We start from the raw sequence: 55195 nt of genomic DNA on the forward strand, positions 1-55195 counted from the left end.
TTCTTCGACGCCATCGCCCTCAGCTCGGCCAGCGCGTCGGCTTCGGTCACCGGCGCGGGCAGGCGCATCGGCCTGGCACGGCGGATGGCGGCGGGCACGATGCCGTCGATCAGCTCCGCGCGCGTTTCCGACCCGATCGCCGGCAGCATGCGCGCCTCGTCCGCCGCATCGATGCCGATGTGGCGGGCAATGAATTCTTCGGCGTTCTCGAGTTCTTGCAGGGTGGGGAGGGCAGCGGGCTTCGACATGGCAGGGCTGGTGATAAGAGCTTGGGGCGGGGGAGCGGGGTCAGAACGCGGAATTCGCGAAGGTTTTGCAGAGGTCGCGGAAGGAGAACCAGGAGTTGATTCGGTTTCTTCTGCGACTTCTGCCTGGTTCTTGTATTCCTTCTGCGTTCGGCTGTCCGATTTATGGGATCAGGACTCGGCAGCGAACTTGTCGTACGAGGCCGCGTCCAGCAGCGCGTCGAGCTGCGAGGGGTCGCTCAGCTTGACCTTGAAGAACCAGCCGGCGGCCAGCGGGTCGCTGTTGGCGAGAGAGGGGTCGGCGCGCAGCGCTTCGTTCACTTCGGTGATTTCGCCCGAGACGGGCATGAACACGTCCGCGGCGGCCTTCACCGATTCGACGACACCGGCGACTTCGCCCTGGGCGAAGGTCTTGCCGATCTCGGGCAGGTCGACGAACACCACGTCGCCCAGCGCGTCCTGCGCATGCACGGTGATGCCGACGGTGGCCGCGTCGCCTTCGGCCGACACCCATTCGTGGTCCTTGGTGTACTTGATGCTCATGGTGGAAAAACTCCTCGTGGAAAAAATGTTTCGGGGTACAGAGCCTAGCCGTTCAGCCGCGGTAGTAGCGGGTGGGCACGAAGGGCATGGTCGACACTTCCATCGGCACCGGCTTGCCGCGCACGATGGCCTGCACGCGCGTGCCGGGTTCGGCGAACGCGGTGGCCACGTAGCCCATGGCGATGCAGCGGTCGGCCGTGGGGCCGAGCAGGCCGCTGGTGACGAGGCCGATGTCCTGGCCTTCGAAGGACTGCAGCACCGTGCCGTCGCGCACCGGAATGCGCTCCAGCGCCACGAGGCCCACGCGCTTGCGCTTCAGCGTGTCGTGGTCGGTGCGGCCGGCCGCGCCGGCGGTGGCCGTGGCGAGCTGCGCAAGCACCCTGGCCGCGCCCGGAAAACCGCCTTCGCGCGCACCGCCCGCGCGGCGCACCTTCTGCATCGCCCAGTTGAGCGAGGCCTCGACGGGCGTGGTGGTGGTGTCGATGTCGTTGCCGTAGAGGCACAGGCCCGCTTCGAGCCGCAGCGAATTGCGCGCGCCCAGGCCGATGGGCTTGACCTCGGGCTGGGCCAGCAGCAGGCGGGCGAGGCGTTCGGCGTCGGATTCGGCCACCGAGATCTCGAAGCCGTCTTCGCCGGTGTAGCCGCTGCGGGTGACGAAGGCCGCAATGCCGCCGATCTGCACAGCGCCGCCAGTCATGAACACGAAGCGCTCGACGCCGGGCGACAACCGCGCCAGCGTGGCCGCGGCCTGCGGGCCCTGCAGCGCGAGCAGGGCATGGTCGGGCAAGGGGCGCACCTCGCAGCGCGAGCCGATCTTCTGCTGGATGTGGGCGATGTCGGCCACCTTGCAGGCGCCGTTGACGATCACGAAGATCGAGCCGTTGCCCTCGTTGAAGAACATCAGGTCGTCGAGGATGCCGCCCTCGTCGTTCAGCAGCAGGCCGTAGCGCTGCTTGCCGGCGGGCAGGTCGATCACGTCGACGGGCATCAGGGTCTCGAACGCGGCCGCGGCGTCGGCGCCGACCAGGCGCAGCTGGCCCATGTGTGAGATGTCGAACAGACCGGCCGCGTCGCGCGTGTGCTTGTGCTCGGCCATCAGGCCGGCGGGGTACTGGACCGGCATCGAATAGCCGGCGAAGGGCACCATGCGTGCGCCCAGCTCCAGGTGGAGGTCGTACAGCGGCGTCTTGAGAAGTTCGGTAGCGGATGCGGAGGAAGCGGCCACGGGGCACTCCAAAGGGGCAGTCGAAATCCATGACGCAAGCCATGGGCCACCCCTGCTGTCCGCTTTACCTGAGAGATTCGCCCCACGATCGGGGTTTGCTCCTTCGGTGGGCCGCTGCCTGTGTTTGGCGGCGGCCTCTCTCCAGCAAGGAAACGCCGGTTTTCACCGGCGCCTCGTCAGTCCTTTTGCCTGAGCGTTCGGGGGAAACTTCCCCCTGCGCCTTCGGCGGCCCCGGCATGCGGGGCTCTCTCCTGACCCCGGGAAGTGTAGTGGATCGCGCGGCATGGCCGGCGATTCAGGCTTTTTGCGATCAGCGCGCCCACAGGTACCAGGCCCCGGCGGCGACCGCGATCCACACCGCCACGACCAGCGCGGCGCCCCAGCGGCTGGTCGGTCTGGCGCCGGCACGCTGGATCCAGGCATCGGCCTGCAAACGGCATTCGGAGAGGACGGATGCCGGAATCAGCCTGATCGTGAGCCAGATCAGCCCCGGCAGCAGCAGCACGTCGTCGACGTAGCCCAGCACCGGCACGAAGTCGGGGATCAGGTCGATCGGGCTCAGGGCATAGGCCACCACGAACACGCCCAGCGCCTTGGCATACCAGGGCGTGGCGGCGTGCCGGCAGGCGAACCAGAGCGTGACGCCGTCGCGCTTGAGGCGCTTGGCCCAGTTGCGAAGGCGCTCGGACAGCGCGGGTGTGGGACGCGAGGAAAGATTCACCCGGCGATGGTGTCACAGCCCCGGCCGGGGTCTTCAGTGAATCACTTCGGCCGGCGGCAGCAGCCGGTCGATGCGCTCGCGCAGCGATTCGGCGCGCTCCACGCCGGCGGTCTTCTCGATCTCGGTGAGCATCAGCGCGGCGATGGTCAGCATCGCCTCGCGGTCGCGCGCCTCGCGCAGGGCGTCGCGCATCTGCAGTGCGAACTTAGGGTCGCGGCGCACGAACATGCGCTCGCAGATGTCGAACAGGAACATGCGCGTGGTCGCCAGCGAGCGCTTGCCGTCGAAGGTGTCGGCGGCGGTGGCGACCTGGATCGGCTCGACGGCCGGGATGGGCGAGGGCGCGGGCTGTGCGGGAGGCTCGGCCGGTGCGGCTGCAGCCTTGGGGCCCTGCAGGTAGCCCTTGTCGATCAGCGCCTGGATCGTCCGCTCGGCTTCATCGCGGTTGGGGAAGAGGGGACTGAAGTCGGTCAGGGAGCGCCGGCCGTCGGCCATCAGCAGCAGGGCGCGTTCGCGCTGGGTGAGCGTGCGCTGTCCGCCCTGGAGTTCGTTGCGCGCCTTGTCGGTCTTGGTGGGAAACATGGCAGCCACAGCCTTGGGGAAACGAAGGCTGCAGCATGGTTGCAAGCGGTGACACCTTCGTGAACCGTTTGGCTTACAGGGCCATTGGTCCGGGCGCCTGCATCATCCGCCCGCGCCCTCCTTGCGGATCAGCCAGCGGCCCCCGACGCGCTGAAGCTCCAGCGTCTTGCGGCTTTTCTCGCGCAGCTTGTCGGCGCTGTAGGTCTGCTGGAAGCTGGCGGTGGCCGCCTGTCCCTTGAGGCTGATGACGAGGCTGTCGATCTCCACGCTGATTGCGGCCTTCTCCTCGATGCGGGCGCGGCGGTCGGCCTCCCATGCCTTGCGGTCCTGGCCGCGCGGCGGGGTGAAGTCGGGCGCGTAGGCGGCAAGGTAGCGAGTCACGTCGCGTGCGGACCATGCCGCGGCCCAGGCGCGCACTGCAGACTCGACTTCACGGATGCCTGCTGCGGGATCGGCCGGCGCGGCGGCGGCTGCCGGCGTCGTCGGCGCTATTGGCGCGACCGGCGCTCCTGGCGCTACCGCCGTCGTCGGTCCGGCGCCGAAGGCAGCCGGAGCCAGCAGCGTGCTCCCCAGTACGCAGCTCAGGAATCGATTCATGGCGCAGTGTCCCTCCTCGTCGTTTCGCCGGCCCTTCGGCCCTGCGCCCGATTCTGGCAGCGAACATGCGTCGGGCCGCTTTCAGGCGGCGGCTCCCTCGGCGTCGACGGGCATCGTCTGCATGGTGCGGTTGCGCAGCCGCAGCGCGAGCACCGCCGCCACGCACAGCAGGCAGAGCACGGCGGTCAGCGTCACGCCGAGGCCGCGCGCGTCCGACAGCATGCCGAAGAGCGGCGAGACCAGCCCGCCCACCGACAGCGCCAGCCCCAGCGCGATGCCGCTGGCGGTGGCCGGGTTGCGCGGAAGGTAGTCCTGCGCGAGCGTCACCTGCGCCGCGAAGGGCAGGAACATGCACAGGCCGAAGAGCCCGGTGCAGGCCAGCGCCCAGCCGGCGCTCGGTGCGAGCACGATGCCCGCGAGCGAGGGCAGCGCGAAGAGGTAGCCCGCGCGGATCGTGCCCATGCGCCCGATGCGGTCGCCCAGCCACCCACCGAGCAGCGTGCCGACCGCGCCCGCCGCCGTGAACGCGGTGAGCGCCGCCGCGCCCTGGAAGGCCGAGCCGTGCAGGTCGCGCGTGATGCGCAGCGACAGCATCGACATCACCGTGACGTATGGGATCGACCAGCCCACGATCGTCGCCACTAGCAGCCCGAAGGCGCGCCAGTCGTTGTGCGGCTTCATCAGATGGTCGCCGGCCTTTCGCGCCCCCGCGGCGGCGCTGCCCGAGGCCGCTCCGCGCCGCGTGTTCACGACGAACCACACCAGGCCCATCGCCAGCGCGGGCACGCCCAGCAGGTAGCTGCGCGACAGGCTGCCGCCGCCCACGGCCGTGGCCGCCAGCACCGGCGCGAACGAGGCGCCGATGGTGCCGCCCACGGAGAACACGCTCATCGCCTTTTGCGAGCCGCCGCCGGCCGCGCGTGCAGCCACCGTGGCCGGCGGGTGGTAAGCCGCGATGCCCAGGCCGCACAGCGCCATCGCGATCCAGGTCAGCAGGTAGCTCTGGCTCAGCCCCGCCAGCACCACGCCCAGCGCGGCCACCAGGAAGCCCGTGGGCACCAGCCAGCTGCGCGGGTGGCGGTCGGCGTACAGGCCGAACAGCGGCTGCACCACGCTCGACAGGCCCGTGGCCGCCAGCATCAGCCCGCTGACGGCGGTGTAGCTGTAGCCGCGCTCCAGCACCATGAACGGCAGCAGGGCGGGCACGAGGCCCTGGTAGAGGTCGTTGACGGCATGGGTGCCGGTGAGCAGCCCGAGTCGGCGCTTGTTCATGACGGATGCTTCTTTCGTTTGCGGTAGGAGTGAAAAAAGCATCGTAGGAAGCCGTGAGAAGATGTTCCTGCTACGAATTGGCAAGCATCGTCGAGAAATGGACAAAGCGATCGACCTCCGCCCCGAGCAAGGCGAATCCACCCCGCGCGCGGTCGCGGTGCTGGCGACCGACCCTGCCGGCGACGCCTTCATTCCGCCGCACACGCACCGGCGCGGCCAGCTCATCCACGCGATCTCGGGCGTGATGCTGGTGAGCGCCGCCGCCGGCAGCTGGGTGGTGCCGACCGGCCGCGGCGTGTGGGTGCCCGGCGGCATGGAGCACCGCATCCGCATGGCCGGCGAGGTTCGCATGCGCACGGTGTTCGTCGAGCCGGGCACGCGTGCCGACCTGGGCAGCGAATGCCGCGTGATCCACGTCGGCGCGCTGCTGCGGGAGCTGATCGTCACGGCCGTGTCGCTGCCGCTGGACTACGCGCCGGGCAGCCGCGACGAGCGCGTGATGGAGCTGATCCTCGACGAGATCGAGGCCGCGCCGGCGCTCTCGCTGCATGTGCCGATGCCGCGCCATGCCCGGCTGGCCGCGTTGTGCGAGGAACTGGTGCGCGATCCTTCGCTGCCCGCGACGCTGGACGAGTGGGCCTCGCGCCTGCACATGAACACCCGCACGCTCGCGCGCCTGTTCCAGCGCGAGACGGGAATGAACTTCGGGGCTTGGTGCCGGCAGGCGAGGCTGCTGCTGAGCCTGCCCCGGCTGGCAGCGGGCGCGTCGATCCTGGAGGTGGCGCTGGCCCACGGCTACGAGAGCCCGAGCGCCTTCACCGCCATGTTCCGGCGCACGCTGGGCGTGCCGCCGAGCGTGTACCTGCGCCGCGACTGACTATCTCGCGTAGACCAGATCCCGCAGCGCCAGCGAGATCCACGGCACGTAGGTGATCACCATCAGGCAAGCGAGGATCACCAGCACGAACGGCACGAGATGCCTCACGATGCGGTCGAGCGAGATGCGCGCCACCGTGCAGGCCGCGAACAGGTTCACGCCGAAGGGCGGGGTGATCATGCCGAGCGCGAGGTTCACCACCATGATCAGGCCGAAGTGCACCGGGTCGATGCCGAAGTGCACCGCCACCGGCGCCAGGATCGGCGCGAGCACGATGATCGCCGCGCTGGTCTCGATGAACATGCCGATCACGAAGAGCGCCGCGTTCACGCCCAGCAGGAACATCGCCGGCGACTTCAGCACCTCCTGCAGCCAGTGGCCGATCGCATCGGGCACGCCGGCACGGGTGATCAGGAACGCGAACAGGCCCGCGTTGGCGATGATGAACATGATCACCGCCGACGACACCACCGACTTGCGCAGGATCGCGTAGAGGTCGCCCAGCCTGATCTCGCGGTAGATCAGCATGCCCACCACCAGTGCGTAGAACACCGCCACCGCAGAGGCTTCGGTCGGCGTGAAGATACCGCCGTAGATGCCGCCGAGGATGATCACCGGCATCAGCAGCGCCCAGCCGGCCTGCCACAGCGCGCGCCCGAAAGGCATGCGGCCTTCGCCGTCGTTCTTGCCCCAGCCCTTCCACTTGCAGTAGACCCATACGAACAGCATCAGCGCGAGGCTGATCAGGATGCCGGGTCCGAAGCCCGCGATGAACAGCTCGCCGATGGACACCTCGGCGCTCACGCCGTACAGGATCATCGGGATCGACGGCGGGATGATCACGCCCAGCTCCGCGCTGGTGGCCTGGAGCGCCGCAGCGTACGAGGTCGGATAGCCGTGCTTGATGAGCGCAGGGATCAGGATGGCGCCGATCGCGAAGGTGGTTGCCACCGACGACCCCGACACCGCGGCGAAGATCATGCAGGTGAGCACGCAGGTCATCGGCAGGCCGCCCTGCACGCCGCCCACGATGCTCTTGGCGAACTCCACTAGGCGCCGCGAGATGCCGCCGGTCTCCATCAGGTTGCCGGCCAGGATGAAGAACGGAATGGCCGCCAGCGGAAACTTGTTGATCGAGTTGAACATCTCCTTCACGGAGATCAGCATGTTGGCGTTGCTCACCTGGATGCCCAGGATCGACGCCAGCCCGATGGACACCGCCACCGAGATCGACAGTGCGAAGCACAGCACCATCGTCGCAACCATCACGGTGCTCATGATCCAGCCCCCACTGTCGGCATTTCGTGTCCTTGCGGCTCCTCAGGGGAGCCGTTCGCCCGCATGGGGCGGCCCGGCGCGGCGCTCATTGCGCGGTCTCCAGCTCGAGCCGCTTCGGGTCGAGGAAATTGCCGACGATGCCGAACAGGCAGAAGAGCGAGCCCACCGGCAGCGCGAGGTACGACCACAGCATCGAGACGCTCTCGAGCCCTGCCATCGACTGCACGCGACCGCGGATGGCGTAGTCCCAGCCCCACCACAGCACCACCAGCATCAGGACCAGCGCGGCGACGCTCACCACCGCATCGAGCATCCGGCGCACGCGCGGCGGACTCCAGCGGTAGAGAACGTCCACGCTCACCATCGCGCCCTGGCGAAACGCGGTCGGGATGCCGAGAAACACCATCCAGATCAGGCTCACGCGGATCAGGATCTCGCTCCACTCGGCCGGCTGCTCCAGCACGAAGCGGGTGATGATCTGGAACAGGCCCAGGCTCGACGCGACGACCAGCATCAGGCAGGCCATCAGCATTGAGGCGCCGGTGGTCCAGCGCTCGATGCTCAGGAACTTGTCTTTCACTTGTAGTCGCGGATCTTGTCGAGGTTGGCCTTGCCGAATTCCTTCTCGAACTGGGCATTGACCGGCGCGAGCGCGGCGACGAACCTGGCCTTGTCGACGTTGTCGATCACGGTCATGCCCTTGGCGCGCAGGTCGGCCACGCCCTTGGCATCGTCCTCGTCCACGCGCGCGCGGTTGGCCTTGGTGCCTTCCTTGGCTGCGTCGAGGAAAGCCTGCTTGTCGGCAGCGCTGAGCTTGTCGAAGCTCGCCTTGTTCATCAGGAAGATGCAGGGCGAGTAGACATGGCCCGTGAGCGACAGGTGCTTCTGTACCTGGTCGAACTTGGCCGAGATGATGACCGGCAGCGGGTTCTCCTGGCCGTCGACCGTACCTTGCTGCAGCGCGGTGAAAACCTCGGGGAACGCCATGGGCGTGGTGATGATGCCGAAGCCCTTGTAGGCGGCGATGTGCACCGGGTTTTCCATCGTGCGCATCTTCAGGCCCTTGAGGTCCTCGGGGCCCTTCACGTCGCGCTTGCTGTTGGTCATGTGGCGGAAGCCGTTCTCGGCCCAGGCCAGTGCCTTGAAGCCCTTGGCGTCGAACTTCGTCAACAGGTCCTGACCGATCGGACCGTCGAGCACCGCGCGCGCATGGGCCTTGTCGCGGAACAGGAAGGGCACGTCGAGGATCTTGGTCTCGGGCACGAAGTTCGGCACCGGGCCGGTCGAGGAGAAGGCGAGTTCCTGCGTGCCCAGTTGCACCGCCTCGATCGACTCGCGCTCGCCGCCGAGCGAGCCGTTGTAGAAGGTCTGGATCTTGTAGCGGCCGCCGGTGCGCTTCTCCACTTCCTTGGCGAAGGTGTCGATCGCAACGCCCTGGTGGGAGTTCTGCGCGGTCGAGATGCTGATCTTCATGGTCGTCTGCGCGAAGGCGACCGAGCTCAGGGCGAGCGAAAGGCAAGCGGCAGCGATGGGGCCGAATTTCATGGTGTCTCCGGGGATTGGGGTCAGGAGCGCGTCAGGCGCGCTTGATCCGACTATGCCGTAACCGGAAGCTTCACCGCGTCGGGATTTTCACGGACGTATTCCCGGATCACTGCCTCGAAGCTGTCGTCGGCGGTCAGCCCCAGCGCCCCGGCGCGCGCCGTCTCGAAATGCCCCGGCCAGGTCTTCACGATGCGCATGATCGTCGGGTCGGGCGTGCGGTCGAGCAGGGCGGTGGCGGCCTTGCCGGCCACGCGCTCCAGCGCCGCGGCCATCTCGCCCACCGTGGTCGGCAGCGAGGGCAGGTTCAGCGCGGTGCGCGGGCCCCATTGCGCGTCGCTCGCCTCGGCGGCGCGGATGATGCCCTCGATGGTGCGCGAGGGCGAAGCGATGGCTACGGGCGTCTCGTCAGGCACCGGGCAGGCTGCGCGCAGGCCTGCCAGCGGCTCGCGGATCATTCCGCTGAAGAAGCCCGAGGCCGCGCCGTTGGGCTTGCCCGGACGCACGCTCACCGTCATGAGCCGCACGCTGCGCCCGCGCACGAAGCCCTTGCGCGTGAAGTCGGCCACCAGCTGCTCGCCGATGAATTTCTGGATGCCGTAGCTCGTCTGCGGCGTGGGCAGCGTGTGGTCCTCGATCACCTTCGGCAAGGGCTGCTCGGGCGAGTCGCCGAACACCGCGAGCGAGCTGGAGAACACCAGCACCGGCTTCGTGCCGAGCGCGCGCACCCGTTCGAGCAACGCATGCGTGGCGGCGAAGTTGCTGCGCATGCCGAGGTCGAAGTCGGCCTCGCATTCGCCGCTCACTGCGGCCGCCAGGTGGAAGATGGCATCGGCCTCGCGCCAGGGCGTGGCGTCGGCCTGTGCCAAGAGCTGGTCGTTCAGGTCGCCGGTGATGGCCCTGATGCGCGCATCGGCCGCAAGGTCGGCCGGCGGGGCCGCGCGGTCGACCAGCGTGATGCGCTCGATGGGGCTTGCGGGCGCGCCGGCCAGCGAAAGGCTGCCTTGCCTGAGCAGCGTGCGTGCGAGGCGCGCGCCCACAAAGCCTGCGCCGCCGGTGATGATGATCTGCATGGGTCTTGTCTCCTGTGAGCGCCGAGGATAAGCGTGCGGTGCATTTCCCGTCCGATCGCGGGCGGCGGCGAGGGCGACAGGCCTGTGGCATGCTCGATCGCAGGCTGCGCCTCGGAGCCCGTCGCGAAACCCGTCGCGCACGAGCGCCTTTCATCGACAGGAGACATTGCATGCTCACGGTCATTGTCTTGTGGCTACTCGCCGTGGCATGGCTCGTGGCAAACGGCCTGTTCGCCGAGAAGCCTTCGCCGCAATACCGGCGAAGACGGACACTGGTGGCGTGGATGTTCCTTGGTGGTTGCGCGGGAGCGCTCGTCGGCCTGGCCGGGCCGGCCTTCTCTCTGCCGGGCTCCATCTTCGGCGCCATGGCCGCCGGGCTGGCGGCGCGCAGCCTGGTTCCGGTGTGAAGTCCGGACTCCTGAGCAGAAACAACGACGACATGACGATGCAGTTCCCACCCGATTTCCTCGAAACGCTGCGGCAACCGGTGCTCGGCGAAGCCGACCTCGACACCCAGTCCTCGTTCTTCTTGCGCGAGGAGGTCAGGGATTTCTACCTCTCGGTGATGAAGAGCCCGGAGAAGAACGAGGTGCTGCAACTGGCTGTCGACCAGCTGCCCCTCCTGCATCCCCACCGTGCCGCGCTGCTCGCCCTGTTATGCGGTGCGCTGGTGGAGGACGGGGCCGATCCGCACCTGCTCTTCGGTGCGGCGCTCGAACTCATGTCCGACCTGCTCGCCTCGCTCGAACCCTTCTGCGCGACGCAGCCGCTCGAAGGCGACGATGACGCGGACCCCGACGATCTCGCCGAATGGCAGGCCGCCAATGCCGCCCTCGGCGCGCTGTCGGCGCAGGAGCGTTTCGAGGTCGAGGCGCGGCAGGCCGCGGCCGGGCTGCTGGTGCTTCCGCTGATGGCCATGCTCATGCGCGACGTGCGCAACCACCGCGCCCTGCTGGCCGACGGCGAACTGGTGGCGCGCATCGATGCGATGGCCGTCAACGATTCGCTGCCGATCGAAGGCCTGCACTTCCTGCAGGGTGCCGCCGAGCTGACCTACGAGGACGAACTGGTCGTGGTTCTACCAGCCTCCGGCACCGGCATGCTGGTGAAGGCCCATGCCATCAACAACAACTTCCACGCGTTCTCGCTGCTGCAGAAGCTGATGCGCAAGCACGCCAAGGCGCTGGGCATCCAGCCGCCCCAGGCGCCCGCGGGCGAGGCGGGTGCGAACGCAAACCGTGACAGCGACTCGGCCGAGTACCTGTGGCTGCAGGCCCACGCCTTCAGCAACGGCGAACTTGTCGATCCGATGGCGTGGTCATGGGGCGAGGGTTCGCTGCGCGAGAACGTCCGCAGGCAGGGACGGCTGGTGCTCGTCGCACTGGACACGCAGAACAAGCCCAGCCGCAGCTGGAACGGGTTCGACCGCGTGCTCCATTCGGAGCAGAAGTCGCGTGTGTCGCTGGTGCGCCTGCTCACGCCCGAGGAGGTCGCCGGATACCTTGCCTGAGGCGGCAGGCCTTCCGGCCATGCCAAGGAAAAGGCCCTCCGAAGAGGGCCTTGAGCAGAAGGAAGCGAAAAGAAGCGGAGGAAGAGAAGAGGGCCGAGGGCCTTACATCCCCACGTAGTTCGGCCCACCGCCCCCTTCGGGCGTGACCCACACGATGTTCTGCGTCGGGTCCTTGATGTCGCAGGTCTTGCAGTGCACGCAGTTCTGCGCGTTGATCTGCAGGCGCTGCTTGCCGTCCTCGGTGCCGACGAACTCGTAGACGCCGGCGGGGCAGTAGCGGCTCTCGGGGCCCGCGAACTTGGCGAGGTTGACGTTCACCGGCACCGTCGGGTCCTTGAGCGTCAGGTGGGCCGGCTGCTGCTCTTCATGGTTGGTGTTGCTGATGAACACGCTGGAGAGGCGGTCGAAGGTGAGCTTGCCGTCGGGCTTGGGGTAGACGATGGGCTTGCACTCGGACGCCGGCTTCAGGTACAGGTGGTCGGGCTTGTCGCGGCGCAGGGTCCATGGGATGTGGCCCTTGAGCAGCCATTGCTCCACGCCGTTCATGATGGTCGCGATGCCCAGGCCCTTCTTGAACCAGGCCTTGAAGTTGCGGGCCTTGTTCAGCTCGGTGTGGAGCCAGCTCTTCTCGAATGCGGCCGGGTAGGCCGTGAGTTCGTCGTGCTGGCGGCCGGCCATGACCGCGTCGAAGGCGGCCTCGGCGCACAGCATGCCGGTCTTGATGGCGGCGTGGCTGCCCTTGATGCGGCTCACATTGAGGTAGCCGGCCTCGCAGCCGACCAGCGCGCCGCCCGGGAACACCGTCTTGGGCAGCGACATCAGGCCGCCGGCCGTGATGGCGCGCGCGCCGTAGCCGATGCGCTTTGCAGGCTTGATGCCCTTGGACTCGTCGCCCTCCAGGTACCAGCGGATGTTGGGGTGCAGCTTCCAGCGCTGCATTTCCTCGAAGGGGCTCAGGTAGGGGTTGCTGTAGTCCAGGCCCGTGATGAAGCCCATGGTGACCTTGTTGTCCTCCATGTGATAGAGGAAGGCGCCGCCGTAGGTGTCGCTCTTCATCGGCCAGCCGGCGGTGTGCAGCACGAAGCCGGGCTGGTGGCGCTTGGGGTCGATCTCCCAGACTTCCTTCACGCCAATGCCGTAGGTCTGCGGGTCCTTGCCGGCGTCGAGCTTGTACTTCGCGATGAGCTGGCGGCCCAGGTGGCCGCGCGCGCCTTCGGCGAACACGGTGTACTTGCCCAGCAGCTCCATGCCGAGCTGGAAGTTCTCGGTGGGCTCGCCGTCCTTGCCGACGCCCATGTTGCCGGTGGCCACGCCGCGCACCGAGCCATCGTCGTTGTAGAGCACCTCGGCAGCGGGGAAGCCCGGGAAGATCTCCACGCCCAGGTTCTCGGCCTGCTGCGCGAGCCACTTGGTGAAGGCGCCCAGGCTGATGATGTAGTTGCCGTGGTTCTGGAAGCATTCCGGCAGCAGGAAGCCGGGCGTGCGCAGGCCCGACTTCTCGCCCAGGAACACCATCGCGTCGTCGGTGACCGGCTGGTTCAGCGGCGCGCCGAGTTCCTTCCAGTCGGGCAGCAGTTCGTTGAGTGCGCGCGGGTCCATGATGGCGCCCGAGAGGATGTGCGCGCCGGGCTCCGAGCCCTTCTCGAGCACCACGACCGAAATCTCCTTTTCCTGCTGCGCGGCCAGCTGCTTGAGCCGGATCGCGGTCGACAGGCCGGCGGGGCCGCCTCCGACCACGACCACGTCGTATTCCATGGCTTCGCGAGGGCCGAACTGGGCGAGGATTTCGTCGTGCGTCATGTGGGTTGGATCGATAATGATTTTTCGGGGCGCGGTGGCAGCCCGGGACTGCGGGGCATTTTATGCGGCGTCCAGGCATGCTCCCTGTCGCCCGCGGGCGGGGCTTCCCCGCGTCACCTGCGCGACTCCACAGGATCCAGTCCATGGCTTACAGCATCGATCTCTCCGGCCGCGTGGCCTTCGTCACCGGCGCCTCCAGCGGGCTCGGCGCCCAGTTCGCGAAAACGCTGGCGCGTGCCGGCGCCGCGGTGGTGCTCGCGAGCCGCCGCATCGAGAAGCTCAAGGAGCTGCGCGCGCGCATCGAAGGCGAGGGCCACGACGCCCACGTGGTCGAGCTCGACGTGACCGACATCGCGAGCATCAAGGCCGCCGTGGCGCGCGCCGAGACCGAGGTCGGCCCGATCGACATCCTGGTGAACAACTCGGGCGTGAGCACCACGCAGCGCCTGCAGGACGTGACCCCCGACGACTACGACTACATCTTCGACACCAACGTGAAGGGCTCCTTCTTCGTGGCGCAGGAGGTCGGCAAGCGCATGCTGGCGCGTGCACGGGGCACCGCGCCGGGCACCTACATCGGCGGGCGCATCATCAACATCGCGTCGGCCGCGGCGCTGAAGGTCATGCCGCAGATCGGCACCTACTGCATGAGCAAGGCGGCAGTGGTGCAGATGACCAAGGCCATGGCGCTCGAATGGGGCCGCTTCGGCATCAACGTCAACGCGCTGTGCCCGGGCTACATCACCACCGAGCTCAACGAGGAGCACTGGAGCACCGAAGGCGGCGCCAAGCTGGTCAACATGCTGCCGCGAAAGCGCGTGGGCAAGCCCGAAGACCTGGACGGCCTGATCGTGCTGCTGGCCAGCGGCCAGAGCCACTTCGTGAACGGCGCCGTCATCGCGGCCGACGACGGGTTCGCGCTCTGAGCCCGCGGGCCTGGATCGGCATTGCCGCCGGCCTGGGCGCGGGCGCGCTGTGGGGCCTGGTGTTCGTCGCGCCGCGCATGGTGGGCCACTTCGGCATGGTCGACATCACCGCCGCGCGCTTCCTGGTGTTCGGCGCCATCTCGGGGCTCGCGGTGTTCGCGCGGCCGGCCGCATCGCGCTGGCCGAATGCGCAGCAGGCGCTCGCGGCGCTGGGCCTCAGCGTGCTGGGGTTCAGCGGCTACTACCTGCTGCTGGCCTTCGGGATCCAGGCGGCGGGCACGGAGGTGCCCAGCCTCATCATCGGCACGATCCCTGTCTGGATGATGCTGCTGGGCCGTCCCGCGGGCCTGCGCATGAGTGCGCTGCTGCCCGGGCTGCTGCTCACGGGCGCGGGCATCGCATTGATGATCTATGGGGCATGGTCGGCGCAGCACGGCGCGGGCTCGGAGACCGGCGCCCGCTTCGGCTGGGGCATCGCGCTGGCGGTGGCCTCGATGGCGAGCTGGACGGTGTACGGCCTGCTCAACGCCGCCTGGCTGCAGCGCCACACCGAACTCAATGCGACCGACTGGGCCAACTGGCTCGGCGTGTCCACGGGCCTTGGCGCCTTGCTGCTGTGGCTCGTCGCAGGCAGCGACGCGGCCACGCTCAAGGATCGGCCCGACGGCATGCTCTTCGCATGGATCGCGCTGGCCAGCGGCTTCGGCTCCTCCTGGCTCGCGACCATCCTCTGGAACGTGGCGAGCCAGCGGCTGTCGGCCAGCCTCTGCGGGCAGCTGATCGTGAGCGAGACGCTGTTCGCGCTGCTCTATTCCTTCGTCTGGGACGGCCGCTGGCCGCAGGCCACCGAGTGGGCCGCGGCGGCGCTGTTCGTGCTGGGCATCCTCGCATCCATCAAGGCGCACCGATGAGAATCGAAATCCCCGAAAAGAAGAAGCTGGTGTATGAGACGTCCATTCCCATCCGCTGGGGCGACATGGACGCCATGGGCCACCTCAACAACGGCACCTACTTCCGCTACCTCGAGACGGCGCGCATCGACTGGATGCACTCCATCGGCTTCGAGCCGCAGCCCGACGGTGAGGGCATGGTGATCGTCAACGCCTTCTGCAACTTCTACCGCCAGATCGAGTACCCCGGCAACGTGCTGCTCAAGATGTACGTGAGCGACCCCGGCCGCACCACCTTCGAGAGCTGGGGCACCATGGCCCGCGAGGAAGAGCCCGACGTCATCTGCGCCGCCGGCGGTGCCACCACGATCTGGGTCGACTTTCCGAAGCAGAAGGCGATGACCTTGCCCGACTGGCTGCGCGCGCTGGTGAGTGCCGACTGAGAGGAGCGCTGTCGCTCCGACGCCGGCAGCTTCTTCTTGCCGAAGCCCGCGCTGCAGCGCCTCGTGAAGGAGGTGGCGGCGATGTATGGCGCCCATCCGTTCGGCTTCGACGATTCCCGTGACGTCGTGCCGAGGAAGGAAGCCCCTCGGCGCCGAGGTCGCGCCGGCCGGCCGATCAGGCCTGCTGCAGCACGATGCGGGCCTCGAAGCCCTGCGTCGCGCCCGGCGGGGGGGAAGAGAGCTCCAGCCGGCCGCCGTGCTTCTCGACGATCGTGCCGACGATCGAGATGCCCAGCCCGTAGCCTGCCCGGTCGGAGCTGTGGCGCACATGGCGCTCGCGCAGCGTGGCGAGCTGTTCGGGGGTGACGCCTGTGCCCGAATCGCGAACGGCCAGCGTGCACGGCGCCATCACCTCGATGACGACGCGGCCGCCGCCGTAGCGCAGCGCGTTCTCCACCAGGTTGCGCAGCGCGATGGCCAGCGCGTCCACGTCGCCCAGGACCTCCGGCGACGCGGTGTCGGGCACCTTGAGCATCAGGCGCTCGGTGTTCTGCGGGTCTTGCCAGAAGTCCTGCGCCACGGCGCCTGCGAGCTGCACAAGGTCGACCTGGTTGCGCGTGAACGAGGCGCCAGACTCCGCGCGCGAGAGCTGCAGCAGCTTCTCGGTGCGGTGGCTCAGGGTGCGCAGCGCGTCGAGCGCGGCCTGCACGTCATTGCGCCTCAGGTCGTGGTCGAGTGCGGTCTGCAGCCGAAGGCGGGCCGCGGCCAGCGGGGTGCGCAGCTCGTGCGCGGCGTTGGCCGCCAGGGCGCGCTCCACGTCCAGGGAATGCGACAGCCGCTCCAGCAGCCGGTTGAGGTGGTCGCCCACGGTGCGCAGCTCCCTCGGCAGCTCGCCGGGCAGCGCGATCGGCCTCAGGTCGGCGCCGCTGCGCTTCTCGATCTCGGCGGCCAGTTCCTGCAGGACCCGGAGCTCGGTGCGCGCCACGTTGCGCAGCACCAGCGCCAGCAGCGGCAGCACCGCGCCGAGCGGGATGATCAGCCCGAAGAGCGTGCGGTTGAGCGCGTGGCGTCGCTCGTCGAGCGGGTCGGCCACCTGGAAGAACAGGCCCAGCGTGGGATGGCGCACGGTGTAGATGCGCCAGCTCGAGTTGTTCGCGAAGCCGGCGGCCAGCGGCACGTCGAAGGTGTCGGCGGGAGCCTCGGCGGAGCGCAGCAGCACGTGCTCGTGCGGGTCGACGATCTGGTAGATCACCGCGTCTTCCGAGAAGAGCTGCTTGGGCGCGATCAGCGGCTCGCGCGGCTGCTGGGTGCCTGAATGCTGCAACCGCTCCAGTTCCTGCACCGCCATCGCGAACATGCGGTGCGAGACCTCGATGAGCTCGTTGTCGAAGTTGTGGTTGATCTCGCGGTCCACATACCAGACCACCGCGAGCACGCACAGAAGCCACACGCCGCCGACCCACAGGATCAGCGTGCGGGTCAGCCGCCCGGCGAGCGACTGGCGGCCGGCGAGGAAGCTGCTCGTGCTCAACGGGCCGTCTCCGAGCCGCGGGAGCCTTGGGCCGTTCGCGCGGCGCTCATTCGTCCTCGTCCGAGGACGACAGCCGGTAGCCCAGGCCGCGCAGCGTCTGGATGTGGCTGCGGCCGAGCTTGCGCCGCAGCCGGCTGATGAAGACTTCGAGCGTGTTGCTGTCGGCCTCGTCGCCGAAGCCATAGAGGGCGTCGGCGAGGTTCTCGCGTGTGTGGATGCGCTCGGGTCGGGTGGCCATCACGCGCAGCAGCGCCCATTCTTTCTGGGTGAGGGTGATCGGCGAGCCGCTCTTGCGGACCATGTCGTGCGCCAGGTCGATCTCGAGGTTGCCCAGCTGCAGCACCGGCGAGCTGTTCGAGCTGCGGCGCCGCTCCACCGCGCGCAGGCGCGCCAGCAGCTCGGCCGGGTCGTAGGGCTTGATGAGGTAGTCGTCGGCGCCGGCGTCCAGCCCGCGGATGCGGTCGGTCACCTGGTCGCGCGCGGTCAGCACGATGACGATGGGGCGCTCGGGCAGGGCGCGCACCTGCGGCAGCAGCGAGAGGCCGTCGCCGTCGCCCAGGTGCAGGTCGAGCAGTACCGCCGCGTACTGCACCGAGAGCAGGGCGGCGCGGGCATCGGCCAGGCTGGGCGCCACGTCGACCACGAAAGCCTTGGCGAGCAGGTAGCTGCAGACGGCGTCTGCCAATGCGGTGTCATCTTCGACAAGCAATATGCGCACGCCATGTCCTTTCAACGAGAAAAAGAGTCTAGCGTCCCCGAAAAAGCCGCCCCGAAAGTCCGCCGCCCGCGGGCTTTCCGGTCAGATTCGGTTCAGGTTGCTTCAGGCTCGGTTCATTCCGCAAACGTAGGCTCGCGGCTGTTTGTCAGTCCCGCCTGCCTCCATGACCCGTCCCACCCTTCTCCGCCTGTGGGTTTTCACCCTTTTCGCATTCGCTGCGCTGATGGCGTGGGACGCGACCGGCGGCGATCTCTTCCTGGCGCGCTTGGCGGGCTCGCACCTCGGGTTCGCGCTGCGCGAGAACCCCTTCATGGTCCACGTCATGCATGAGGGCGCCCGCAATCTCAGCTGGGCCCTGGTGCTCCTGCTGTTCGTCGCGATCCGCTGGCCCTTCGGCGTGCTGCGGCGCCTCGATACCGCCTCCCGCGTCCAGCTGGCCCTGACGGTGCTCGGCTCGGTGATCGCGGTCAGCATGATCAAGCACGCGAGCCACACCAGCTGCCCCTGGGACCTGCAGGAATTCGGCGGTGTCGCGCGCTACGTGTCGCACTGGTCGTGGGGCGTGAGCGACGGCGGCCCCGGCGGGTGCTTCCCGGCCGGCCACGCCTCGGCGGCGTTCGCCTACCTGGGCGGGTACTTCGTGCTGCGGCGGGCATCGGCCCGCGCGGCGACGATCTGGCTGTGGACGGCCATTGCCGCGGGCCTGGTACTGGGCGTGGCCCAGCAGCTGCGCGGCGCGCACTACATGAGCCACACCCTCTGGACCGGCTGGGTCTGCTGGACGGTGGGCCTCGTCATCGACACGGCCATCGCGCGCTTCGGCTCGCGCGGCACGGCCACGGCGGTCCCGGCACATGCAGGGCCTTGATTTCGCGCTCTTCGGGCTGATCAACGCCGGCCCTTCGGTGGCGCCATGGAGCCTGGCCTTCGCCGAGTTCTGCTCCGACCTGCTGCCGGCCATGCTCACGCTGGCCATCGGCTTCAGCGCCTTGTTCAGCCGTCGCTGGCGCTATGCGCTGTTCACCGTGCTGCTGAGCGTACTGGCCGCCTGGATCGTGGTGACCGTGATCCGGTCCCTGGCGCCGATTCCCCGGCCAGCCTTCTACGGGCTGGGCATCCAGTGGGTGCCGCAGGGCGTGCGGCCGGGCTTCCCGAGCATGCATGCGGCCGGCACCTTCGCCGCGGCGTTCGCGCTGTGGTGCCTGCCGTCGCGCTTGCCCATGCTGGCGGCGCTGGTCGTGGCGGCGTTGGTGGCATGGAGCCGGGTGTACCTGGGCCTGCATTTCCCGTCCGACATCGTGGCGGCGACCATGCTCGGCGCGCTGGTGGCGATCGTGGTGGAGCGGGGCATCAGCCGGCCGCTGAGCCAGGCTGCATCGGGCGCCCTGGTGGCGCGGCGGCGCTCGGCCAGATCGAGGCTGCGCAGGGCGGCGAGTCTGAACACGGACTGAAGGGGCAATTCAGCCTCGCTTCAGCCGGGCTAGTTACATTCGCGAGATGTCTGTTTCGCGAATTTCGCCTGTTCCCGTGGAACAGGCGGGTACTCCTGAGTCCAAAACACCACAGTTGCCTCCCTCCGGCGCCCCGTGGGCACGGTTCGACCTCTGGTTGCAGCGTCCGCGCTCGGCGGCCCTGGTCGTCCTCTGGCTCAGCCTCTATCTGGTATTGACCACGAACTGGCCGCTCTGGAACGAGCTGGCCCGCATCGGCGGCGCGCCCAGCAGCTACATGTCCACGGTCGTGTCGATGAGCCTGCTCACGCTGTGCGGCTCGGCGGCCATCCTCTCGTTCACGGCCTGGTCGCGCTGGATGAAGCCGCTGTGGCTGCTGGTGGTGGTGCTGGCCGCGGTGGTGCAGCACTACATGCTCCAGTACCGCGTGGTGATGGACCCCAGCATGATCGCCAACGCGCTGCAGACCGACCCCAATGAGGCGCGCGACCTGCTGAGCTGGCGCATGGCCTTCAACGTGGCGGTGGTGGTGCTGCCGGCGGCCTGGCTGATCTGGCGGGTGCGCGTCGTGCCCATGCGCATCCTGCCCAAGCTCGCGCGCAACGTGGGTCTGCTGCTGCTGTCCGTCATCGTGGCGGTGGGCACCGCGGTGGCCATGAACCGCGAACTGGCGCCGCTGATGCGCAACAACGTTCACCTGCGCTACATGATGAACCCGATCGCGTCGATCTATTCCACCGGCTCGCTCTTCATCAAGCCTCTTTTCAAGCGCAGCGGCAAGCTGGTCTCCATCACCGCGGGAACAGCGCTGGGCGCGAGCTATGCAGCGCAGACCAAGCCGCCGCTCTTCGTGGTGGTGGTGGGCGAGACGGCGCGTGCCGACCATTTCGCCCTCAACGGCTACGCCCGCGACACCACGCCCGAGCTGGCCAGACGCGGCGTGCTGAGCTACCGCGAGGTGCGCTCCTGCGGCACCAACACCCTGGCTTCGGTGCCCTGCATGTTTTCGCCGCTGGGCAAGGAAGGCTACGAGTCGCGCAAGGACGACTACGAAACCCTGGTCGACGTGCTGCAGGCCGCCGGCCTGGCCGTGTTCTGGCTCGACAACCAGGCCGGCTGCAAGGGCGTGTGCGAGCGCATTCCCAACGCATCGGCCTTCGCCGGGCTCGACCCCGCAACCAAGAAGGCGCTGTGCGACGGCGACGAGTGCCTGGACGACGTGATGCTCAAGGGCCTGGACGAGCGCATCGCCGCGCTGCCTGCCGAGCGCCGCGCCAAGGGCGTGGTTCTGGTGATGCACCAGATGGGCAGCCACGGGCCCGCCTACTACAAGCGCTCCGCGCCCGACGTGAAGCGCTTCCTGCCCGAGTGCAAGACCAACGCCCTTGCGGACTGCGCCCACGCCGAGCTGATGAACGTGTACGACAACTCGATCGTGCAGACCGACCGCTTCCTCGGCCAGACCATCGACTGGCTCAAGGCGCAGTCGAAGCAGTACGACCCGGCGATGCTCTACATCAGCGACCACGGCGAATCGCTCGGCGAGTTCGGCCTGTTCCTGCATGGCGTGCCCTACAGCTTCGCGCCCGACGCGCAGAAGCACGTGCCCATGATCACCTGGTTCAGCGAAGGCATGAGCGAGCGGCGCAAGCTCTCGCGCTCGTGCATGGAAGCGGGGCTCGACGCGCCGCTCACGCACGACAACCTCTACCACACGGTGCTGGGCGTGATGGACGTGACCACGCCGACCTACAAGCCGGCGCTGGACGCGCTGGCCTCCTGCCGCGGCAAGGGCTGAGGGAAGCGGGATCGGGCTGCCGGCTGCAAAGGGCGCGAAGATTCCGCGAAGAGCGCGAAAGAGCCCGACAAGAATCCGGTTCTCTCTTCTGCGCCCTCAGCGAAAGCGTCGCCCGCGTCCGGCTGCTCGTTCTGGTTCTTCAGCCTATTTCTTCTCGCGCGGCACCCGCCCCATCAGGAAGAACTCGTTGTTCGGCTGCATGCCGCTGAAGCTGGCGAGCCGGTTGCTCAACCCGAAGAAGGCGGTGATGGCCGCGATGTCCCAGATGTCCTCGTCGTCGAAGCCGTGGGCGTGCAGCGGCGGGAAGTCGCTGTCGTCGATCTCGTGGGAGCGCTCGCAGACCTTCATCGCGAAGTCGAGCATCGCGCGCTGCCGCGGCGTGATGTCAGCCTTGAGGTAGTTCACCGCCACCTGGTCGGCTACCAGCGGCTTCTTCTCGTAGATGCGCAGCAGCGCGCCATGGGCCACCACGCAGTAGAGGCACTTGTTGGCCGCGCTGGTGGTGGTCACGATCATCTCGCGGTCGCCCTTGGTGAGCGAGCCTTCCTCCTTGAGCATCAGCGCGTCGTGGTACGCGAAGAAGGCGCGCCACTCCGCGGGGCGGCGCGCGAGGGCCAGGAACACGTTGGGCACGAAGCCGGCCTTTTCCTGCACCGCGAGGATCGCGGTGCGGATGTCCTCGGGCAGGTCTTTCAGTTCGGCAAGGGGGTAGCGGTCTGCGGCCATGTCTGTCTCCGTCGTGGTTTGTTTGCCTTGACGGGTCATCATAGTTCCGCAGATGCGGAGGGCCGGCCTGTGAGACGGACGCAGCCGAGGCCAGGTCCTATTTCAGCGCCTTGCCCTGCGTGGCACCCAGCGGCGTGTGCAGCTGCGAACTCACCCACGAGCCCGTGTTGTCGTCGCGTCCCTGCAGCAGGTAGCGCGTGTCGGCCTTGCCGTAGTTCTGCACCGCCATGGCGGAGAACTTGCCGATGTCGGTCTTCGGATCGCGCAGGCGGTTGACGATCAGCACCTTCTTCGTGTCGGCGAAGTCGGCCATCATGTTCTGGTCGCCTTCGCTGTCGCCGGCCACGAAGCTGGGGCCATAGCCGTACTTGCTGGCCAGGAAACGGCGGATGTTCTTGGTCTTGCCCGGACCCTGCGTCTGGTCGTAGCCGCGGCGGAACTCGGGCTGGATCACGCCGCGGGCGTCGCGCTCCAGCTCCATCGCGAGCACGCGCTCGGGCGGGTTGTTGTAGCCGAAGGCCGGGTTCGACGAGATCTCCTTGATCACGTCGACGAAGGAGGCCGAGCACACCCACACGTCGAAGCCCGCGTTGCGGAACGCGGCATACAGCTGCTGCATCTCGGGCTGCAGGCGAAGGCCGTTTTTCCAGCTCACCGAGACCACGCCGGCGCGTCCGGGCAGGGCCGCAGGCGAAGTCCACTTGACCTTGGTCACGGGCTCCTTCAGTTGCCAGGCCACGGTGTCGACCGTGAGCTTGCGCACCTGCGCCTCGGTCATGCCGGCGAAGAGGTAGGTGACCCACGGGTAGGCCGTGTCGTGGTCGAAGGTGTCGCCGATGGCTTCGTAGAGATAGCGCACCTTGGTGGTGAATGCGCCGTAGTGCGGGCTCAATGCCACCACGGCCAGCGACTGGTCGCCCTTCAGCCCCTTGTAGTTCTGGTAGAGCCATGTGTAGCTCGCGACGATGTCCGGCACCACGGTGTCGATGTTCACCGGCTGGCCGGCCGCGTTGTTGTATGCGGGCAGGAAGTCCTTCTTCGGAATGTTCTTGCGCAGCGCCACCTCGAGCTGCGCGGGCGTGGCGCCGAAGACCAGGTTCTCCAGCTGGTAGATGAGCGCGGCTTCCTCGATGTCGAGGAATACGCTGGTGTTGTCCCAGTCGAACACCACGTACGGCGGCTTCGCGGCGTCGTAGCCCGGGCTGCCCTTGCCCAGGCTGGCGATCAGGCCCTCGATCTGCGCGCGGTTGAAGGCGTCCCAGTTCGCGGGGGCGAGGCTCTTTGCAGGCGTGAGGCTGGCACATCCAGCGGCGACGAGTGCGGCGGCCATGGGGGTGAGAAGGACGAGGCGGCGTTGCATGCTTTTCCTGTTTTGAGCGTTGCAGATTGAGATGAGCCCCAACCTACGCATCAGGCGTGCCAGGCTGTGCGTGATGAGCATGCATTGCGCCGCAAGGCGCGCTAAGCCGCGATGCGTTCTGCCTGAAGTTCAACAAAGTGCGCCACCCGCCGCACCAGCGCCCCATTTCCCCCGGCAGTCGCCGCGCTTGCCGCCGCATGAACGGCAACCGTCTCGCCGATAGCCACAATGATTTCTTCCGCCGCTGCAGCCGACAGTCCGAAGTGCGGCGCCGCCTCGCGCGCCAGGGCGAGGCTCGACGCGTGCTGCCCTGGAAGAATGGCGAGCTCCTGATAGCCTGTGTGACCGCCAAGCTGCATGACGAGATCGAAAGCCGGGGCCAGACGCCACCTTCCGTCGTCGCTGCGCAGCGCGCCATGGTTCTTGACGTGATCGTCGCTGTTCCCAACTGCCAGGTTGAACACCAGCCGCCGGAACAACTCGGTCAGGTCCTCTTGTGGCTGCGCAGAGATGCGCCGCAGCAGTTGGGCCAGTTCGACATAGCTGCCCCGGCTGGATTCATAAGGCACATCGAGCAGCGCCGACGCCGAGAGGTAGTGAAAGCGTCGCTCGTCTGTCACCGGTCCTGCGCGGTCGAAGCGCTCGACCAGCAAGGCATGCCCTGACGAGAGAGGCTGCAACAGGAAAGGTGGTACCTCGATTCCGCATGCATCGGCCAGCCAGAGCGTGGCCGCCTCGATCACTTCCACGTCGTGGTCGTCACCGCGCGATGCGAACTTGGCGATCCAGCGCCGACCCTCGTGCACAAACGCTGCCTTGGGACGCGCGCCGCCCAGGCTTCCGCCGCGCAGCAACAGATGCATGTCGGGGCCGACCTCCAGGCCTTGCTCGATGCGATGCGAGGCATCGGCGAGTTCCTGTAGCGACCGGAGTGCGACCGGTGGTTCGTCGCTGCGGATGGGCAGGGTTTCGGCGAACACCATCGCACCTACGCGGTCCTCGTTGGTCAACAAAAGCGCGTCGATGTCCGAGAGTGGCCTGCCCTGGCGTATTTCGAGCACCTTGCGTCCCCAACTGTCTGGCAGTGCGTCGCGCAGCGTGAGCGGCATGGCGCCGCCATCGCGGATGCGGCCCTCGGCCAGCACGAAGGCCGCGTCGCGCAGCGGCAGGTGCTCGGGGTTGAGCGGTGCAGCTTCCGGGTCTTCGAGGTAGCGCCGGCCGTAGGCGAATTCGCCGGACTCCATGACACCACGGCGAACGAGCTTCATCAGCCCGGCCGGTTGTACCTGCGCGCCGGTTCGGTGCGCAAGCCCGACGTAGACACGCCGCTCGACTTCGCTGGTTTCAGAAGTCACGCTCGTCCTCCGCGATCACGCCCGCCGCGCCTTGCGTTGCCGACTTGCGCACCCGGCGTTTTGCCGCCAGTCCTGCAGGGGCGGGGGCGACGCTGTCCAGCGAATCGATTTCGCCCAAGAGCCACAACGCATGGGCCAGCAGACCGATGCTGGTGCCCGGCTTGCCGGATTCGAGCGCGCGCAGCGTGTTGGGGGAACACAGCAGTCGCTCGGCCATTTCGGCGACCGTCCACTCGCGATGGACCCTGTGCGCGCGAAGGCGCAAGCCCAGCTGTTCAAGGGGACGAGTTGTCTGAGAAGGCAGGGCCGAAAGGCTGTGGCTGCTTTTGGGCATCAATAAAATGACTGTTAACCGACTTAAAAGTCATTTTATTGCATATTTTCTACTTGGGGAGGCCGTCCGCCCGGCCGATCTCGGGCCCGTGGCGCTGCTCCAGCACCGCGAGGTCGCTCTCGTCCTTGAGCCCGACGCCCGTCAGCCCCCTGCGCAGGGACTCTCGCATCAGCCATGCCAGCTTGAACGCGGCCGCGCCATAGGGCAGTCCCTCGGGGCGCACGTTCGAGATGCAGTTGCGCTCGGCGTCGTGCCGGCCGCGCTTGGGCGTGTGGGTCAGGTAGATGCCGAGGCTGTCTGGCGAACTCAGGCCCGGGCGCTCGCCGATCAGCATGACCGACAGCGCCGCGCCGAAGAGTTCGCCCACCTCGTCCGCCAGCGCCACCCGCGCTTGCGTGGCGATGACCACCGGGGCGAAGCGGATGTCGGGCGGCAGGTGCGTGCGCAGCGCGGCCAGCAGGGGCACCGCGTGGCGCGCGACGGCCAGCGAGGAGAGTCCGTCGCCGATCACGACGCAGACATCGCAGCCGTAGCGCCGCTCGCCGAGGAGGCGGGTGGCGCAGTCTTCGTCGAGCTGGCGGCCGAAGTCGGGCCGGCGCAGGTATTCGGTGCGGTCCGCGGCACGGCTGCGCACGCGGGCCACTTCCCAGTGCTGCGCGGTGAGCGCCGACTCGAGTGCATCCACGTCGAGCGCGGCATGGATCGCGTCGCGCGCCATCGCATGGGCCCAGCCGAAGCGCAGCGTCTCGTCGGTCGGCATGCCCGAGCCGGCGCGCCCGAGCGCGAGCCGGGCGGGCGTGGCGGAGCGCCATTGCGCCCACGGGTTGGGGGTGACGGGCGATTCGGGGCTGCTCATGACGCCAGTGCGGAAAGCCCGCTCATGTCGGCCAGCAGCCGGTTGGAGGAAGCGGGCGAGGGCAGCGCCAGCCTGCCGGCCGTGTCGGTGATCTGCATGCGCTGCAGCCATGCCTCGAATTCGGGCGCGCGCTTCAGGCCCAGCGTGTCGCGCAGGAACAGTGCGTCGTGGAACGAAGTGCTCTGGTAGTTGAGCATCACGTCGTCCGCACCCGGGATGCCCATGATGAAGTTGATGCCCGCGGTGCCCAGCAGCACGAGCAGCGTGTCCATGTCGTCCTGGTCGGCCTCGGCATGGTTTGTGTAGCAGACGTCGCAGCCGATGGGCAGGCCCAGCAGCTTGCCGCAGAAGTGGTCTTCCAGCCCGGCGCGAATGATCTGCTTGCCGTCGTACAGGTACTCCGGGCCGATGAAGCCGACGACGGTGTTGATGAGAAAGGGCTTGTAGCGCCTCGCCAGCGCATAGGCGCGCGCCTCGCAGGTCTGCTGGTCGACGCCGAAGTTGGCGTTGGCCGACAGTGCGCTGCCCTGGCCGGTCTCGAAGTACATGACGTTGTCGCCCACGGTGCCGCGCTGGAGCGACAGCGCCGCGGCGTAGGCCTCGTCGAGCAGTTCGGGCGTCACGCCGAAGGAGAGGTTCGCCTTCTCTGTGCCTGCGATCGACTGGAACACCAGGTCGACCGGCGCGCCGGCTTCGGCGAGCTTGAGCGTGTTGGTCACGTGAGTGAGCACGCAGCTCTGCGTGGGAATCTCGAAGCGCTGGATGACCTCGTCGAGCATGTGCAGCAGGCGGCCGAGCACGGGCATGCTGTCGGAGGCCGGGTTGAGCCCGATCACCGCGTCGCCCGCCCCGTAGAGCAGGCCGTCGAGCGTGGATGCGGCCACGCCGCGCAGGTCGTCGGTCGGGTGGTTGGGCTGCAGGCGCACCGAGAGATGGCCGGGCAGGCCGATGGTGTCGCGAAAGCGCGTGACCACGCTGCATTTTTTGGCAACCGATACCAGGTCCTGGTTGCGCATGAGCTTGGAAACTGCCGCGACCATCTCCGGCGTGAGGCCCGGTGCGAGCGCGGTGAGCGTGGCGGTGGTTGCCGCATCGGACAGCAGCCAGTTGCGGAAGTCTCCCACCGTGAGGTGCGACACCTGCGCGAAGGCCTGCGCGTCGTGGCTGTCGATGATGAGGCGCGTGATGTTGTCGCTCTCGTAGGGAATCAGCGCTTCGGTGAGGAACTGCCTGAGCGGCGTTTCGGCCAGCACGTGCCGCGCGGCCATCCGCTGCTGCGCCGTGGCCGCGCCGATGCCCGCGAGGTAGTCGCCCGAGCGGGCCGGGCTTGCGAAGGCCATGACCTGGCGCAGGTCCTCGAAGGCATAGCCCTGGCCGGCGATGGTGGTGCGATACAGCATCTTTCTGGAGCTTGCGCGGGTGTCAGCTGGTGGTGGTCGATGAAGACAGCATCTCGTCGGGCGCTGCCGCGTCGCGCTGCCCCGACGTCAGCAGGAAGTAGCCGTAGGCGGCAGCCATCAGCACGACGAACAGCAGCGTGAGCATGCCGTTGAACCACACCATCGCGCCCAGGCAGACCACGCCGAGGCCGAGCGCGATGGCCGGGAACACGGGGTAGAAGGGCGCGCGGTAGGTGCGCAGCAGGTCGGGCTCGCTGCGGCGCAGCTTGAAGAGCGCGGCCATCGAGATCAGGTACATCACGATGGCGCCGAGCACCGCCATGGTCACGATGTTGGCCGTGAGCGTCTGCCCGCCGAACTGAACCCACTCGTCGCTGAAGATGGCGATGACGCCGATCACGCCGCCGGCCAGCAGCGCGCGGTGCGGCGTGTCGAAGCGCGGGCTCAGGCCGGCGAAGTAGCGCGGCAGGTAGCCCGCGCGCGCCAGCGCGAAGATCTGCCGCGAGTAGCCCATGATGATCCCGTGGAAAGATGCGATCAGGCCGAAGAGGCCGATCCACACCAGCATGTGCAGCCAGCCGCTGTTGTCTCCCACCACCGCCTTCATCGCCTGCGGCAGCGGGTCGTTGATGTTGGCGAGCTTGCGCCAGTCGCCCACGCCGCCCGCGAAGATCATCACGCCGAAGGCCAGCACCACCAGGGTGACGATGCCGGTGGTGTACGCGATGGGAATGGTGCGGTGCGGATCGCGCGCCTCCTCGGCCGCCATGGCCGCTCCCTCGATGGCGAGGAAGAACCAGATCGCAAAGGGGATGGAAGCAAAGATGCCTGCGATGGCCGTGCCGTTCAGCACGCTGCCGCCGGCCCAGCCGTTGGCCACGAAGTTGGCCATGCTCCAGCCCGGGGTGACTACGCCCATGAACACCAGCAGCTCCACGATGGCCAGCACCGTCACGAAGAGCTCGAAGGCCGCGGCGATGCCAACGCCGATCCAGTTGAGTCCGATGAAGATCACGTACGCGCCGAGCGCGAACCACTTCGGGTTGATGCCCGGGAACTGCACGTTGAGATACGCACCGATGGCCAGCGCGATCGCCGGTGGCGCGAAGACGAATTCGATCAGCGTCGCGAAGCCGGCGACGAAGCCGCCGGTGGGGCCGAAGGCGCGGCGCGCGTAGGCGAAGGGACCGCCCGCGTGCGGAATGGCGGTGGAAAGCTCGGTGAAGCTGAAGATGAAGGTGGTGTACATGGTCGCCACCAGCACCGTGGCGACCAGGAAGCCGAGCGTGCCGGCGGTGTTCCAGCCGTAGCTCCAACCAAAGTACTCACCCGATATGACGAGGCCCACCGCGATGCCCCAGAGCTGGACGGGGCCGAGCACCTTCTTGAGATGGCCTGTGCCTGCAGGGGCCGGCGATGCGGCCGTGCCGGCGGCGGTGGTGGAGTTCATGCGACTTCCTCTCTTCGTGAATGTTGACAGTGCACATTCGCCAAAGCAAGGGCTGTTCCACCGTGGGCCTGCATGGCCGCTGGCCATAATCGAGGTCTCTCAATCCTCGAGGTGTTCCGTGAAGTCTCTTTTCTGTGCCGCCCTGGTTTCCTTCGCTGCCGTGCCCGCCGCATTCGCGCAGTCCGCGCCCGTGACCACGCCCAGCGGCTTGGTCTACCAGTCGATCAAGGAAGGCACCGGCGCGTCGCCCGCCGCCACCGACGTGGTCAAGGTGCACTACCGCGGCACCTTCCCCGACAGCGGCAAGGAATTCGACAGCTCCTACAAGCGCGGCGAGCCCACCGAGTTCCCGCTCAACGGCGTGATCCCGTGCTGGACCGAAGGCGTGCAGAAGATGAAGCCGGGCGGCAAGGCCAAGCTGACCTGCCCGCCCTCGATCGCATACGGCTCGCGCGGCGCCGGCGGCGTGATCCCGCCGAATGCCACGCTCAACTTCGAGGTCGAGCTGATCTCGGTCACGAAGCGCTGAGGCTTCGTCGGCAAGGAGCTGTCAGGGCTCAGCCTGGCTGGTACTGGTACAGCCAGGTCTCGGTGAGCGTCTGGTCGCCGTTCTTCAGGTACAGGCGCATGTCGATCGGCTCGTTGCCCTCGGGCGTGAAGTCGAACTGCGCGCGCCAGTGGCCCGGCACGCCGTTGGGCACGGCCTCGGCGAAGACGTACGAGAACTTGCCGCGCGCGGCCGTCAGCACCACCTCCGGCTTCACGCCGAAGGGCACGGTCGTCAGCGGCTGGCCGATGAACTCCACCATGAACTTGCGCACGCCCTGCGGACGCGGCTGGCCCGGCTGACCGCCGCGGCCGATGCGCGTGGCCACGCAGCGCGCCAGCGGCGAGGGGAAGGGCTCTTGGTCGGTCCAGTGCAGCCGGTATTGCAGGCTGTAGCTGGTGCCGGCCTTCGCGTCGGCCTTGGGCACCCAGAAGGCGACGATGTTGTCGTGGATCTCGTCGTCGGTCGGGATCTCGATGAGCTGCACCGAGCCCTCGCCCCAGTCGCCCAGCGGCTCGATCCACAGGCTCGGGCGCTTCTCGTAGTTCACGCCGTCCTGGTAGTGGTCGAAGGCGCGGTCGCGCTGCAGCAGCCCGAAGCCGCGCGGCCTGGTGTCGGCGAAGGCCGATGCGCGCGTCTGCGTAGGGTTGTTGAGCGGGCGCCAGATGCGCTCGCCCGCGCCGTTCCAGATCGCGAGGCCGTCGGAGTCGTGCACCTCGGGGCGCCAGTCGATAGCGGTGGGCTTGGTGGTTTCCGAGTACCAGTACATCGAGGTGAGCGGCACGAGGCCGAGGCGGGCCACGTCCTTGCGCATGAACAGGCGCGCATCGATGTCCATGATGACGGCCTTGGTGCGCTGCATGACGAACTTGAAGACGCCCGTCACGCTCGGCCCTTCGAGCAGCGCGTAGACCGTCATCGAGGTCGTGTTGTTGGCCGCCGGCGTCTCGAAGTAGAAGCGGGTGAAGTTCGGGAACTCCTCGGGCCGGTCGGGCACCGCCACGTCCAGCGCGATGCCGCGCGCGGAGAGGCCGTACTGGTAGAGCTCGCCGATGGCGCGGAAGTACGAGGCGCCCAGGAAGGCCACCCAGTCGTTCTTCTGCCAGTCGAGCTTGCTCTGGTCGCCCAGGCGGCTTTCCTGCAGACGGAAGCCGGCGAAGCCCGCGCCCGGGGGCAGCAAGCGCGCCGGGCTGTCGGGCGGCATCGAGAAGTAGGAGGGGCTGTAGAGCACCTCCCGGGAGAAGACGTCGCCGTCGGCGTTCTCCAGCACGTTCATGCGCACCGGGGTCTGGAAGAAGCGCCCCAGGTGGAAGAAGGTGACCGGGAATGCGCCGGGCCCGTCGCGGAAGAGGGCGTTGGCCGGGTCGAACTTGATCTTGCCGTGCGCGTCGTAGTCGATGCGGTCGAGCACCTCGGGTGCCAGGGGCGTGGCAGCGGCATAGGGCTTGCCGGCCAGTGCCTTTGCCTGCGCGACCAGCGCGTCGAAGGAGAAGGGCGTGGGCTGGCTCAGCTGCAGGCCGTTGGCGGCGAGGGCCTCTTCGGGCAGTCCGAGGGCGGCGAGTGCGGCAGCGGCACTGCCGGCGGCAAGGAAGGATCGGCGATCAAGCATGTGGTTCTTGAGGGTTGCGAATCTCTTGGGGGAAAGACGGAGGGACGGTGGAGTACGGAAACGATATGGCATTTTCCGCGACCGTAAACACCCCCGGATCATGGCCTTATCGGAGCGCGGCCCGCGTCAGCCGATCCGCGCAGCGCGCGCCGGACAAAACCGGCAATTCGAAAAATTGTGCGTTTATGTATCGGCGCCGTCCGTCGCCTTCAGTTCATAGAGCGCATAGAGCGGCACGCCCAGGAACAGCATGACCATCGGCGCGAACAGGGTGTAGGGCAGGCCGAAGCCTTCGAGCACGCGGTAGGTGCTCTCGAGGCTCAGGCGCGGATGGGGCTGCGTGAGTTCGGCCGTGCGGCGGATGCCCCACTTGAACTCCGCCCCGGTCACCCGCACCGAGGGATGCTGCCTGCCGCGCCCCACCGCGAGCCAGCACATCGCGTCGAAGGCGAGCACGGAGCCGGCGGGCGCGCGCTCGCCGAATGTCGCGAGCACCGCCTGGACCTGCCCGGGTTCTAGGTACATCAGCACGCCTTCGGTGAAGAGGAAGACGGGTTGCGCATCGCGCTTGCGCGGCAGGCCCAGCTGATCCCACCACTTGGCTGCGCTCAGGTCGAGCTCGCGCACGTCATGGCGATCGCCGGGCTCGGGAAGCAGCGCGCGGCGCAGTTCGAGCACTTCGGGCAGGTCGGCATCGGTCATGCGCGACCTGCCGTCGTCGAGCCACTGGAAGTAGTGGCTCAGCCCGCAGCCCATGTTCACGATGCGCGCTCCGGGGTGCTGCTTGAGGAACTCCTGCGCCAGGCTGCGGAAGCGCCGCGTGCGCGAGAGGATGCCGTAGATGGTGGCCCGGTCTTCGGGCAGCGGATCGCCCTCGTCGCGGATCTGTTCGAGGACGCCGGCGGCGTACGCGTCGCGCACGGCCACCTGCGGGAACATCGCGTCGCCCGAGGCACGCGCGGCCAGGGGAATCCGCAGGGTCGAAGGAACGGCGGACAGGCGGCGGACGGATTTGCGGGCGGTCATGGATGCTGGAGCTGCGCTTCGCCCAAAGTCTGGCCGCTCCGGCACACCGGGGCAAGTCAGTCTTTGGTAGCGGTCGGTACGGCGGCCGGGATCGATGCAGGTTCCGGCTGGACCCCGGCATCAGTTGCCGGCGGGCTTGCCGCGCTGGCGTGCGAGGTGGCGGTAGATCGTGCTGCGATGGATGCCCAGCCTGCGCGCGGCCTTCGCGACGTCGTGGTCGCAGGCCTTGAGCGCCTCGTCGAGCGCCTGGCGCGTCATGGCCTGCAGGGGCGCCGCGTGCGGAGCGGTTGGCATCGGCGATGGGTCGGCAGGCTGCGCCTGATGGTCCTGCAGATGCGGCGGGAGCATGGCCGCCGTCACGCAGTCGCCCGCATCGGCCAGCGCCACGATGGAGCGCAGCGTGCTGCGCAGCTCGCGCACGTTGCCCGGCCACCGGTAGGCTGCCAACGCTTCCAATGCATCGGCCTCCAGTTGCAGATGCTTCGCCGCGCCGCCCGCCTCGAGGAACAGCCGCGAGATCAGTGCATGCCGATCGTCGCGCTGCCTCAGCGCCGGCAGCGTGACGGTGAAGCCGGCCACGCGGTACATCAGGTCGGCGCGGAAGCGGCCGGCCTCCACCAGCGAGGGCAGGTGGCCATGGGTTGCGCAGACCAGGTCGAAGTCCACCGGCACGCCCTGGCCGCCGCCCAGCGGCGTGACCACGCGCTCCTCCAGCACGCGCAGCAGCCGCGTCTGAAGGGCCAGCGGTATCTCCGCGATCTCGTCGAGGAACAGCACGCCGCCGTCGGCCTCTCGGATGCGCCCGGCCATGCCCTTGCGCCTGGCGCCGGTGAAGGCGCCTTGCTCGTAGCCGAAGAGTTCCGATTCGATCAGCGTCTCGGGCAGCGAGGCGCAATCCACCGCGACGAAGGGGCCTGCGCTGCGCCGGCTGGCAGCATGCAGCCGGCGCGAGAACACCTCCTTGCCGCTGCCGGTCTCGCCGTTGACCAGCACGGAGACGCCTTCGTTGAGCACCCGCACGGCCTTGTGCAGCAGCGGCTGCACGTCGTCGCCCTCGGTCACGGCCTGCGATGGCACGCTGCGCCGCTGGGTCGCACGTGGGCTGCCCGGCGTGCCCGAGCGCTCCATCACCGTCGCGATCTGCCGCCCGCCCGGCAGCGTGAGCAGGCCGCGCCGGTGCTGCATGCGCGGCCAGTGCGGGCCGAGGAAGTCGTCGGCGTCCAGGTCGAGCAGGTCTTTCCAGGAGCGGCCGAACAGTTCGAGCGCCACGCGGTTGGCCGCGACTATGCGCCCGCCGTCGATCACCATCAGCCCCTCGCGCGCCGTGCCGATCAGCGCCGGCCGTGCATGGAAGCGCAGCACGTGGCCGCCGGCCTCGGCCAGCATCATGCGGTGCTCGACCTGCTGGGCCGCCATGCGGACCAGTCCGAGCGCGTGCGTGTTCACGCGCACCGTGTCGCCAGAGATGTCGAGCGCGCCCGCGAGCTCGCCGCGTCCCGTGAAGATGGGCGCCGCGGCGCAGCCGAGTCCGCCGTTCTGCGCCAGGTAGTGCTCGCCGCCCAGCACCATCAGGGCCTCGCGCTCGGCCAGCGCGGTGCCGATGGCGTTGGTGCCCCGGTTGTGCTCCGACCACTCCACGCCCGGCTGCAGCGCGATGCGCTGGGCCTTGGGCAGGAAGTCGGGGCTGCCGATCTCTTCGAGGATCAGCCCGCTGGCGTCCGACAGGATCACCACGCAGCCGTTGCCGATCGCATGCTCGGCCAGGCCGTCGAGCTCGGGCTGCGCGCAGTTCAGCAGGCGCATGGCCTGCTCGCGCCGTTCGCTCAGCAGGGCGAGCGCCATCGGCTCGGGGTCGACGGCCTGGTGGTCGACCGGGCGGCTGCGCTGCCAGGAGCGTGAGATGTGCGGGGCGATCCAGGGCACGGGGTCGGCGCCCTGTTCGAAGAAGAGCTCCCGGGCCTGTGCCACTGCGATCGACGGCAACTGCGCTTGTGCACTCATGCGTGTCTCCGATGGTGTTTCGCCTTGTGCGACATCGTAGTCGCCATGTTCGCCCGAACATGTCGCAGATTGCGAATGAAAACCCGCTGCCGGGGCCGCCTCCCCCCGGGCAGGGCGCTCAGGGAATCTACCGATCCGGCCGGGTACGCGGCTTGCGCTTGAGCGTGCGGCCGCCGCATGTCGCGGTGCCATCACCCTGCACATGGAGACAACGTCATGGACATGCTCGAACCGGGCAAATTCGGTACCGCGGTGCCGTTCAAGAAGCGCTACGGCAATTACATCGGCGGCGAATGGGTAGCGCCGGCGGAGAACCAGTATTTCGAGAACATCACGCCCGTGACCGGCAAGGTCTTCTGCGAGGTGCCGCGCTCCACCGCGGCCGATATCGAGCGCGCGCTGGACGCAGCCCACAAGGTGAAGGCCGCCTGGGGCCGCACCTCGACGACCGAACGCGCGAACATCCTCAACAGGATCGCCGACCGCATGCAGGAGAACCTGGCAGTGCTCGCGGCTGCGGAAACCTGGGACAACGGCAAGCCCATCCGAGAGACCACCGCCGCCGACCTGCCGCTGGCCATCGACCACTTCCGCTACTTCGCCTCGTGCGTGCGCTCGCAGGAGGGCGGCATCAGCGAGATCGATCATGAAACCTTCGCGTACCACTTCCACGAACCCATCGGCGTGGTCGGGCAGATCATTCCGTGGAACTTCCCCATCCTGATGGCCGTGTGGAAGCTGGCGCCCGCGCTCGCGGCCGGCAACTGCGTGGTGATCAAGCCGGCCGAGCAGACGCCGGTGTCGATCCTGGTGCTTATGGAGCTGATCGGCGACCTGCTGCCGCCGGGCGTGCTGAACGTGGTCAACGGCTTCGGCGTGGAGGCGGGCAAGCCGCTGGCGTCGAGCAACCGCATCGGCAAGATCGCCTTCACCGGCGAGACCACCACGGGCCGGCTGATCTCCCAGTACGCGAGCCAGAACTTGATTCCGGTCACGCTGGAGCTGGGCGGCAAGTCGCCCAACATCTTCTTCGCCGACGTGATGGACAAGGACGACGCCTTCTTCGACAAGGCGCTCGAAGGCTTCGCGATGTTCGCGCTGAACCAGGGCGAGGTCTGCACCTGCCCGTCGCGCGCGCTGATCCAGGAGTCGATCTACGACCGTTTCATGGAGCGCGCGCTAAAGCGCGTGGCCGCCATCAAGCAGGGCAGCCCGCTGGACATGGCCACCATGATCGGCGCGCAGGCCTCCAGCGAGCAGCTGGAGAAGATCCTGTCGTACCTCGACATCGGCAGGCAGGAGGGCGCGAGAGTGCTGATCGGCGGCGAGCGCCACCAGTTCGAAGGCGACCTCGCCGGCGGCTATTACGTGAAGCCGACGGTGTTCAGGGGCAACAACAGGATGCGGATCTTCCAGGAGGAAATCTTCGGCCCCGTGGTGTCGGTCACCACCTTCAAGGACGAGGAAGAAGCGCTGGCCATCGCCACCGACACCCTCTACGGCCTCGGCGCCGGCGTGTGGAGCCGCGACATGAACCGCGCCTTCCGCATGGGCCGCGGCATCCAGGCCGGCCGCGTGTGGACCAACTGCTACCACCACTATCCGGCGCACGCGGCCTTCGGCGGCTACAAGCAGTCGGGCATCGGCCGCGAGAACCACAAGATGATGCTCGACCACTACCAGCAGACCAAGAACCTGCTGGTGAGCTACAGCGAGAACAAGCTGGGCTTCTTCTGATGGGCAGCACCGGCGAAGTCCTGCGCGTCACCGCGACCGATGCAGCGCTTGCGCTGATCGACAGGCTCGCCGCCGGGCACGGCCCGCTGATGTTCCATCAGTCGGGCGGCTGCTGCGACGGCAGCGCGCCGATGTGCTACGCGCAGGGCGAGTTCATCGTGGGCGACTACGACAGGCTGCTGGGGCACATCGGCGGCATGCCGTTCTACATCAGCGGGCCGCAGTTCGAGTACTGGCAGCACACGCAGCTCATCATCGACGTGGTGCCGGGTCGCGGCGGCATGTTCTCGCTGGAGGGGCCGGAGGGCTTGCGCTTCCTGACGCGGTCGAGGCTCTTCACCGACGAAGAATGGACAGCGCTGGAGAAAGGGTGAGGCCAAGCTCGCGGCAGCCCTGAGGCAGCAGAGCAGCCTCAGGGAGCGGCGGGCTGCAGCAACTGGCGCACCAGCAGCCGCGCCGCGGGGGAGAGCTCGGCCCCCTTCTTCGTCGCCATCAGCAGCCGCCGCGTGGCCCATTCGTCCTTGAGGTGCACGACCTTCAGGTCGAGCGCCTCCACCTGCGCCTTGCAGGCGGCCAGCGGCACCACGCCGATGCCCAGGTTGGCCGCGATCATGTGGCACATCGCGTCGAAGCTGCGCACCTGCACGCGCAGGCGCATCGGAATGCCGGCCTGCTCGGCCGCGCGCGAGGTCAGCTCCAGCAGCGAGCTGCTGCGGTTCAGCCCCACGAACTCATGCGCGAGGCAGCTCCTGAAATCCGTCTGCTTCATGCGGCTGCGTGCCAGCGGATGCTGCTTCGCACAGAGCACCACGAGCTCGTCGGTCTGGAAGGGCTGCACGTCGAGGCCGTAGGCAGGAGTGTTCTCGGCGAACACGCCGACGTCTGCGAGCCCATCGACGAGCGCGCGCACGATGTCGCCGCTCAGCTGCTCCTCGACCTCGACGCGGATGTCCGGATGCTGCGCGAGAAAGGCCGCGAGCGTAGCGGGCAGGAACTCCGTCAGCGCAGACATGTTGGCCCACAGCCGCACGTGGCCGCGCACGCCGCTCGAGTAGTCGCCGAGCTCGCTGCTGAACTGCTCGAAGCCCTGGAAGAGCCGCATCGCATGCTGCATCGCCACATGGCCCGCAGGCGTGAGCGCGATGCCCTGGGAGCTGCGTTCAAGCAGCTTCGACCCTGTTGCCGCTTCGAAATCGGATAGCCGCCGGCTTGCGGCCGAGAGCGCGAGGTGGCACGCCTCCGCACCCTTGGTGATGCTGCCCGACTGGGCCACGGCGCAGAAGAGGCGAAGCGTCACGAAATCGACACGCGCGGGATTGATGGTGCTGGCCATCGGCGAATTCTAGGGAGCGCGCCAGTGCCGAAAGTCATGGGTCCGGCGAAAGATATCTTTTGACATGTTATGTCCGAATCCCTATAGTGAATCCATCGAAGCACCGCTCGCTTCCAAAGGTATTCACCACAAGGAGAGGTATGCAACCACTGCTCGATCAACTGAGGGGACTGGATGTGCTGGCAGGCGCAGAGATGGGCGGGCGGTCCGTGCAGCTGCAGCCCATTCCGGGCCACACGCCCGTGATCCAGGTGAGCATCGAGGGGCGCGACGAACTGCCGATCTTCGTCACCAGTTCCGACATGCAGATCATCTGCATCTGCTACCTCTGGGCCGAGGAAGAGGTGAAGCCGGCGCGCCGCACCGAGCTGCTCGAATCGCTGCTCGACCTGAATCCCTCGGTTCCCCTGTCTTCCTTCGGTCGCGTCGACGGCCGCTACGTGCTCACCGGCGCGCTGGGCCGCGATGCCAGCGTGCAGGACATCGCCCGCGAGGTTGCGGTGCTCAGCGACAACGCGCTCGATGCGCTCGACGCCCTGTCCGAATTCCTGAATTAAGCGGAGGTCCCATGACAGTCATCAAGAAGCTCGTCACCCTGCTGCGCGGCAGCGCGCGCGAAATCGGCGAGAGCGTGGTCGACAGCAATGCCACGCGCATCTACGAGCAGGAAATCATCGATGCCAAGCACAGCATCGAGAAGGCCAAGGGCGACCTCACGGGCGTGATGGCCAAGGAGATGCAGTCGGCCCGCGAGATCGAACGGCTGAAGAATGAAGTCGCGCGCTATGAGGGCCTGGCGCTCGAGGCCCTCAACAAGACGCAGGAAGGCCTGGCGCTCGATGTCGCGGCCAAGGTCGGCGCGCTCGAGCAGGAGCTCGAGGAGCAGGCCAAGGCCCACGCCTCGTACGCGCTGCAGGTGTCCAAGCTCAAGGACCTGATCAAGTCCGCCGAGGCGCGCATCCGCGAGCACGAACGCGAGATCGGCATCGCCAAGACCACCGAGAGCGTCTACCGCGCCACGCAGTCGATCTCCGAGAACATCGGCAGCGGCGGCTCGCGGCTGGCCAATGCGCGCGAGTCGCTGGAGCGCATCCGCGCGCGGCATGAAGACCTGTCCGACCGCATGACGGCCAGCAAGCAGCTCGAAGACGAGTTCGGCCACGGCGCGCTCGAGAAGAAGCTGGCCGCCGCGGGCATCGGCGGCGACGCCGACCGCACCGGCAAGGTGATGGAGCGCATCCGCGCCCGCCAGGCGAAGCCGGCGGCACCCGAGGCGTAATAGGCATCATGCGCGTCAAGCCGGTTCGCTGGCAGGGCTCGGACGAGGCGCTGCGCGCCGTCCAGGTCGCGTTCGACGTGGAGGAGGCGGTGCTGGAGGCCGTGCGTACCGCGGCCTTCAAGCAGCACGTTTCCACTTCGGACCAGATCCGGCAGGTGCTCGGCCTCGCCACCACGGCCAAGCCGAAGCGGCCGCGTCTCACGGTGTCGCTGAGCGCCGCCGACTACGAATTCCTGGCGAAGCGATACGGCCTCGCCGCAGACGACAGACTGGCCATCAAGGAGAGGGCCACGCGCGACCTGATTGCCTTCGCGGGCAAGCCGGCCGCGGCAACGAAGAAGAACAGCACCGGCGCGAGGAAGCCGGTTCGCGGCAGCAAACAGAACAACTGACAACAACCCGCACGCGGGAGGATCAATGGGCGATTTCTTGGGAGCGGTGACGGGGTACCCGACCGCGATCTACACGGTGCTGCTCGGCGTCGTGGTGATCTACTGGGTGCTCGCGATGCTCGGAATGGTCGACATCGAACACAGCGGCCTGGATGTGGACGTCGATGTCCACACGCACGCGGATGGCGACACCAGCGACATAGGGCACCTGGCCAGCTACGTCGTGGCCCTGGGCCTGAACGGCGTGCCGTTCTCGGTGGCCGTGAGCCTGCTGGTGCTCGTCGCGTGGACCGTGTCCTGCCTGGGTGGCGAGTGGCTGCTGCCGCTGGTGCCCACCATGCCGCTGCAGCTTCTGGCGGGCACCGCCTTGCTGGTGGCCAGCGCGCTCATCGCCATTCCGGTCACGGCCGTCGCCATCCGGCCCTTGCGAGGCCTGTTCGTGAGCCACACGGCCGTGAGCAACGCGGCGCTGGTCGGCCAGTTGTGCCGCGTCGTGACCGGCGTGGTCAACGAGAAGGACGGCCGCGCCGAGGTGGCGCGGCGCGGCGCCAGCCTGAACATCCGCGTGTGGGCTCCCACGCCCAACACGCTCAAGCGCGGCTCGCAGGCGCTGATCGTCGAGTACGACGAGGTGGCCGCGCGCTACCTCATCGCCGCGCACGACGACCACGCGGCCTGAGTGCGCGCGCCCACCGGCGCGCCGCCACCCGGCCCTCACCCGTTTCGTTTCTTTCGCTCTCAAGCATCTCTGGAGAAAAAATGGAGCCCATCATCTTCGCCGTCGTCATACTGGCCATCCTCGTTCTCGGCCTGTTCGCGATGTTCGCCAAGTTCTATCGCAAGATCGAGCAGGGCCACGCGCTCATCGTGAACACGCTGCGCGCGGAGCCCGAGGTGACCTTCACCGGGCGCATGGTCTATCCGATCATCCACAAGGCCGAGCTGATGGACATCTCGGTCAAGACCATCGAGATCGACCGCTCCGGCAACGAGGGCCTGATCTGCCGCGACAACATCCGCGCGGACATCAAGGTGAAGTTCTTCGTTCGCGTGAACAAGACGGCCGACGACGTGCTCAAGGTGGCGCAGGGCATCGGCTGCGCGCGGGCCTCCAACCACGAGACGCTGGAGGAGCTGTTCTCCGCCAAGTTCTCCGAGGCGCTGAAGACGGTGGGCAAGTCGATGGACTTCGTCGACCTCTACCAGGCGCGCGACAACTTCCGAGACCAGATCGTGAGCCAGATCGGCAACGACCTCTCCGGCTACGTGCTGGAAGACGCCGCCATCGATTTCCTCGAGCAGACGCCGCTGTCGGAGCTCGACGCCAACAACATCCTCGACGCGCAGGGCATCAAGAAGATCACCGAGCTCACCGCCGTGGAGCACGTGCGCACCAACGAGCTGCGCCGCAACGAGGAAATGCAGATCAAGAAGAAGAACGTCGAGACGCAGGAAGCCCTGCTCGAGCTCGAGCGCCAGCAGGCCGACGCCACCGCACGCCAGCAGCGCGAGATTGCCAGCGTGCGTGCCCGCGAGGAGGCCGAGACCGCCAAGATCCAGGCCGAGGAGCGCACCAAGTCCGAAACCGCGCGCCTGCTCGCTGAACAGTCGGTGTCGGTGCAGCAGGAGAACGTGCAGCGCGAGAAGGAAGTGGCCGAGAACAATCGCAAGCGCGCCGTGGCCGTCGAAGAGGAGAAGGTCATCCGCGCCCGCGACCTGGAGGTGGTCGACCGCGAGAAGGAAGTGACGCTGCAGCGCATCGAGAAGGACAAGGCCGTCGAGGTGCAGAAGAAGGCGATCGCCGACGTGATTCGCGAGCGCATCGTGGTCGAGCGCACGGTGGCCGAGCAGGAAGAGGCCATCAAGGAGCTGCGCGTGGTCGCCGAGGCCGAGCGCACCAAGAAGTCGGTCGTCATCATGGCCGAGGGGCAGGCCGACGAGAAGATGGTGCTCGACCTGAAGGCCGCCGAGACTCAGGAAAAGCGCGCCCGCCACAAGGCCGCGGAAGAACTCACGCTGGCCGAGGCCAAGCTGAAGGTGGCCGAGCGCGAGGCCGAATCGAAGAAGCGTGAGGCCGAAGGCGTGGAGGCCATCTCGGCCGCGCCGGGGCTGGCGGCTGCCAAGGTCGAGATCGCCACCGCGCAGGCCAAGCTCGCCAGCTTCGAGGCCGAGGCCACGGGCAAGGAGAAGCTGGGCCTTGCCGAAGTGCATGTCCGCCAGGCCGATGCCGACGCGATCCTCAAGGCCGGCCAGGCCGACGCACAGGTGATCGAGGCCCGCTCGCAGGCCGAAGCTGCCGGCATGCGCGCCAAGTTCGAGGCCGAGGCCTCGGGCAAGGAGAAGCTCGGCCTCGCCGAAGTCAACGTGCGTACTGCGGACGCCGAGGCCACGCTCAAGTCGGGCCAGGCCGATGCGCAGGTCATCGAGGCGCGTTTCGGTGCCGAGGCCAAGGGCCTGCACGAGAAGTTCGAGGCCATGAAGTCCATGAGCCCCGAGACGCGCGACCACGAGGAATTCCGCATGCGCCTGGAGAAGTCGCACATCGAGACCCTCAAGGGCATCGACGCGCAGACCGCCATCGCCAAGGAGCAGGCCGAGGTGCTGGGCACCGCGCTGGCCAACGCCAAGATCGACATCGTGGGCGGGCAGGGCGACTACTTCGACAGCTTCGTGCGCTCGCTCTCGGTGGGCAAGGGCATCGACGGCGTCATCTCCAAGAGCAATGCGCTGCAAGTGGCCTTCAAGGATCAGCTCTCCGGCGAGCGCGACGTGGTGAAGGACCTGCGCGACATCGTCGGCGCACTGGGCAGCTCGTCGGGCGAGGTGCAGAACCTCAGCGTGGCCGCCCTGATGAACAGGATCGCCACCGACGGCAGCGAGAGCCAGAAGAGCGCGCTGCGCAACCTGGTCGCCACCTTCCGCAACGGCGCCGCCGGGGAAGCGGCGCGATGAACGCGAACCTCAAGTGCAGCTGTCCCGCGCACTTGCCGATGCGGCCGGTGGCGCTGGCCGAGGGGCTGCTCGCAGTGCAGTGCGACGACTGCCACGGCATGTTGATGGACATGGACGACTGGCGCGCCTGGAAGGCGGGCGACGCGAGCCGCGTGCCGCAGGCGGTCGACGACCAGGTCATCGAGGTGTTCGATGCCACGGCGGTGCGGCACTGCCCCGAATGCGAACGCCTGATGCAGCGCCTGCGCATGAGCGCGGGCCCCGACTTCCGCGTCGACCGCTGCGTGGCCTGCCAGAACCTCTGGTTCGACCAGGGCGAGTGGCGCGCCATCGTGAGCCGGGGCCTGGCCGGCCGGCTCGACGAGATGCTGTCCGACGGATGGCAGCGCCGCTTGCAGACCGAGGTGGTCCGCGAGGCCCGCGTTGCGGCGCTGCGCCGCCGCTACGGCGACGTATGCATCGACGAGCTGGACCGCATCCGCGCCTGGCTCGATACCCAGCCCCACCGCGACGAACTGCTCGCCTTGCTCCGCGCGGACTGACCGCGCCGAACTATGCAACCAACGGATGAAAAAGGCGCGCCGCCGGCCGTCGCCGCCGAATCGCAGACCGAGGCGCTGGTGTCCGGCAGCGGCAGCTACGACCTGCTGAAGAAGCGGCTGGAGAACCAGGGCGAGGGCCTGCTGAAGAAGACGCAGGCGCTCAACGAGCAGCGGCTGGCCGAGTTCGGCCGCTCCGACCAGGCCCTGGTGCTGCGCACCCGCGCGCGCACCGAGAACAACGCCGTGGCGCGCGACCTCGTGCGCATCGGCGACCTGCTGCTGTTCGGCTACAACGTGTTCATCGGCCTGCGCAAGGAGACCACTGTCGGCGACGTGTTCGGCCTCTACCGCCTGGTGTCGCCGGGCGAAGCCGGACAGGGCGCGGACAGCGACGAGCTGCAGCCGGTGCCGCTGACGGGCAGCTTCCTCGAGGATGCGCGCTTCGCCTCCGACTTCCGCGAGCTCTACGCCTACTACAAGCAGGCCACGCTGCTGCAGCTTCGCGTCACGCAGGACAAGCTGCTCGCCTCCTTCCAGATCGGCCAGCAGCTCACCGACGTGCGCGTGTTCCGCTGGGCCATCGAGCGCGACGGCCGCATCCAGTACATCGACAACCGCGGCGAGCGAGACATCGCCCTGCCGCCGAGCCACGACTTCGAGTGGACAGTGGCCACCCGCGAAGACCATGTGGGCGGCAAGCACCCGCACGTCAACGTGCTCGACACCGTCTTCGTCGAGACGCTGGGCGGCGACCTCACGATCAAGATCGAGAACAACACCGAGACCGGGCTGGGCATCTACAGCGAGCCGGTGGAAGACCGCAGCCAGTCGCTGACCGATGCCGAGATCGCGTGGGCGAAGCTTGGCATGCTGATCCTGCTGCGCGTGAAGCCCTACCGCGAGCAGGTCACGCGCTACCTGGTGTTCAACATCCGCACCCAGCAGGTCGAGCGCATCGACGCCATCGGCGGCTCCTGCGTGCAGCTGCCGGAAGACCACGGCATCATCTTTCCGGGCGGCTACTACCTGCAGTCGGGCGAGCACAAGCGCTTCGACCTGCCTTCCGAGATGGTCGAGAACCTGCGCTTCAAGCGCATGCTGCGTTCGCCCAACGGCGAGGACGTTGCCTACATCTTCTACGACCCCAGGCCCGGCCGCTACGCGCTCTTCAACTACAACCTGATCGAGAAGAAGCTCGCCACGCCGATCATCGCCAACGGCTACGCGCGCTTCGCCGACGGCCGCATCCTGGTGTTCCGCGACAACGACGGCGAGCCGACGCGCGTGCACCCGATGCAGCTGTGGAAGACGCCCTTCGCGAGCGAGGAGCATGCGAGCGCGCAGCCGCCCGCTGCCGGCTTCTTCGGCAAGATCGGCAACGCCGAGCTCGTGCGCGGCGTGAGCGACCTGATGGGCATCGCGCGCGCGGTGCGCGAGCAGGCGCCGACCAAGGCCGCCTACGAGGACCTGATCCGCCAGTGCACCCGCGTGAGCGACGCCTACTTCTGGCTCGACGCGCCCGAGGCCGCCGGCATCATGGGCGAGCTGCGCAGCATCGCGGAGGTGGCGCGCAGCACGCTGGCCGAGTTCGAGAAAGTCGACACCATCCGCCGCGAGACCGCCCGCGCGCTGGCCCGCGCGGAAGAGGAACAGCACGCGCTCCTGGTCGACATCGCCAGCACGCTCTGGCGCGCGCCCGACGACTTCGTGAAGGCGCTGGGCCGGCTGCGCGAACGCCGCGGCGCGCTGCAGATGCTCAAGGAGCTGCGCTACGCCGACCTGCCGCGCATCGCCGCGATGGACGCGGAGCTCGAAACCGAGCAGCAGCGCATCGGCGAGCGCGCCATGCAGTTCCTGGCGGCGGATACCGCCTTCGCCGGCCAGCGCCAGGCGCTGGACAAGCTCGCGACGGAACTGCCCAACCTCGGCACCTCCCCGGCGCTGGGGCAACTGCTCGCCACCCTCGACGAGCAGGCCGCCGGCCTCGACCTGCTGACCGAGCAGCTCGGCAGCCTGCCGGGCGGCGATGCGGTGATCCGCACATCCATCCTCGACCGCATCTCTCTCATCTACGCCGACATCAACCGCATGCGCGCCGACGCGCGCGCCCGGCGCAAGTCGCTGGGCGTGACCGAGGCGCGGGCCGAGTTCGGCGCGCAGTTCAAGCTCTTCGGACAGGCGGTCGAGAACGCGCTGGAGTTCGCCGACACGCCCGAGAAGTGTGACGACGCGCTCACCCGACTGCTGGCACAGCTGGAAGAGATCGAAGGCCGCTTCGCCGAGCAGGACGAGTTCCTGGGCGACATCGCCGAGAAGCGCGAGAGCGTCTACGAGGCGCTGTCGGCCCGGCGGCAGGCCCTGGTCGAGGCTCGCCAGCGCCGCGCGCAGGGCGTGATCGACGCGGCGGGGCGCATCCTCGACGGCATTCCGCGCCGCATCGCGCAGCTGTCCGATCTGACGCAGGTCCACAGCTACTTCGCCGCCGACCCGATGATCGGCAAGCTGCGCACGCTGATCGCCGACCTGCGCACGCTGGGGGCGGCGGTGCCTGCCGACGAGCTCGACACGCGCCTGAAGACCGCGCGCGACCAGGCCCTGCGCGCCGTTCGCGACAAACGCGAACTGGTGAGCGAGGGCGGCGATACGCTGCGCCTGGGGCGCCACGTCTTCACCGTGCACCGCCAGCCCGTCGACCTGACGCTGGTGGCCCGCGAGGAAGGCATGGCCTACCAGGTGACGGGCACCGACTACCTGAGCCCGGTGAAAGACGAGCGCCTGCAGGCGCTGCGGGACTACTGGGGCCAGTCGCTGGTGTCCGAGACGCCCGAGCTGTCGCGCGCCGAGTACCTCGCAGGCCGCCTGCTCGAAGCGCTGCTCGAAGGCAGGGCCGAACGCAGCTGGGCCGACGTGCGCACGCTGCTGGCCGAGGACCCGCAGCATCCGCAGCTGCTCGAAATGGTCCGCCGCTTCGCTGCCGCGCGCTACCAGGAGGGCTATCAGAAGGGCATCCACGACGACGATGCGCTTCGCCTGCTGGCCGCGCTGGTCGCCATGCAGGACCAGGCCGGGCTGCTCGCCTGGGGGCCGACGGAGCGTGCGCTGGCATTGCTCTACTGGCAGCACGGCCACCTGATCGCGCACCGCGAGTCGCTGCTGCGCCGTGCGCGCGCGGCGCTTCAGATGCAGGAGCTCTTCGGGCGTCGCGACGCCCTCGACCAGCTCGAAGCCGACGTCGCCCGCTCGCTGGGGCATTTCGTGCGCGAGGTGCTGCCCGACATGCTCGCGGTGGGCGAGACGGCGGAGGATGAGCAGGAGCCCGAGGGCCGCAAGGCGCTCGTCGCCACGCTATGCGACCAGTCGGCTGCCTACCTCGTGCGCGAGCTTTCTGCCCATGGCGGCGAGACCTGGGTGGTCTCGGGCGCCGGCGAAGACCTTGCCGCCGCATTGCTGCGCGAGCTCGAACGCGGTCGGCGCCGCGAGGCATGGCAGGCCGACCTGGACGCCGCACCGCCGGCCGAGCGCTGGCGGCTCGCGCGTGACTGGGTGCGCGCGTATGCGGTGCACCAGTCGCCGCAATCGGCCGACTGGGTGGACGATGCGGCCAGCGTGCTCGCCATGCCGCTTCAGCGCACCCGGGTCAACGTGGCGCTCGACCAGGCCGTCGAAGGGCTGAGGGGCGAGCATCCGCGCGTGGCCGATGGTCGGCTGGTGTTGAACCTCAACGACTTCTGGCGCCGTTTCCTCTTCCACGCGCAGCACGCGGTGCCGGCCTTCGAGGCGCTGCACCGGCTGCGCCACGAGCTGCTCGAAGAGGAGAAGGCGCGTCTCAAGCTGAGCCAGTTCCAGGCCAAGCCGCTTTCCACCTTCGTGCGCAACCAGCTGATCGACGAGCTGTACCTGCCCATCATCGGCGACAACCTCGCCAAGCAGATCGGCTCGGCGGGCGAGGGCAGCCGCACCGACCGCATGGGCCTGTTGCTGCTGATCTCTCCGCCGGGCTACGGCAAGACCACGCTGATGGAGTACGTGGCCGACCGGCTGGGCCTGATCTTCGTGCGCATCAACTGCCCGGCGCTCGGCCACGGCGTGACCGCCATCGACCCGGCCAATGCGCCCAACAGCGCGGCGCGGCAGGAGCTGGAGAAGCTCAACCTGGGCCTCGCCATGGGCAGCAACGTGATGCTGTACCTCGACGACATCCAGCACACGAGCCCCGAGTTCCTGCAGAAGTTCATCGCGCTGGCCGACGGCACCCGCCGCATCGAAGGCGTGTGGAACGGCGAACCGCGCAGCTACGACATGCGCGGCAAGCGCTTCGCCATCGTGATGGCAGGCAACCCGTACACCGAATCGGGCGACGTGTTCAAGATCCCGGACATGCTGGCCAACCGGGCCGACATCTACAACCTCGGCGACGTGCTCTCGGGCCGAGAGTCGGCGTTCGCGCTCTCCTACATCGAGAACAGCCTCACGTCGAACCCCACGCTGATGCCGCTTGCCTCGCGCGACCCGAAGGACGTGCAGCTGCTGGTGCAGATGGCCCAGGGCCACGAGGTGCCCAGCAGCGCGCTCTCGCACGCGTACAGCGCAGTCGAGCTGGAGGAGATCAAGGCGCTGCTGCAGCGGCTCTTCCGTGCACGCGACCTGCTGCTGAAGGTGAACCTCGCCTATATCGAGTCGGCTGCGCAGCAGGAGTCGTACCGCATCGCGCCGCCCTTCAAGCTGCAGGGCAGCTACCGCAACATGACCAAGCTGGCGGGCAAGATCACCGCGCTGATGCGCGACGACGAGCTCGATTCGCTCCTGCGCGACCACTACCGCGGCGAGGCCCAGACCCTGACCACCGGGGCCGAGGAGAACCTGTTGCGCCTGGCGCAGCTCCTGGGCAGCCCGACGCCCGAGGAAGACGCGCGCTGGAAGGAGATCTGCGAGGAGTTCGTGCGCCAGCGCAAGCTCGGCGGGGCAGACGTGGACGGCAGCCAGCGGATCGCCAGCAGCATGCTCGAAGTGGCGCGCGCGGTCGATGCGCTCAAGCCGGAACCCCTAGCGCCCGCAGAAGGGCCCAGCGAAAGCCAGCGGCTGGCCGACGCCATGCTGCAGATCGCCGTGACCTACCGCGAGCTGATCCTGCCGCTGGTGACGGCCACCGAGCGCCGCCTGGAGCTGGACCGTTCCATCGCGCAGAACATGGAGCGGCTCGCGGCAGAGGCGATGAGCATGCGAGCGGTGCCGAAGCGCGCCTCCGAACCCGACAAGGAGCAATGAGATGTCGGCCTTGCCCGCGACCAACGAAGCACCGCCCGGCCTGCCATTTCTGCTGGCCCAGCTCGACGACACCCTCGCCGATGCCCGCCTGAGCGACGACGAGCGGCGCGTGCTGGTCCACACGCTGCGCGAGGCCCAGCCGCCCGAAGACGGCCTGCGCCAGCTGCGCAACCGTGCCTTCGACCTTGTGCGCGCACGCACCGCCGACCCTGAACAGCTCGCGCTGCTGAAGTGGCTGGAGGGCGTGGTCCGCGCCATCGACACCGGCCGCTCGCCCGACAACGTGGCCGTACGCTCCCAGGCCTTCTTCAGCCCCGGAACGGCCTGCCTGCAGGCCATCAACCAGCAGTTGCGTGCGGCGAGGCATTCGATCGACCTGTGCGTGTTCACCCTGTCGGACGACCGCATCACGGCCGAGGTACTGGCCGCGCACCGGCGCGGCGTATCGCTGCGCTGCATCTCCGACAACGACAAGGAGTTCGATCTCGGCAGCGACATCGGCCAGCTGCGCGCTGCCGGCATTCCCGTGGCGGTGGACCGAACGGAGGCGCACATGCACCACAAGTTCGCCATCTTCGACGGCGCCCGGCTGCTCAACGGCAGCTACAACTGGACGCGCAGCGCCTGCGAGTTCAACGAGGAGAACCTGGTGCTGACCAACGACCCGCAGCTCGTGCGGCGCTTCGCCGACGAGTTCGACAGCCTCTGGAAAGAACTGCAGGCCCCCCGATGAGCACCCGACGCATCGACTACGACTGGGAACTGCCGCCCGAGATGCAGCAGCGGCTGGGCGGCTCCAGCTACGGCGCGCAGCGCGTCATCCGCGAGCAGGGGCACCTGATGGTGATCCTGCACGAGCCGCCGGCGGGCACGGCGTCGGAGCGCAAGGCGGCAGTGTTCCTGCGCAAGCCCGATGGCACCTGGCTGCACAAGGGCAACAACCCGGGCGAGCGGCCGCTGGCCAAGCTGGTCGAGAACTACCGCGCGACCCTGGCCGCCTTCGAGGTCCGGCACGAGGCCGCCGACAGCTCGGAAGCGCTGTTCCAGATCCTCGGGCCGCTGATTCCGCTCTCGCGCGCCGCCTCGAACATGCAGGCCACGCTGCAGGCCGCACGGGAGGCCGTGCCGGAAGACTCGATGATCACCGACCTGCGCGACCGTGCGGTGGAGATCTCGCGCGGGCTCGAGTTGCTGATGGCGGACACCCGCATGTCGCTGGACTACAGGCTTGCCCACGCGGCCGAGCAGCAGGCGCGCGCGGCCAACGAAGTCAGCCGGGCGCAGCACAAGCTCAACACCATCGCGGCGCTGACCTTTCCGCTGATGGCCATCGGCGCGGCCTTCGGCATGAACCTGCACAGCGGCGTCGAGAACCTGCCGGGCTGGGTCTACTGGGCGATCTTCGGTGCGGGACTCTTCATGGGCGTTCTGCTGCGCGGATGGGTGAAGGCGCCCGATGTGCCTGCGCCGGCCGTGCCACCCCTCGGATCGGGCTTGTCGAAGAAGAAGTAGGGCGGCCCTGCCGTCGCCGGTGGCCTTCGCGTTTCGCGAAGGACTGCTGCCGCCAAAGCAATTCCGCATTCCGCGATCCGTTCCTAGAGTCGGGGCCAGCCCAACCAAGGAGACGGACGCGGACATGAATGCACTCGAAGGCCTGAAGGTGCTGGAGCTCGGCCAGCTCATCGCCGGCCCCTTCGCCGGCAAGACGCTGGCGGAGTTCGGTGCCGACGTGATCAAGGTCGAGCCGGCCGGCGTCGGCGATCCGCTGCGCAAGTGGCGGCTGCTGCGCGACAACGGCACCTCGGCATGGTGGGAGGTGCAGTCGCGCAACAAGCGCTCGGTGTGCCTCGACCTGCGCAGCACCGAAGGTCAGGAGGCCGTGCGCGCACTGGCGCTCGAGGCCGACGTGCTGATCGAGAACTTCAAGCCCGGCACGCTCGAAGGCTGGGGCCTGGGGTGGGAAGAGCTGCATGCGCTGAACCCGCGGCTGATCATGCTGCGCATCTCGGGCTACGGGCAGACCGGGCCCTATCGCGACAAGCCCGGCTTCGGCGTGCTCGGCGAATCGATGGGCGGCCTGCGCTACCTGAGTGGCGAGCCGGAGCGGGTGCCGGTGCGCGTGGGAGTGTCGCTGGGCGACACGCTGGCCGCGCTGCACGGCGTGATCGGCGTGCTGACCGCGCTGCACCACCGTACCGCCCATGGCGGAGAAGGGCAGTTCATCGACGTGGCGCTCTACGAGTCGGTGTTCAACGTGATGGAAAGCCTGCTGCCCGAATACGACGCCTTCGGCGCCGTGCGCGAGCGGGCCGGCAGCGCGCTGCCCGGCATCGCGCCGACCAACGCCTACCGCTGCGAGGACGGGCACTACGTGCTGGTGGCCGGCAACGGCGACAGCATCTTCCGCCGGCTGATGCGCGCCATCGGCCGGGAAGACCTGGGAAGCGACCCCGCGCTCGCGCACAACGACGGCCGCGTGCTGCGCGTGGACGAGATCGACGCCGCCATCGAGGCATGGACGCTGCGGCGCAGCCGCGACGAGGTGCTGGCCGCGCTCGATGCGGCGGGCGTGCCAGTGGGGCGCATCTACACGGTGGCCGACATCGCGAGCGACCCGCAATACCTGGCGCGCGGGATGATCGTGGAAGCCTCGACTTCCGACGGCGCCACGCTGAAGGTGCCTGGCGTGGTGCCCAAGCTCAGTGCCACGCCGGGCCGCATCGCGCACCCCGCGCCCCGGCTGGGCGAGCACGATGGCGATCTGCGCGGCGGCGGCTGGCCCGCGCGCCGTGCCGAAGGAGCGGCGGCATGAAGGAGGGCAACGGCACGCGGCTGTTCATCAACGAGGTCGCGACGCGCGACGGCTTCCAGATGGAGAGCCGCTTCATCCCGACGGAGGACAAGATCGCGCTGATCGACCGGCTCGGCGGCCTGGGCTACGCGAAGATCGAAGTCACGTCCTTCACCTCGGCGAAGGCGATTCCCGCACTGCGCGACGGCGAGGAGGTGATGAATCGGATCGCCCGCCGCCCCGGCGTGGTCTACACGGCGCTGGTGCCCAATGTGCGCGGTGCGCAGCGCGCTCTGGAAAGCCGCATCGACGAATTCAACATCGTCATGTCGGCGAGCGAGACGCACAACCTCGCCAACCTGCGGATGACGCGGGAGCAGTCTTTCGCGCAGCTGGCCGACGTCATCGGCCTGGCGAAGCACGCCAGCGTGCCGGTGAACGTGTCGCTCTCATGCGTGTTCGGCTGCCCGATGGAGGGCGAGGTGCCGCTGGCGGCCGTACGTGGCTGGATCGACCGCTTCGCCGCGCTGGACGTGCAGGGCATCACGCTGTGCGACACCACGGGCATGGCCTATCCCACGCAGGTGGGGGAGATCTGCGAAGCGGTGATGGCGAGCCACCCGGCACTGGAATGGACGGCCCACTTCCACAACACGCGCGGCATGGGCCTCGTGAACACGGTGGCGGCGGTCGAGGCCGGCATGCGCCGGCTCGACATGTCGCTCGGCGGCATCGGCGGCTGCCCCTACGCGCCGGGCGCGACCGGCAACGTGGCGACGGAGGACGTGGTCCACATGCTGCAATGCATGGGCTATGACACCGGCATGGACCTCGCGGGCCTGGTCGGCACCGCAGTGGCCCTGGAAGCGCTGCTGCAGCACGATCTGCCCGCCCAGGTCTCGCGCGCCGGCCACCGGCTGACGCGGCATGCGCCGCCGCTGGATTTCAACGACATCGTGGCTCGTGCAAGGCAGCGCGGGCTCGCAACGAAGGAGCTGCAACCATGATCGACCACCTGGACCACCTCGTGCTGACCACCGCGCACGAGGAGGCCTGCATCCGCTTCTACGTCGACGTGATGGGCATGTCGCTGGAGAGCTTCGGCGCCGGCCGCAAGGCCTTTCGCTTCGGCAACCAGAAGATCAACCTGCATGTGAAGGGCCACGAGTTCGAGCCCAAGGCGCAGCTGCCCACGCCCGGCTCGCTGGACCTGTGCTTCATCGCCAGCGTGCCGCTGGACGAAGTCATTGCGCGTCTTGCAAGGCAGGGCGTGCCGATCCTCGAAGGGCCGGTGACGCGCACCGGCGCCACCTCGCGCATCCGCTCGGTCTATGTGCGCGATCCGGATCTCAACCTGATCGAGATCTCGGAGCTGTCACCCTGAGGGCGAGGCCCCGGAAGACAGCGAGCAAAAACAAAACCACCGGAGACAAACCATGAAAACCATCCACCGCCTCGTCGCGGTCGGCCTTGTCCTGTCCGCTTCGGCCGCGAGCGCTGCCGACGCCTGGCCCTCGAAGCCGATCACGATGGTCGTGCCGACCGCGCCGGCAGGTTCCACCGACATCATGGCCCGCCTGGTCGGCGAGCCGCTGCAGCGTGCGCTGGGGCAGCCCGTCGTCGTCGACAACAAGCCCGGCGCGAGCGGCAACATCGGCACCGAGTTCGTGGCGCGCGCCGCGCCCGACGGCTACACGCTGCTGATGCAGTACTCGGGCTACCACGTGGGCAATCCCTCGCTCTACCCGAACATCAAGTGGAGCCCCACCAAGGACTTCGTGCCGGTGGCGATGGTGATGCGCGCGCCGCACGTGGTCGCGGTGAGCGGCAAGCTGCCTGTGAAGTCGATGAAGGAGCTCATCGAGTACGGCGGCAGGAAGGAGGGCGGGCTGTTCTATGCCTCCTCGGGCAACGGCTCGATCCAGCACATCGCGGGCGAGCTGCTGTCGCGGCAGGCGAAGCAGGCGATGACACACGTGCCCTACAAGGGCTCGGGGCCGGCGATCAACGACCTGATCTCGGGCAACGTGGACATGTTCATCACCACGCCGCCCTCCGTCATCGGCCACTTCGCAGGCGGTCGCATCAAGCCGCTGGCCTACACGGGCAGCAAGCGCCACCCGTCGATGCCCGACGTGCCGACTTCGGCCGAGGCGGGGCTGCCGGGCTACGAGGTCGAGTCGTGGTTCGCGGTGTTCGCGCCGGCGAAGACGCCGCCGGAGGTCGTCAACAGGCTGAGCACGGAACTGCGCAAGATCGTCGAGAGCGAAGCCTTCCGCAAGAAGGTGGACGAGCAGGGCGCCTTCGCGACCTACATGGACTCGGCGACGCTCGCGAAATTCGTCGACCAGGAACTGGCGACCTGGTCGAAGGTGATCAAGTCGGCGGACATCAAGCCCGATTGATCCAAGGCGCGGCTACAGCTTGACGTTGATGATCGAAAGAATGATCGCGGAGAGCGTCATCGCGACCGGCAGCTGGCGCACGGCGAGCGCATGGGCGCGGGCGACCGAGGCCTGTGTCTGCAGCAGGAGGCTGCGTTCGGAATGGATGGGTGTGGACATTTCGGACTCCTGTGTGGTTGCGGGCTCATCGCCCCGATGGCCTCCACGATAGGCTTCGCAGCGCGCTGCGGCACAGGCGTTTCGTCGACACGGCGTTTCCGTTTTCGCAACGATGGGGCATCCGCCGGACGGAACTTCGGGCGGAGCTTTCGAATCTGTGGGCCCGCGCGCGTGGGGCGAGAATCCAGCGCCCCTCGAGCGATCCATAGACGAACAAGCAGGCAGACCCGCAAGAATGAAGAGCAAGACGACAGCGCCAAGGCTGAAGATGCGCCGCGCCACCCCCGCCGATCCGATGCCATGGCCGCTGCTGCTGGCCGCCGACGGCCCGCGCGCCGAGATCCGCAAGTACCTCTCGCGCGGCGAGCTCTGGCTGGCGGAGGCGGCAGGCGAGGTCGTCGGCCAGATGGTGCTGCTCGAAACCCGCGTCGGCACCTGGGAAATCATGAACATCGCGGTGCGCGGCGAACTGCGCAGCCATGGTGTCGGCACCGCGCTGCTGCGCAAGGCGAAGGCGCTGGCGGCCGAGCACGGTGCGCAACTGCTCGAGGTGGGTACAGGCAACAGCAGCCTGCGCGAGCTGGCCTTCTACCAGCGCTTCGGCTTCCGCATCGTCGGCGTCGACACCGACTTCTTCGTGCGCCGCGCGGGCAGCGGCAGGCTGCAGAGGCAGGACGGCATCGTGCTGCGCGACATGGTGCGCCTGCGCATCGAGCTCGCAGGCCGGCCCTAGCCTGCGATCAGCTTCTGCACCAGCTCCGCCGTGGTCGCGGCCGAATACTTGCGCATCAGCCGGGCGCGGTGGAGTTCGACGGTGCGGTGGCTGATGCCCAGCGCCTTGCCGATCTCCTTGGAGGTCAGCCCGCGCATCACCTGCGCCGCAACTTCGCGCTCGCGCGGCGTGAGTTCGGCCTTGACGGCGCGGCGCGAGCCCAGGTCCTCGAAGGTCCAGATACCGGCCTCGTGGGGGGCATCGCGGTTCATGGCGTGGCCGGTCACGTGGCACCAGAAGGTCTCGTCGGCGATGGCGCCGTGCAGGTTGCCCAGCCGCTTCATCATGCGGTTGTCGGCGTAGTGCCCGCTGGCGTTGAGGAAGGGCTCCATGCGCTTGCCGATGCGCTCGAACTCGGCCACGCTCGGGTAGAGGATGCTGAACGAATGCCCGACCAGCGCGGAGGGCGTTGCGCCAAAAATCTCGCAAACGCGCAGGTTGCACGCCACGATGGTGCGGTTGCTCGACACCACCATGCCGACAGGCGCGTGTTCAAACGCCAGCCGGTAATCGATCTCGGGCATCGGGGGTCTCCATTACGAAATACTACGTATGCGAGTAGGTAGTATCGTTCAGGGGTTTCCCGCCCTTTACCAACTCCTTTCCACCCACTTTCATTCATCCATCGAGGAGCTCGAGTGAACAAGATTTTTCCCACCGCTGATGCGGCACTCAAGGGGGTCGTCGCCGACGGGCAGATGCTCGCGGTCGGCGGCTTCGGCCTCTGCGGCATTCCCGAAGCGCTGATCGACGCGCTCAAGGATTCCGGCGTCCAGAACCTCACCGTCATCTCCAACAACGCGGGCGTCGACGGCTTCGGCCTCGGCAAGCTGCTGGAGACGCGCCAGATCAAGAAGATGATCGCGTCCTACGTCGGTGAGAACAAGGAGTTCGAGCGCCAGTACCTCGCGGGCGAGCTGGCCCTGGAGTTCACGCCGCAGGGCACGCTGGCCGAGAAGCTGCGCGCCGGCGGCGCCGGCATCCCGGCCTTCTTCACCAAGACCGGCGTGGGCACCCAGGTTGCCGAAGGCAAGGAACTGCGCGAGTTCGACGGCGAGACCTACGTGATGGAACGCTCGCTGGTGCCCGACGTGGCGCTGGTGAAGGCCGACGTGGCCGACAAGTCGGGCAACCTGCGCTTCCGCCTGACGGCGCGCAACTTCAACCCGGCCGCGGCCATGGCCGGCAAGATCTGCATCGTCGAGGTCGAGAAGATCGTCGAGGTGGGCGAACTGGCCCCCGACGACATCCACCTGCCGGGCATCTACGTGCACCGCATCGTGCTCAACGCCAACCCCGAGAAGCGCATCGAGAAGCGCACCGTGAGCGCATCGGTCGATGCCGCCGCCGCCAAGGTCGAGGCGCAGACCGTCATCGCCGCCGCTGCAGCAGCCGGCAGCGAAGTGCCTGCCAAGGTCGTCAACAAGAAAGAAGGAGCCTGAGATGCCCTGGACCCAAGACCAGATGGCGGCCCGCGCCGCCCAGGAACTCGAGGACGGCTTCTACGTCAACCTCGGCATCGGCATCCCGACGCTGGTGGCCAACCACACCGGCGACAAGGAAGTGTGGCTGCAGAGCGAGAACGGCATGCTCGGCATCGGCCCGTTCCCGACGGAAGACCAGGTCGACGCCGACCTGATCAACGCCGGCAAGCAGACCGTGACCACGCTGCCGGGCTCGGCCATCTTCGGCAGCCATGACAGCTTCGCGATGATCCGCGGCGGCAAGATCAACCTGTCGATCCTCGGCGCCATGCAGGTCAGCACCAAGGGCGACCTCGCTAACTGGATGATCCCCGGCAAGATGGTCAAGGGCATGGGCGGCGCCATGGACCTCGTGGCCGGCGTGAAGCGCGTGATCGTCCTGATGGAGCACGTCGCCA

General features: G+C 68.1%; 55 protein-coding genes and 2 riboswitches (2 of these 57 running past the window's edge). Of the genes, 28 read left to right on the plus strand and 27 right to left on the minus strand.

Features of this window, described 5'->3' with window-relative positions; genetic code table 11:
- The 7 genes from gcvP to G369_RS0100290 form a co-directional block, all read right to left on the minus strand.
- Positions 1-248, minus strand: partial view of an aminomethyl-transferring glycine dehydrogenase gene (gene gcvP, locus G369_RS0100260; protein WP_019651960.1) — the start only. Its footprint begins 2668 nt before the window's first position; 248 of the gene's 2916 nt are visible here — the first part of the coding sequence; the start codon lies at positions 246-248; its stop codon lies off the left edge, out of view.
- Positions 249-416: 168 nt separating this feature from the next.
- Positions 417-788, minus strand: a complete 372-nt coding sequence (gene gcvH, locus G369_RS0100265; protein ID WP_019651961.1) for a glycine cleavage system protein GcvH — start codon at positions 786-788, stop codon at positions 417-419.
- 52 nt (positions 789-840) lie between these two features.
- The gene (gene gcvT / locus G369_RS0100270) at positions 841-2013 is read right to left on the minus strand and encodes a glycine cleavage system aminomethyltransferase GcvT (protein ID WP_019651962.1); all 1173 of its coding nucleotides are present in this window, start codon (positions 2011-2013) and stop codon (positions 841-843) included.
- Positions 2014-2058: 45 nt separating this feature from the next.
- Positions 2059-2168, minus strand: a riboswitch (glycine riboswitch).
- 12 nt (positions 2169-2180) lie between these two features.
- A riboswitch (glycine riboswitch) is annotated at positions 2181-2277 on the minus strand.
- Positions 2278-2323: 46 nt separating this feature from the next.
- Entirely contained in the window at positions 2324-2734 is a 411-nt protein-coding gene (locus G369_RS0100275; RefSeq protein WP_019651963.1) for a YkvA family protein, read from the minus strand.
- Positions 2735-2767: 33 nt separating this feature from the next.
- Positions 2768-3316, minus strand: coding sequence for a hypothetical protein (locus G369_RS0100280; protein ID WP_019651964.1), 549 nt, complete (start codon positions 3314-3316; stop codon positions 2768-2770).
- Between the two features lie 102 nt (positions 3317-3418).
- The gene (locus tag G369_RS37420; protein ID WP_080647784.1) at positions 3419-3913 is read right to left on the minus strand and encodes a L,D-transpeptidase Cds6 family protein; all 495 of its coding nucleotides are present in this window, start codon (positions 3911-3913) and stop codon (positions 3419-3421) included.
- Positions 3914-3994: 81 nt separating this feature from the next.
- On the minus strand, positions 3995-5185 hold the full coding sequence (locus G369_RS0100290) for an MFS transporter (RefSeq protein ID WP_019651966.1): 1191 nt from the start codon (positions 5183-5185) through the stop codon (positions 3995-3997).
- A gap of 97 nt (positions 5186-5282) precedes the next feature.
- Between G369_RS0100290 and G369_RS0100295 the strand changes: the two genes are divergently transcribed.
- A complete protein-coding gene (locus tag G369_RS0100295) occupies positions 5283-6062 on the plus strand; it encodes an AraC family transcriptional regulator (protein ID WP_019651967.1) in 780 nt (259 codons plus the stop codon).
- Here the strand turns inward: G369_RS0100295 and G369_RS0100300 are convergent, their stop codons facing one another.
- The 4 genes from G369_RS0100300 to denD form a co-directional block, all read right to left on the minus strand.
- A complete protein-coding gene (locus tag G369_RS0100300; protein WP_019651968.1) occupies positions 6063-7340 on the minus strand; it encodes a TRAP transporter large permease in 1278 nt (425 codons plus the stop codon).
- Positions 7341-7425: 85 nt separating this feature from the next.
- Positions 7426-7920 carry a TRAP transporter small permease gene (locus G369_RS0100305; RefSeq protein WP_019651969.1) on the minus strand — a complete coding sequence of 165 codons (495 nt, stop codon included), beginning with the start codon at positions 7918-7920 and terminating at the stop codon, positions 7426-7428.
- Positions 7917-8885 (minus strand): TRAP transporter substrate-binding protein, encoded by a 969-nt coding sequence (locus tag G369_RS0100310; RefSeq protein WP_019651970.1) that lies wholly within the window; start codon positions 8883-8885, stop codon positions 7917-7919. The genes G369_RS0100305 and G369_RS0100310 overlap by 4 nt, the downstream gene beginning before the upstream one ends.
- Positions 8886-8935: 50 nt before the next feature.
- Positions 8936-9955: a D-erythronate dehydrogenase gene (gene denD, locus G369_RS0100315; RefSeq protein ID WP_019651971.1), complete on the minus strand. Its 1020-nt coding sequence runs from the start codon at positions 9953-9955 to the stop codon at positions 8936-8938.
- Between the two features lie 170 nt (positions 9956-10125).
- On the opposite strand from denD, the gene G369_RS0100320 reads away from it, so the two are divergent.
- Together G369_RS0100320 and G369_RS0100325 are read left to right on the plus strand one after the other, a co-directional pair.
- A complete protein-coding gene (locus G369_RS0100320; RefSeq protein WP_019651972.1) occupies positions 10126-10362 on the plus strand; it encodes a hypothetical protein in 237 nt (78 codons plus the stop codon).
- A gap of 32 nt (positions 10363-10394) precedes the next feature.
- Positions 10395-11465 (plus strand): hypothetical protein, encoded by a 1071-nt coding sequence (locus G369_RS0100325; protein WP_020722895.1) that lies wholly within the window; start codon positions 10395-10397, stop codon positions 11463-11465.
- 102 nt (positions 11466-11567) lie between these two features.
- Here G369_RS0100325 and G369_RS0100330 read toward each other — a convergent pair whose 3' ends face one another.
- Complete coding sequence (locus G369_RS0100330) at positions 11568-13265, minus strand: electron transfer flavoprotein-ubiquinone oxidoreductase (RefSeq protein WP_019651974.1); 1698 nt, start codon at positions 13263-13265, stop codon at positions 11568-11570.
- Positions 13266-13408: 143 nt separating this feature from the next.
- On the opposite strand from G369_RS0100330, the gene G369_RS0100335 reads away from it, so the two are divergent.
- From G369_RS0100335 to G369_RS0100345, 3 genes are read left to right on the plus strand one after another with little or no spacing between them, the layout of a single operon-like run.
- Positions 13409-14191, plus strand: coding sequence for an SDR family oxidoreductase (locus G369_RS0100335; RefSeq protein ID WP_019651975.1), 783 nt, complete (start codon positions 13409-13411; stop codon positions 14189-14191).
- Positions 14192-14211: 20 nt separating this feature from the next.
- Positions 14212-15102, plus strand: coding sequence for a DMT family transporter (locus G369_RS0100340; RefSeq protein ID WP_279615601.1), 891 nt, complete (start codon positions 14212-14214; stop codon positions 15100-15102).
- Complete coding sequence (locus tag G369_RS0100345; protein ID WP_019651977.1) at positions 15099-15524, plus strand: acyl-CoA thioesterase; 426 nt, start codon at positions 15099-15101, stop codon at positions 15522-15524. Before G369_RS0100340 ends, G369_RS0100345 begins: the two co-directional genes overlap by 4 nt.
- A gap of 175 nt (positions 15525-15699) precedes the next feature.
- On the opposite strand, the gene G369_RS0100350 is transcribed toward G369_RS0100345, so the two are convergent.
- Together G369_RS0100350 and G369_RS0100355 are read right to left on the minus strand one after the other, a co-directional pair.
- Positions 15700-17055, minus strand: coding sequence for a sensor histidine kinase (locus tag G369_RS0100350; protein ID WP_019651978.1), 1356 nt, complete (start codon positions 17053-17055; stop codon positions 15700-15702).
- A 46-nt stretch (positions 17056-17101) separates the two neighbouring features.
- A complete protein-coding gene (locus G369_RS0100355) occupies positions 17102-17773 on the minus strand; it encodes a response regulator (RefSeq protein ID WP_019651979.1) in 672 nt (223 codons plus the stop codon).
- A 163-nt stretch (positions 17774-17936) separates the two neighbouring features.
- Between G369_RS0100355 and G369_RS0100360 the strand changes: the two genes are divergently transcribed.
- From G369_RS0100360 to G369_RS0100370, 3 genes are read left to right on the plus strand one after another with little or no spacing between them, the layout of a single operon-like run.
- Entirely contained in the window at positions 17937-18641 is a 705-nt protein-coding gene (locus G369_RS0100360; RefSeq protein ID WP_019651980.1) for a phosphatase PAP2 family protein, read from the plus strand.
- On the plus strand, positions 18628-19224 hold the full coding sequence (locus G369_RS0100365; RefSeq protein ID WP_019651981.1) for a phosphatase PAP2 family protein: 597 nt from the start codon (positions 18628-18630) through the stop codon (positions 19222-19224). Before G369_RS0100360 ends, G369_RS0100365 begins: the two co-directional genes overlap by 14 nt.
- Before the next feature lie 46 nt (positions 19225-19270).
- A complete protein-coding gene (locus G369_RS0100370; protein WP_026346103.1) occupies positions 19271-21022 on the plus strand; it encodes a phosphoethanolamine transferase in 1752 nt (583 codons plus the stop codon).
- Between the two features lie 144 nt (positions 21023-21166).
- On the opposite strand, the gene G369_RS0100375 is transcribed toward G369_RS0100370, so the two are convergent.
- The 7 genes from G369_RS0100375 to eat form a co-directional block, all read right to left on the minus strand.
- Positions 21167-21748 carry a peroxidase-related enzyme gene (locus G369_RS0100375; protein ID WP_019651983.1) on the minus strand — a complete coding sequence of 194 codons (582 nt, stop codon included), beginning with the start codon at positions 21746-21748 and terminating at the stop codon, positions 21167-21169.
- A gap of 97 nt (positions 21749-21845) precedes the next feature.
- A complete protein-coding gene (locus G369_RS0100380; RefSeq protein ID WP_019651984.1) occupies positions 21846-23108 on the minus strand; it encodes an HAD family hydrolase in 1263 nt (420 codons plus the stop codon).
- Between the two features lie 101 nt (positions 23109-23209).
- Complete coding sequence (locus G369_RS0100385; RefSeq protein WP_019651985.1) at positions 23210-24463, minus strand: type II toxin-antitoxin system HipA family toxin; 1254 nt, start codon at positions 24461-24463, stop codon at positions 23210-23212.
- Positions 24453-24797: a helix-turn-helix domain-containing protein gene (locus G369_RS0100390; RefSeq protein WP_019651986.1), complete on the minus strand. Its 345-nt coding sequence runs from the start codon at positions 24795-24797 to the stop codon at positions 24453-24455. The genes G369_RS0100385 and G369_RS0100390 overlap by 11 nt, the downstream gene beginning before the upstream one ends.
- A gap of 49 nt (positions 24798-24846) precedes the next feature.
- Positions 24847-25653 carry an ethanolamine ammonia-lyase subunit EutC gene (gene eutC, locus G369_RS0100395; RefSeq protein WP_019651987.1) on the minus strand — a complete coding sequence of 269 codons (807 nt, stop codon included), beginning with the start codon at positions 25651-25653 and terminating at the stop codon, positions 24847-24849.
- A complete protein-coding gene (locus tag G369_RS0100400) occupies positions 25650-27053 on the minus strand; it encodes an ethanolamine ammonia-lyase subunit EutB (protein WP_019651988.1) in 1404 nt (467 codons plus the stop codon). Before G369_RS0100400 ends, eutC begins: the two co-directional genes overlap by 4 nt.
- A gap of 22 nt (positions 27054-27075) precedes the next feature.
- A complete protein-coding gene (gene eat / locus G369_RS0100405; protein ID WP_019651989.1) occupies positions 27076-28503 on the minus strand; it encodes an ethanolamine permease in 1428 nt (475 codons plus the stop codon).
- A gap of 118 nt (positions 28504-28621) precedes the next feature.
- On the opposite strand from eat, the gene G369_RS0100410 reads away from it, so the two are divergent.
- Positions 28622-29032 (plus strand): FKBP-type peptidyl-prolyl cis-trans isomerase, encoded by a 411-nt coding sequence (locus tag G369_RS0100410; protein WP_019651990.1) that lies wholly within the window; start codon positions 28622-28624, stop codon positions 29030-29032.
- A gap of 28 nt (positions 29033-29060) precedes the next feature.
- Here G369_RS0100410 and G369_RS0100415 read toward each other — a convergent pair whose 3' ends face one another.
- From G369_RS0100415 to G369_RS0100425, 3 genes are all read right to left on the minus strand, one after another.
- The gene (locus tag G369_RS0100415) at positions 29061-30659 is read right to left on the minus strand and encodes an OpgD/OpgG family glucan biosynthesis protein (protein WP_019651991.1); all 1599 of its coding nucleotides are present in this window, start codon (positions 30657-30659) and stop codon (positions 29061-29063) included.
- A gap of 183 nt (positions 30660-30842) precedes the next feature.
- Positions 30843-31685 carry a class I SAM-dependent methyltransferase gene (locus G369_RS0100420; RefSeq protein ID WP_019651992.1) on the minus strand — a complete coding sequence of 281 codons (843 nt, stop codon included), beginning with the start codon at positions 31683-31685 and terminating at the stop codon, positions 30843-30845.
- Between the two features lie 120 nt (positions 31686-31805).
- Entirely contained in the window at positions 31806-33686 is a 1881-nt protein-coding gene (locus G369_RS0100425) for a sigma-54-dependent Fis family transcriptional regulator (RefSeq protein WP_026346105.1), read from the minus strand.
- A 216-nt stretch (positions 33687-33902) separates the two neighbouring features.
- Between G369_RS0100425 and adh the strand changes: the two genes are divergently transcribed.
- Entirely contained in the window at positions 33903-35423 is a 1521-nt protein-coding gene (gene adh, locus G369_RS0100430; protein ID WP_019651994.1) for an aldehyde dehydrogenase, read from the plus strand.
- Positions 35423-35797, plus strand: a complete 375-nt coding sequence (locus G369_RS0100435; protein WP_019651995.1) for a DUF779 domain-containing protein — start codon at positions 35423-35425, stop codon at positions 35795-35797. Before adh ends, G369_RS0100435 begins: the two co-directional genes overlap by 1 nt.
- Positions 35798-35835: 38 nt before the next feature.
- Here G369_RS0100435 and G369_RS0100440 read toward each other — a convergent pair whose 3' ends face one another.
- Positions 35836-36756: a LysR family transcriptional regulator gene (locus G369_RS0100440; RefSeq protein ID WP_019651996.1), complete on the minus strand. Its 921-nt coding sequence runs from the start codon at positions 36754-36756 to the stop codon at positions 35836-35838.
- Positions 36757-36896: 140 nt separating this feature from the next.
- On the opposite strand from G369_RS0100440, the gene G369_RS0100445 reads away from it, so the two are divergent.
- The 13 genes from G369_RS0100445 to G369_RS0100505 all read left to right on the plus strand — a co-directional run bounded on the left by G369_RS0100445 (position 36897) and on the right by G369_RS0100505 (position 52382).
- Entirely contained in the window at positions 36897-37313 is a 417-nt protein-coding gene (locus tag G369_RS0100445; protein WP_019651997.1) for a YjfI family protein, read from the plus strand.
- 11 nt (positions 37314-37324) lie between these two features.
- Positions 37325-38035, plus strand: a complete 711-nt coding sequence (locus G369_RS0100450) for a PspA/IM30 family protein (RefSeq protein WP_019651998.1) — start codon at positions 37325-37327, stop codon at positions 38033-38035.
- Between the two features lie 8 nt (positions 38036-38043).
- Positions 38044-38427, plus strand: coding sequence for a hypothetical protein (locus G369_RS35240; RefSeq protein ID WP_019651999.1), 384 nt, complete (start codon positions 38044-38046; stop codon positions 38425-38427).
- A 25-nt stretch (positions 38428-38452) separates the two neighbouring features.
- Positions 38453-39106, plus strand: a complete 654-nt coding sequence (locus G369_RS0100460) for an OB-fold-containig protein (protein WP_019652000.1) — start codon at positions 38453-38455, stop codon at positions 39104-39106.
- A gap of 80 nt (positions 39107-39186) precedes the next feature.
- Positions 39187-41379, plus strand: coding sequence for a hypothetical protein (locus tag G369_RS0100465; RefSeq protein ID WP_019652001.1), 2193 nt, complete (start codon positions 39187-39189; stop codon positions 41377-41379).
- Positions 41376-41921, plus strand: coding sequence for a TFIIB-type zinc ribbon-containing protein (locus G369_RS0100470; protein ID WP_019652002.1), 546 nt, complete (start codon positions 41376-41378; stop codon positions 41919-41921). The genes G369_RS0100465 and G369_RS0100470 overlap by 4 nt, the downstream gene beginning before the upstream one ends.
- A gap of 12 nt (positions 41922-41933) precedes the next feature.
- Positions 41934-47186, plus strand: a complete 5253-nt coding sequence (locus G369_RS0100475; RefSeq protein ID WP_019652003.1) for a DNA repair ATPase — start codon at positions 41934-41936, stop codon at positions 47184-47186.
- Between the two features lies 1 nt (position 47187).
- Positions 47188-47919: a phospholipase D-like domain-containing protein gene (locus G369_RS0100480; protein WP_019652004.1), complete on the plus strand. Its 732-nt coding sequence runs from the start codon at positions 47188-47190 to the stop codon at positions 47917-47919.
- Positions 47916-48698: a magnesium transporter CorA family protein gene (locus G369_RS0100485; protein ID WP_019652005.1), complete on the plus strand. Its 783-nt coding sequence runs from the start codon at positions 47916-47918 to the stop codon at positions 48696-48698. The genes G369_RS0100480 and G369_RS0100485 overlap by 4 nt, the downstream gene beginning before the upstream one ends.
- Before the next feature lie 124 nt (positions 48699-48822).
- Positions 48823-49998, plus strand: a complete 1176-nt coding sequence (locus G369_RS0100490) for a CaiB/BaiF CoA transferase family protein (protein ID WP_019652006.1) — start codon at positions 48823-48825, stop codon at positions 49996-49998.
- Positions 49995-50984 carry a hydroxymethylglutaryl-CoA lyase gene (locus tag G369_RS0100495; RefSeq protein WP_019652007.1) on the plus strand — a complete coding sequence of 330 codons (990 nt, stop codon included), beginning with the start codon at positions 49995-49997 and terminating at the stop codon, positions 50982-50984. Before G369_RS0100490 ends, G369_RS0100495 begins: the two co-directional genes overlap by 4 nt.
- Positions 50981-51361 carry a VOC family protein gene (locus G369_RS0100500; RefSeq protein WP_019652008.1) on the plus strand — a complete coding sequence of 127 codons (381 nt, stop codon included), beginning with the start codon at positions 50981-50983 and terminating at the stop codon, positions 51359-51361. The genes G369_RS0100495 and G369_RS0100500 overlap by 4 nt, the downstream gene beginning before the upstream one ends.
- Before the next feature lie 52 nt (positions 51362-51413).
- Positions 51414-52382, plus strand: a complete 969-nt coding sequence (locus G369_RS0100505; protein ID WP_019652009.1) for a Bug family tripartite tricarboxylate transporter substrate binding protein — start codon at positions 51414-51416, stop codon at positions 52380-52382.
- Positions 52383-52394: 12 nt separating this feature from the next.
- Here the strand turns inward: G369_RS0100505 and G369_RS39020 are convergent, their stop codons facing one another.
- Entirely contained in the window at positions 52395-52541 is a 147-nt protein-coding gene (locus tag G369_RS39020; RefSeq protein ID WP_019652010.1) for a hypothetical protein, read from the minus strand.
- A 235-nt stretch (positions 52542-52776) separates the two neighbouring features.
- On the opposite strand from G369_RS39020, the gene G369_RS0100515 reads away from it, so the two are divergent.
- Positions 52777-53274, plus strand: a complete 498-nt coding sequence (locus G369_RS0100515; RefSeq protein ID WP_019652011.1) for a GNAT family N-acetyltransferase — start codon at positions 52777-52779, stop codon at positions 53272-53274.
- On the opposite strand, the gene G369_RS0100520 is transcribed toward G369_RS0100515, so the two are convergent.
- On the minus strand, positions 53271-53837 hold the full coding sequence (locus G369_RS0100520) for a LuxR C-terminal-related transcriptional regulator (protein WP_019652012.1): 567 nt from the start codon (positions 53835-53837) through the stop codon (positions 53271-53273). The genes G369_RS0100515 and G369_RS0100520 overlap by 4 nt on opposite strands.
- Positions 53838-53951: 114 nt before the next feature.
- Here G369_RS0100520 and G369_RS0100525 point away from each other — a divergent pair, with 114 nt between their 5' ends.
- Positions 53952-54755, plus strand: coding sequence for a CoA transferase subunit A (locus G369_RS0100525; protein WP_019652013.1), 804 nt, complete (start codon positions 53952-53954; stop codon positions 54753-54755).
- A gap of 1 nt (position 54756) precedes the next feature.
- A protein-coding gene (locus tag G369_RS0100530) for a 3-oxoacid CoA-transferase subunit B (protein ID WP_019652014.1) crosses the window boundary here: on the plus strand, positions 54757-55195 show its 5' portion. It continues 200 nt past the right edge of the window; only the first 439 of its 639 coding nucleotides appear in the window; its start codon is at positions 54757-54759; its stop codon lies beyond the right edge, outside the window.

It is taken from the genome of Variovorax atrisoli 110B (assembly GCF_000382045.1).
GTDB classification, from domain to species: Bacteria; Pseudomonadota; Gammaproteobacteria; order Burkholderiales; family Burkholderiaceae_C; genus Variovorax; species Variovorax atrisoli.

Excerpts from the sequence above, each read along its gene's own strand:
- gcvH (WP_019651961.1), bottom strand. The coding sequence starts at position 788 with ATGAGCATCAAGTACACCAAGGACCACGAATGGGTGTCGGCCGAAGGC.
- G369_RS0100280 (WP_019651964.1), bottom strand. The coding sequence starts at position 3,316 with ATGTTTCCCACCAAGACCGACAAGGCGCGCAACGAACTCCAGGGCGGA.
- G369_RS37420 (WP_080647784.1), bottom strand. The coding sequence starts at position 3,913 with ATGAATCGATTCCTGAGCTGCGTACTGGGGAGCACGCTGCTGGCTCCG.
- G369_RS0100290 (WP_019651966.1), bottom strand. The coding sequence starts at position 5,185 with ATGAACAAGCGCCGACTCGGGCTGCTCACCGGCACCCATGCCGTCAAC.
- G369_RS0100295 (WP_019651967.1), top strand. The coding sequence starts at position 5,283 with ATGGACAAAGCGATCGACCTCCGCCCCGAGCAAGGCGAATCCACCCCG.
- G369_RS0100300 (WP_019651968.1), bottom strand. The coding sequence starts at position 7,340 with ATGAGCACCGTGATGGTTGCGACGATGGTGCTGTGCTTCGCACTGTCG.
- G369_RS0100310 (WP_019651970.1), bottom strand. The coding sequence starts at position 8,885 with ATGAAATTCGGCCCCATCGCTGCCGCTTGCCTTTCGCTCGCCCTGAGC.
- denD (WP_019651971.1), bottom strand. The coding sequence starts at position 9,955 with ATGCAGATCATCATCACCGGCGGCGCAGGCTTTGTGGGCGCGCGCCTC.
- G369_RS0100320 (WP_019651972.1), top strand. The coding sequence starts at position 10,126 with ATGCTCACGGTCATTGTCTTGTGGCTACTCGCCGTGGCATGGCTCGTG.
- G369_RS0100325 (WP_020722895.1), top strand. The coding sequence starts at position 10,395 with ATGACGATGCAGTTCCCACCCGATTTCCTCGAAACGCTGCGGCAACCG.
- G369_RS0100330 (WP_019651974.1), bottom strand. The coding sequence starts at position 13,265 with ATGACGCACGACGAAATCCTCGCCCAGTTCGGCCCTCGCGAAGCCATG.
- G369_RS0100335 (WP_019651975.1), top strand. The coding sequence starts at position 13,409 with ATGGCTTACAGCATCGATCTCTCCGGCCGCGTGGCCTTCGTCACCGGC.
- G369_RS0100345 (WP_019651977.1), top strand. The coding sequence starts at position 15,099 with ATGAGAATCGAAATCCCCGAAAAGAAGAAGCTGGTGTATGAGACGTCC.
- G369_RS0100360 (WP_019651980.1), top strand. The coding sequence starts at position 17,937 with ATGACCCGTCCCACCCTTCTCCGCCTGTGGGTTTTCACCCTTTTCGCA.
- G369_RS0100365 (WP_019651981.1), top strand. The coding sequence starts at position 18,628 with ATGCAGGGCCTTGATTTCGCGCTCTTCGGGCTGATCAACGCCGGCCCT.
- G369_RS0100370 (WP_026346103.1), top strand. The coding sequence starts at position 19,271 with ATGTCTGTTTCGCGAATTTCGCCTGTTCCCGTGGAACAGGCGGGTACT.
- G369_RS0100375 (WP_019651983.1), bottom strand. The coding sequence starts at position 21,748 with ATGGCCGCAGACCGCTACCCCCTTGCCGAACTGAAAGACCTGCCCGAG.
- G369_RS0100380 (WP_019651984.1), bottom strand. The coding sequence starts at position 23,108 with ATGCAACGCCGCCTCGTCCTTCTCACCCCCATGGCCGCCGCACTCGTC.
- G369_RS0100390 (WP_019651986.1), bottom strand. The coding sequence starts at position 24,797 with ATGCCCAAAAGCAGCCACAGCCTTTCGGCCCTGCCTTCTCAGACAACT.
- eutC (WP_019651987.1), bottom strand. The coding sequence starts at position 25,653 with ATGAGCAGCCCCGAATCGCCCGTCACCCCCAACCCGTGGGCGCAATGG.
- G369_RS0100400 (WP_019651988.1), bottom strand. The coding sequence starts at position 27,053 with ATGCTGTATCGCACCACCATCGCCGGCCAGGGCTATGCCTTCGAGGAC.
- eat (WP_019651989.1), bottom strand. The coding sequence starts at position 28,503 with ATGAACTCCACCACCGCCGCCGGCACGGCCGCATCGCCGGCCCCTGCA.
- G369_RS0100415 (WP_019651991.1), bottom strand. The coding sequence starts at position 30,659 with ATGCTTGATCGCCGATCCTTCCTTGCCGCCGGCAGTGCCGCTGCCGCA.
- G369_RS0100420 (WP_019651992.1), bottom strand. The coding sequence starts at position 31,685 with ATGACCGCCCGCAAATCCGTCCGCCGCCTGTCCGCCGTTCCTTCGACC.
- G369_RS0100425 (WP_026346105.1), bottom strand. The coding sequence starts at position 33,686 with ATGAGTGCACAAGCGCAGTTGCCGTCGATCGCAGTGGCACAGGCCCGG.
- adh (WP_019651994.1), top strand. The coding sequence starts at position 33,903 with ATGGACATGCTCGAACCGGGCAAATTCGGTACCGCGGTGCCGTTCAAG.
- G369_RS0100435 (WP_019651995.1), top strand. The coding sequence starts at position 35,423 with ATGGGCAGCACCGGCGAAGTCCTGCGCGTCACCGCGACCGATGCAGCG.
- G369_RS0100440 (WP_019651996.1), bottom strand. The coding sequence starts at position 36,756 with ATGGCCAGCACCATCAATCCCGCGCGTGTCGATTTCGTGACGCTTCGC.
- G369_RS0100445 (WP_019651997.1), top strand. The coding sequence starts at position 36,897 with ATGCAACCACTGCTCGATCAACTGAGGGGACTGGATGTGCTGGCAGGC.
- G369_RS0100450 (WP_019651998.1), top strand. The coding sequence starts at position 37,325 with ATGACAGTCATCAAGAAGCTCGTCACCCTGCTGCGCGGCAGCGCGCGC.
- G369_RS35240 (WP_019651999.1), top strand. The coding sequence starts at position 38,044 with ATGCGCGTCAAGCCGGTTCGCTGGCAGGGCTCGGACGAGGCGCTGCGC.
- G369_RS0100460 (WP_019652000.1), top strand. The coding sequence starts at position 38,453 with ATGGGCGATTTCTTGGGAGCGGTGACGGGGTACCCGACCGCGATCTAC.
- G369_RS0100465 (WP_019652001.1), top strand. The coding sequence starts at position 39,187 with ATGGAGCCCATCATCTTCGCCGTCGTCATACTGGCCATCCTCGTTCTC.
- G369_RS0100470 (WP_019652002.1), top strand. The coding sequence starts at position 41,376 with ATGAACGCGAACCTCAAGTGCAGCTGTCCCGCGCACTTGCCGATGCGG.
- G369_RS0100475 (WP_019652003.1), top strand. The coding sequence starts at position 41,934 with ATGCAACCAACGGATGAAAAAGGCGCGCCGCCGGCCGTCGCCGCCGAA.
- G369_RS0100480 (WP_019652004.1), top strand. The coding sequence starts at position 47,188 with ATGTCGGCCTTGCCCGCGACCAACGAAGCACCGCCCGGCCTGCCATTT.
- G369_RS0100485 (WP_019652005.1), top strand. The coding sequence starts at position 47,916 with ATGAGCACCCGACGCATCGACTACGACTGGGAACTGCCGCCCGAGATG.
- G369_RS0100490 (WP_019652006.1), top strand. The coding sequence starts at position 48,823 with ATGAATGCACTCGAAGGCCTGAAGGTGCTGGAGCTCGGCCAGCTCATC.
- G369_RS0100495 (WP_019652007.1), top strand. The coding sequence starts at position 49,995 with ATGAAGGAGGGCAACGGCACGCGGCTGTTCATCAACGAGGTCGCGACG.
- G369_RS0100500 (WP_019652008.1), top strand. The coding sequence starts at position 50,981 with ATGATCGACCACCTGGACCACCTCGTGCTGACCACCGCGCACGAGGAG.
- G369_RS0100505 (WP_019652009.1), top strand. The coding sequence starts at position 51,414 with ATGAAAACCATCCACCGCCTCGTCGCGGTCGGCCTTGTCCTGTCCGCT.
- G369_RS39020 (WP_019652010.1), bottom strand. The coding sequence starts at position 52,541 with ATGTCCACACCCATCCATTCCGAACGCAGCCTCCTGCTGCAGACACAG.
- G369_RS0100515 (WP_019652011.1), top strand. The coding sequence starts at position 52,777 with ATGAAGAGCAAGACGACAGCGCCAAGGCTGAAGATGCGCCGCGCCACC.
- G369_RS0100520 (WP_019652012.1), bottom strand. The coding sequence starts at position 53,837 with ATGCCCGAGATCGATTACCGGCTGGCGTTTGAACACGCGCCTGTCGGC.